This is a genomic window from Methylobacterium mesophilicum SR1.6/6 (assembly GCF_000364445.2).
In the GTDB taxonomy this organism is placed as follows: Bacteria; Pseudomonadota; Alphaproteobacteria; order Rhizobiales; family Beijerinckiaceae; genus Methylobacterium; species Methylobacterium mesophilicum_A.
In genome coordinates this window covers 5,894,192-5,951,862 of sequence record NZ_CP043538.1, presented here as the reverse complement: position 1 = coordinate 5,951,862, position 57,671 = coordinate 5,894,192, and the positions used below count along the sequence as shown (strand labels likewise).

Here is a 57,671-nt window from a genome sequence, read left to right as displayed (position 1 = left end):
GAAGGCAGACGCACTGGCCGCAATCCGCCGGGCCTTCCTGATCGCCGACGACCGCGCCTGGGAGCAGGATCCGCGCTTCGGGCTGTCGGTCCTCGCGGAGATCGGATCGAAGGCGCTTCCGCCGACGGCCGCCGATTACGGGACGGCCATCGCGGTCATCGGCGCCGGGTTGCGCGTGCTCTCGGAATGGGTTCCGGATCCGGACCGGCCGCCGCCTGAACCCGAGCATCCGCGCATCCGCGTCCCGGCCCTGTCGACGGAGGACCTGATCGCCGATTTCTTCCATCCGCTGGCCCGCGAGGGCGGCGGGATCGTGCAGGTCGGCGTGCGGCTGCAGAAGGTGCTGGCGGCCCTGCGGAGCCTGTCTCCTGAGCGCTTCTCCGTCGCGGCCGGGCGCGCCTCGATGCTGGTCACGGAACACGCGGACTTCGCCCTCCTGGTCCCATCCGAGAAGGCCGCCGTGGAGGCCCTGACGCTCCGCTGACACCGACAGGCGCGCCATAAACGCCTTCTCCCGCCTGCCGCCACGACGCTCCGGAACGCCCGCGCCGCAGCGCCAATCCGCGCCCGATCGGAACCGCCGATCCGCCGATCCATTGGGTCAACGAACAATCACCGGCTGGCTGCAAGGATGGATGGATCGATGGTCGGAACGCGCGCCCTTTCTGACAGAACCGCCCGGGTTTCCATGATCCGCGCGGCCATCGGTGCCAGCGCGCTGATCCTGCTCTCCGGGCCGGTGCTGGCTCAGTCGGCAGCAAGCCGGATCGACCAGCCGACGCCGGGCACGCTTCCTTCCGGTGTCGGCACCACGCAGGGCGGCGCTTCCCCAGCCGAGCGGTCGACCGGCTCCGTGTCGCCGCCGAGCGCCATCTCCGCGTCGACGGATGTCATGCAGGGCGGCAGCACCGGTTCCGAATCCAGCCGGGGCAAGGATGCGCGCACCAACCCGCTCGATCACCTCCCGCCGGAGTACAAGCGATAGATCGAACGCCCTCAGGCGGCGCGATCGCCCCCCGGCGCCCGCGCGGCACGAGGGGAGCCGCCGGATTGCTGGCTCGAGGGTGATACCGAGCGCGCGGAGCCTTCGTTCGCGCAGCCGGTTCGTTGGGCAGCCAAACTTCAACCCTGAACAGCCGGAAGGGCATCCGAATGGTCGACACGGACAGGATTGCGGGCGCCGCACGTGAACTCGGCGGCAAGGTGCAGGGCGCGATCGGCGACTTGGCCGGCTCGAACGGCGTTTCCGTCGAGGGGCGCCTTCGCGAAGCCCACGGTGCCGCCGAGAACCTCTATGGCCAAGCCAAGGACGCGGTTCGGCATGCGGCTGACGAGGTCTCGGACCACGCTGCGGAGGCCTACGATCGGGGCCGCCACTACGCGTGGGAAGGCCATGAGAGATCCGCCGAGTGGCCCCATGCCTCCCTCCTCGTCGCGGGCCTCGTCGGCTTCGGCCTGGGTTTCCTCGTCAGCCGGCTCTGAACCGGCCCGCAACGCTCGCCGCCGTCCACGGCGCCGAGCGTTGCGGGCCGCCGAGGCGAGGCCGTAGCGCCGCCGCAACGGCGCAGGTCATCCGCGCGGGCCGCGCCCGGGGCGCGTTGACCTCGAGCCGGTCCGCCGACTAGATCAGCGCATGCGCAGGTTCAACGACCGAACGGCTCGCCGCCGCGCGGTCATTGTCGTGACCGCGCTCTACGCGCTGCTGCTCCAGGCCTTCCTGATCGCGGTCTACCCCGCGGCGCCGCTGGCCGGCACCGATCGCGTGATCTGTGCCGAACACGGGGGTGGGGTGCCCACCGACGACGGGAGCCCGGCCTGCCGGCAGCATCCCTGCTGCATCCTGGCCCAGGTGGCCCAGCCCCTGGCCCAGCCCCCATCCGCGCCGGCCGAGGAACCTGCCCGGCAGCGCCGGATGACCGCGCTGCCCTGGAGGCCGACCGCGCCCCTCGGCCCCCGTGCCCCGCCCGACCCCGCCGTCAGCTCCCGAGGTCCGCCGACCGCCTGATCGATCCGTTTCCCGATCGCTCAGACCCGGACCCTCCCATGTCGATCTCGCTTCAGGGCAGCACCTCCTCCATCGGGGCGGTGGCTGCGGCGCGCGTGTCCCGCGACGACGTCTACCGCGCCGTCTGGCGCTGGCACTTCTTCGCCGGCCTGATGTGCCTGCCCTTCCTGATCACGCTCTCGGCGACCGGCGCGCTGTACCTGTTCCAGAGCGAGATCAACGCGACGGTGTTCGCCTACCGGACCCGGGTCGCCGCGCAGCCCACACCGCCGCTCGGCCCCGACCGCCTGATCTTCAACGCCACGCAGGCCGTACCCGAGGGCACGCCGGTCTCCTACACCGACCCGCGCGACGCGGACGGCGCGGCGGTGGTCACGGTCGCGGACGGCGCCCGCAAGGTCCTCGTCTTCCTCGATCCCTACACCGGCAGCGTCCTCGACCGGGTCGACCGGGACGGCGAGTTCTTCATGGTCGTGCGGCACCTGCACAGCCTCGCCTATTTCGGACCCTGGGCCAACGCGCTGATCGAGATCGTGGCCGGCTTCGCGATCATCCTGGTGGCGACGGGGGTCTATCTGTGGTGGCCGCGGGGCCAGGACGGGGGCGTCGTCTCGGTCCGCGGCACGCCGCGGCGGCGCGTCTGGTGGCGCGACCTGCACGCCGTGACCGGGCTGGTGGCCGGGGGCGGCCTGTTCTTCCTGGCGCTGACCGGCCTGCCGTGGTCGGTCTGGTGGGGCGACCAGTTCCGGGCCTGGACGAACGCGGCCGGGCTCGGCCAGCCGGCCGCCCTGTGGGCGAACAAGCCGGTCTCGAACATGCCCATGGGCAAGATGCTCACCACCGCCGGCTGGACGCTGCAGGACGCGCCGGCGCCGAAGTCGCAGTCGGCGGGGGCCGCCCGGAGCCTCGGCGTCGACGAGGCCGCGCGGATCCTCGCGCGCTTCGGCATGCCGCGGGGCTACGAGCTGTCGCTCCCGATCGGCCCGACCGGGATCTACGCGGCGGCGGCCTATCCGCGCGACGTGAACCGGCAGCGGATGGTCTCCCTCGACCAGTACACCGGCAAGCCGCTCGTGGACGTCCGCTTCACCGATCTCGGCCCGGTCGCGCGGGCGGTGCAGTACGGCATCGGCATCCACAAGGGCGAGCACTGGGGCCGGGCCAACCAGCTCGCGATGCTGGCCTTCTGCCTCGGCACGATCCTGCTCTCGGTCACCGCCGGAACCATGTGGTGGAAGCGGCGCCCGCGTGGCGGCCTCGGCGTGCCGCCCGGGCCGCGCGACCGGCGCGTCGCCGCGACCGTGACGGGGATCGTGCTCGGCCTCGGGATCCTGTTCCCGCTGACCGGGTTGGCGATCCTGGCCATGCTCGGCCTCGACGTCGCGACCGCGCGCGCCGTCCGGAGACGGACGGCCTGAGCGCGCCGGAACGGGAGCAGCTCCCGTGCTCGCGCGCATGCGATCGGTGGGATCGGCACGCCGGCTCGGCACCGGCCTGATCCTGCTCGCCCTGTGGCTGCAGGCGCTGGCGCCCGCCTCCGCCCTGATGGACCGCGCGCGGCAGGCCCGGGCGCAGGCGACGGCCGTCGACGCACTGATCCACGCGGCGATCTGCGGGCGGGTTCAGGACCGCGCCGTCGCTGCGGATGCGCCGGCCGACCCTGTGGTCTGCGACCGGTGCCCCTTCTGCCGCTGCACCGCGGCCGCCCCCCTGCCGGTGGTGCCCGACGCCCGCGTCGGGTGCCTCGTCTGGCAACGGATCACCTGGCCGATCCCGCCGCCGGCCCACGACGTCCGGCCACCGCGCATCGCCGGCCGGGCCCGCGCGCCTCCCGCGACCGTCTGAGTGCGGCCCAGTCCGGGCCGCTCGGCATTCCGCGCCCAGCCCGCCTGCGTTCAGACGAGACCCGAGATCATGTCCATCCCCCCTGCCACCAGACCGGGACGCGTCGTCGCCCTGCTGCTGGCGGCGAGCCCGCTCGCCATCACCGCCGCCCACGCCCAGCAATCCGTGACCCTGGAGGAGCTGTCCGTCGTCGGCGAGGGCGGCGCGCCCGGACCCGTGGCAATAGCGCGGCCCGCAAGCGCCGGCCCGGCTCCGGCCGTCCCGACCCCGATCGCCGCCCCCGTGGGCACGGTGAACACAGCGATCGGCCGCCAGGCCGTCATCGACGACCGGCCCGCGGTCAACATCGCCGACGTCGCGCGCAACAGCCCCGGCGTCACCATCCGCCAGGGCAACGGTCCGCGGGACGTGATCATCTCCATCCGCGGCAACAACGCCCGCGCCACCGGCGTCTCGCGCAACGTCGTCGTGCTGGAGGACGGCTTCCCCGTCACCCAGGCCGACGGCTCCTCGCGCTTCGACATCACCGACCCGCGCGCCTACAGCAGCCTCGACGTGTTCCGCGGGCCGCAATCGGCGCTGTTCGGCAACTATGCCACCGGCGGCGCGCTCGTCTTCAACACCCGGCGCGGAGCCGCGATCAATGGCGTCGAGTACGGGGTCGACGCCGGCAGCTTCGGCTACCTCAACAACTACGCCACCGTCGGCGGGATCAGCGGGCCTTTCGAGTACAGCCTGTTCACCAGCGACGCCCGGGGCAATGGCTTCCAGGGCCACAGCGCGTTCAACACGCAGACGATCAACTTCCTCGGCACATACGCACCGACCCCGGACAACCGCTTCACGCTGAAGATCATCAACAACGAGATCCAGGCGAACCTGCCGGGCCGCAGCTCGCTGCTCCAGTTCTACCAGAATCCCTACCAGCGCGGCTGCGCCTCGGCGCTCGCCGCGGCGCCCGGCTGCGTGACCTACGCCCTGCCGATCAACGGTCGCAACGGCGCCACCGTGCCGGTCACGGCCGACGAGGGCGGCTTCTTCCGCGGCGACCGGCGCACCATCGTCGGCGGTCGCTACGAGCACGATTTCGACGCCGACACGACCTGGCGCACCCAGCTCGTGTTCGACGACCGCAACATCAACCAGCCGTTTTACACCACGTCGTCACGGGGTGACTTCCCCGGCTTCAACGTCCTCTCCGACGTGACCCGGCGGGGCGACCTGTTCGGGCTGCCGATGACCGGCTACGTGGCGCTGGCCTACAACACGCTCAATTCCAACTCGCTCACCTACTTCCGTGCACCCTACGGGGGGGCCAGGCTCGGCGCCCTGAACGCCAACCTTGCAGCGACGCAGGATAACCTCGGCGGCCGGGCCCGGATCGAGCTGCAGTTGTCCGACCAGTGGACTGCGGTCGCCGGCATCAGCGCCGAGAACACCGCGATCAACGGCCGCAACATCGCCTACAGCTACCCGACCGCCGGGGGCGTGACCGCCACCACCGCCAATCTCGACCGCACCTTCCTCAACGTCGCGCCCGAGTTCTCGCTGACTTACCGGCCGGATCAGGAATGGCGCTTCCTCGGTCGGGTCGCTGCCGGCTACGCCACACCCTCGGCCTCGAACCTGACCGTCACCCCGGCCGGCGTGCCGGGCAACAACACGCAGCTCCAGACGCAGGAGAATCTCGGCTTCGACCTTGGCGCCGCTTGGTCGCCGCTGCCCGAGCTGCAGGTCTCCGTCACGGGCTTCTACGAGTTCTTCCGCAACGAGTTGATCTCGCAATCGCCGGGTGCCGGATTGTTGACCTACTTCTTCAACGCCCCTGCCTCCGAGCATCGCGGCGTCGAGGTCGGCGGGACCTGGACGTCGCCGGACGGCTGGCGGGCCACGCTGGCCTACACGCACGACGACCAGATCTACACGACCTACACGGAGCAGCTCAGCGCCGGGACGCGCACAGCCCGGTTCAACCGGGCGGGCAAGCAGATCCCCGGCGTGCCGATGGACGCGGCTATGGCCCGGTTCGGGTACGAGCAGACCACGGGGCCCTGGGCCGGATTGGGGGCTTTCGTCGAGGCGGTCTACCAGAGCGATTTCTACCTCGACAACGCCAACCTGCTGAAGGCGCCGGGCTTCACGATCGTGAACCTCAACGTGCACTACGACCGGGTCCTCTCCGGCGCGGCCGAGGTGGGCTTCGCCAAGCGGCTGAGCCTGTATTTCGAGGTCCGGAACCTGTTCGACCGGGTCTACACCAACGCGGCGCAGAACCTCGCGGACACGATCAGCGGGACGACCGGCCTGCAGAACGGCGCGGGCGTGCTGGCCGCCACCTCCGGCTCGATCTTCGCCGGCGCGCCGCGCAACTTCGTCGGCGGGATGAAGCTGACCTTCTGACCGGATCTTCCGTCATCACCCCCATCCGCCACCGACCAAACGGAGCATGCCATGAGATTCACGAACTGTCCCATCCTCGCGCGCGCCGCCCTTGGCCTGGCCGCGCTGCTCGCCGCCACCACCGCCGGCGCGGCGGCGGATTATGCGGCCGGCCCGCTCAAGATCGGCCATCCCTGGTCGCGTGCCACGCCCAACGGTGCCCAGGTCGCGGGCGGCTATCTCGCCGTCACCAACACCGGCTCCGAACCCGACACGCTGACCGGCGCGACGATCGAGGAGGCCGGCCGGGCCGAACTGCACACGATGTCGATGGAGGGCGGGGTGATGAAGATGGCCCCCGTCGAGGGCGGCCTCGTGATCAAGCCCGGCGAGACGGTCACGCTCAAGCCGGGCGGCTACCACCTCATGTTTCTCGACCTGAAGGGCCCGCTGAAGAAGGGCCAGTCGGTCAAGGGTACGGTGACCTTCGCCAAGGCCGGCACCGTGCCGGTGGACTTCACCGTGGAGGGTATCGCCGCGAAGGCGCCCGCCTCGGGGGCCGCCGAGATGGACCACGGCGGCATGGAACATGGTGGCATGGGGCATGGTGGCCACGCGCACTGAAGGACCGCCCGGCCGGCCTCCGAGAGCCGCTCCCGATCGGGAGCGGCCCTAGGCCGGGACTTCGGCCGATTTCCCCGGCAGACGGCGGGGCGCCCCGTCGAAGCGGGCGACCTTGCGGGCGGCGAACAGCATCAGCGCCGCGAGGACCAGCATCGCGCCGTCGAAGGCGAGGAAAACCGGCTCGACATGTGCCTCTCCGGCAATCCGGAGCGCGGCGGCACGGCCGAGATCCGCGACCGCGACCGCGCCGAACAGCCCGGCCGTCGCCGTGAGCGTCTCCCGCCACGCCCGCCGGTGCGCGCGGAGGAACGCGGCCAGGGCGACGAGGAGCCAGACGGCGAAGAACGCCCGAACCTCCCACTCCGCCCGCTCCGGCAGTGTGGCGGGCAGGACCCGGTTGGCCAGGAAGTACCCGGCGATCGCCGCCGGCAGACCGGCGACCGTCGCGACGTTCAGGCCCTGGACGAGGCGCAGGCCGAAGCCCCGGGGCGCGTCCCCCTTGGGCAGGCGCGCCACCGTCCACAGCAGCAGCCCGGTCGCCACCATGGCGCTGCCGGCGAGGCCGCACAGGAAGAACAGGATCCGCAGCGCCGGGCCGGCGAAGTGGGCCTCGTGCAGGCCGACCATCGCGGTGAAGGTCTTGGTCGGCGGCTGCAGGCCGCCCGCGCGCACCTCCAGGACCGCGCCCGTCACCCCGTCGAAGGCGATCTGCGGGTGCTCGTGGGAGAGGCCGTGCGGCTCCTCGAACACCGCCACCACCGTGGCGTTGGCGTCCTTCGGGTTGACGATCGTGATCCGCTCCAGGGGCTCGGCGATCCTCTCCATCGCGCCCACCACCAGCGGCCCGACCGGAGCCAGCGCGCCGGGCTGGCCGGCGGGCGGACGCGGCGCGGTAATCTGGCCGGATTCGGCGAAGTAGCGCGGGCTGTCGCCGCGATAGGCCGTGCTCAGCCCCCAGGGCACGTACATCACCATGAGCGTGGCGAGCCCGGTATAGGTGATCATCAGGTGGAACGGCAGGGCGAGGACGCCCGTGACGTTGTGCGCGTCGAGCCAGCCGCGCTGGGCGGACTTGTCCCGGCGGAAGGTGAAGAAGTCGGCGAAGATGCGCCGGTGCGTGACGATGCCTGAGATCAGCGCCACCAGCATGATGATCGCGCAGGCGCCGACGATCCAGCGGCCCCAGAGCGGCGGCAGGTTCAGCTCGAAGTGGAAGCGGTAGAGGAAGTCCCCGCCGCGGGTCGCCCGCGCCGCCGCCGGCGCGCCGCTGTCGGGATCCAACAGGACGTGCCCGGGCGGCCGGCCCGGCCCCGTCCGCCAGAACAGCTCCAGCACCGGCCTCTCGGCCTGCGGCAGCGCGAGGAACCACGTCCGCGCGCCACCCGCATGGGTCTGCAGGTAGGCGACGCCGCGCTCGGCCGCCGCCGCGAGCTCCGCCGGCCCGAAGGTCCGGTCGGTGCGGAGTTCGGGCCGCATCCACTGCGAGATCTCGGTCCGGTAGTAGCTCGCCGTGCCCGTCACGAAGACGGCGAACAGCACCCAGCCGACGACGAGGCCCGACCAGGCGTGGAGCCACGCCATCGACTGCCGGAAGGTCTTGCCCACGGCGCGCGCCTCACCAGCGGTAGCGCAGGGTCGCGTAGACCGTGCGCGGCAGGCCGTAATAGCAGCCGGAATAGGTGAAGCACCCGGTCACGTAGCGCTCGTCGAGCAGGTTCTGGATGTTGATCTGCCCGGTGAGCCCCGTCAGCCGCGGGTCGAGATGCTTCATGTCGTAGGAGGCGACGGCGTCGACCAGCACGCTCTCGGGCACCTGGAAGGTGTTGGCCGGATCGCCCCAGGACGGGCCGAGGTAGCGCACGCCGCCGCCGAGGCCGAGGCCGAGCAGCGGGCCGTCGGTGAAGCGGTAGTCGACGAACAGCGAGGCGGTCGTGTCCGGCACCTGCACAGGGCGCAGGCCCTGGAGCGGCACCTGCCGGCGGGTCAGGTCGTTGGTGGTGAAGCCGGTGTCACGGATGTTGCGGATGTCGAGGAGCGAGAAGCCGCCGATCAGGCTGAGGCCCTCGGCGAGGGTGGCCCGCGCCTCGAACTCGACGCCCTGCACGCCGACCTCGCCGGTCTGCACGAAGAAGCCGGGATTGACCGGGTCGGAGGTGGTCGCGTTCGAGCGGCGGATGTCGAAGAACGCGGTGGTCAGCAGGATGTCGGTGCCGGGGGGCTGGTACTTGATGCCGGCCTCGTACTGGTTGCTGGCGATCGGATCCGGGACGCGCCCCGCCGAGCCGAAGGCCGTGTCGAAGATCCGCCCGTTGACGATCGGCTCGAACGCCTCGCTGTAGGAGACGTACGGGGCGACGCCGCTGTCGAACAGGTAGAGCAGGCTGGCGCGGCCGGTGAAGGCCTCGGCCGGCACGTCCTGGATGGTCAGCCCGTTGGGCGCGAAGGTGCGGGTCGGGCCGGTCTGCCGGGCGGTGTCGTAGCGGCCGCCGAGCGTCAGGATGAAGCGGTCGAACTTCGCCTGATCCTGGAAGTACACGCCGGTCTGCTGGGCGTCGATCCGCGCGGTCGCCGTGAAGGCCGGGAAGGCGATCGGCAGCTCATGGTTCGGCGCCAGTGCGTTGAGGCTCGTCGTCGCCGGGAACGGTCCGGTGACCGACCGCGTGCTGAAGGTCCGGTGGTCGACGCCGAGCAGCGCCGTGTGGGCGATCGGGCCGGTGTCGAAATCGGCGATGACATTGTTGTCCATCGTGTAGGCTTCGATATCGACCTGGGTGCCGCCGACCGAGCGGCCGATGATCGGCCCGCTCGTGTACGGGCCGTTGACGTCGCCGAAGGTCGTGAACACGCTGCGGTAGTCGCCCTCCGAGCGCAGGTAGCGGCCGGCCGAGTGGAAGCGCAGGGTCTCGGTGATCCGGTGGTCGAACAGGTACTCGATGGAGGCCTGCGTGCGGTCGGAGCGCTCGATATTGCGGTCGCCGTCGTAGAAGTTCACCGGCAGCCGCCCGAAGATTCCGTTGCCGAAGTTGCGCGCGAATACCGTGCCGACCGCCGGGAAGCCGCCGTAGAAGCCCGAGAACGGATCGCGCTGGTAGTTGGCGATGATCGTGAGCGACGTGTCGGTGGAGGGCCGCCACGTGATGCTGGGATTGATGAAGGCGCGCTCGACCTTCGTGGTCACGGCCGGCCCGTCGCCGTTCCAGCCGAGGCCGATGACCCGGTAGGCGAACTGGTCGGCGAACCCCGGGATATCGGACTCGATCGGTCCGCCGATATCGAAGCCGCCGCGGACCTCGCTGAAGCCGCCGCCCTGGACGAAGATCTCGCCGTGGCGGACGAATTGCGGGACCTTCGAGACGAGGTTGACGAGGCCGCCCGGGCCGGACTGCCCGTAGAGGACCGAGGCCGGCCCCTTGATGATGTCGACCCGCTCCAGGCGGTAGGGATCGACGGTGGGGAAGGCGTCGCGGTTGGTCGGCAGGGCCATGTTGTCGAGGAAGATCGGCGCGGTGAAGCCGCGGATGTAGAACTGCTCCAGGCGCGTCGAGCCGGCGCCGCCCCGCTGCTCGGTGGTGACACTCGGCGTGAAGCGCAGCGCCTGGTTGATGGTCAGGGCGTTCTGGTCCTCGATCTGCTGGCGCCCGATGACCGACACCGACTGTGCCGTCTCCAGGATGGGCGTGTCGGTCTTCGTGCCGACCGTGCTGCGGCTGGCGACGTAGCCGGGCACGGCGCCGTTGGCTCCGCCGGCCCCGTACAGGTCGCCGTTCAGGGTACGACCGCGCGTCTCTCCCATCACGCTGAGTTCGGAAAGTTCGACGTCCGTGACGGGCGCGGGCTGGGCGAGCGCGCCCGTTCCGAGGGTCAGAAGAGATGTCGATGATATTAGGCTGACCCGGACAAGCCGCCGCACAGGAACGAACGCACGGGATGCGGCGGGCTCGCCAATAGATCTCGACATTATACCGACTCTAAACAGGATTGTACGGGCAAATCTGCGCGCTGACGTTCAGCTATCACGGATCCGTGAGCAGTATGTGCCGATGATGACACATAAACAAGAAAGCAATTTTGGTATTGATCTAATGAAAATATGCAGGACATACGGCGCCCGGGCCAGGACGATGGCCGCGTCATCCGGCTTGCCGAGTTCGCCTCGCTCCGGGGCGTCATCGACGATCAAGGGCAAGGCGGCCCCCTCTCCCGTGCGGACCGCGCGGACTTCGCCTTGGTCTGCCGCGACGATGAGGGTCGCGGCGACTCGCTCTCCGCGCGGCCGAGGCTACCTGCCTGACCGCCGGTGCGGTCAGCTCCGCGGCGGGGTCCAGACCGCGTCCCGCACCTGGATGGGCCGCGGGATGAGCCCGAGCCGGTGGAAGCGGTCGGCGGTCGCCTGCTGCTTGGCCACGAGCGCGTCCGTGATCGGCCCGACGCCGAACTCGGTCCGCGCGGCGACGACCGTCTCGATCGCGTACGGGACGCCCGTCACCGTCGCCAGCGCCTGCGCCACCTGATCGCGGTGGGTCTCGGCCCAGGCCGCCGAGTCCGCCAGGGCCGCTACCGCCGCCGTCACGACGCCTGGGTAGCGGTCGGCGAAGGTCCGGCTGGCCAGGAAGAAGTCTGAGACGGCATGCGTCTGACGGGACGTCGTCAGGACCCGGGTGTCACCGTGCGCCTGCGCCAGGGCAAGGTAGGGGTCCCAGATCACCCAGGCCTCGACGCTGCCGTTCGCGAAGGCGGGGCCGGCATCGGAAGGCAGCAGGTAGGCGGGCTTCACGTCGGCGAAACTCAGGCCCGACTTCTCCAGGGCCGTCACCAGCAGGTTGTGCGAGCTAGTGCCCCGCGCCACCGCGACCGTGCGGCCCTCGAGGTCGGCGACCGTCCGGACGGCCGAGCCCGCGCGCACCACGATGGCCTCGCCGTCGCCAGAGAGCACCGAGGCGCCGACATACACGAGGGTGCTGCCGGCCGCCTGCGCGAAGATCGGCGGCGTGTCCCCGGCAAAGCCGAAATCAATGCTGCCGGCGTTGAGGGCCTCGAGCAGCGGCGGCCCGGCCTGGAACTCGACCCAGCGGACGGCGATGCCCAGCGGTGCCAAGCGCTTCTCGATGCTGCCCTGCCGGCGCGCCACCACGACCACGCCGACCTTCTGGTAGCCGATCCGGAACTCCTTCGGGGCCGCCTGCGCGGCCGCGCCGGTCGCGGTCGCGAGCCCGGCGCCGAGCGCGAGAAGCAGGGCGGCGGACCGGCGTCGAGTGATCGTCACGCGGACGTCTCCTTCGGGATCGGGGCGGGCGCTTTGCCCCACACGAGCCGGCCACAGGTTGCGGCGGGCCTCCGCCCGGGACTCGCGCGCCCGGATCGGTCCTGCACGGCCCCCTGCACGGCCCCAGCCTCAGGCGGTGCCGACGCGGTACTGTCGCGGCGGCGGCGCGCCGCTAATGGCGAAGGCCCCGACGCTCCGGTCCCGGTAGATCCGCGGGTTGTGGGACGCGATGGTGCGGGCGTTACGCCAGTAGCGGTCGAGGCCGAGGCCGGTCTTCACCGCCGACGCTCCCAGCGCGTCGAACAGGGTGGTCGTCGCCTGCAGCACGAGGTCGGTCACCACGCTCACCGCTTGGTTGACCTCGACATCGGCCAGCGTCGTGGCCCGGTCCGCCGCGGGGGCGTCACCGGCCCGATGGGCCGCGGAGGCGCGCTGGAGAGCCTCGGCGCTCTTCAACACCACGGCCCCGGCCGCGTAGGCGTTGGCCCGGACGCGGCCCACCACCGCCTGGATCTGCGGATCCTCCGCGGTACGCCCGGCATTGCCGTGGCTGTAGACGCGGGTGCGCTCGGCCACCAGCCGCGCCACGTCCTCGGCCGCCGCCCGGCCGATACCGGCGAGCGTCGCCAGATGCACCAGCTGGAAGAACGCCATCGCGTAGGGGAAGCGGGCCGGATCGGGCTTGATCAGCGCCGGATCGAGCGCCACCCCCTCGAAGGTCGCGGTTCCGCTGGCCGTCAGCCCCTGACCGAACCCGTCCCAGTCGTCGACGATGGTCACACCGGGCGCCCGGACCGGCACCGCCGCGGTCACCGCGCCACCCGACTCGTCCTCGGCCGAGAGATGGATGTAGTCGGCGAACAGGGAGCCGGTCGTGTAGTATTTCCGGCCTTCGACCACGAGGCCCCCGTCGCGGCGCCGGACCACCGTGTCGAACGCGCCGACCTTGGCCGGTCCGGTCTCCGAGACGCCGCTGCCGAACGTGTCGCCGGCGCCGATCCGGGCGATCCACGTGGCGCGCCACTCGGCCGACGAGGCGCAGAGCGCGTCCTCTGTGAAGCCGAAATGCGCCCGGAGCGCGTTGGTGACGTTGGAATCGGCGCTCGACAGCTCGATCAGGAGCGCGAACAGCTCCGGCAGGCTGGCGCCGTGGCCGCCCTCCTCCGGCGCGAGCCGCAGGGTGGTGAAGTTCGCCTCCCGCAGCCAGCCGATCTCGGCATGGGGCAGGCCGCGCGTGCGGTCCCGTTCCGCCGCGGTGGCGCGGATCTCGGCGAAGACCGGGCGGAACCGGTCGGCCAAAGTCTCGTACCGTTCACTCGGACCCGCGCCCCAGCCCGCATCCGTCTGCGACATGATGGTGCATTCCTGATCCCAACTCGGCCCGGACGGGCATAACCAAGACATTGATGAGATAGCCTCCGATCTCAAGAGAGGAACGATGTTCGATCGACGCTTTGGAAGCGTCGTTTCCTTGAACCGATAGCAGAAATACATTTATCCAATCGGACGGGTGTCGGGGAAAGATCCATCTTCCGCATGCGGCACTATCGGCGGGCCGCTCCGGGCTCCGGCTCGGATGAGACGTCGCCTATGGCTACCGGCGGAAGCCTTCGAGCATCGCTTTCTCCGTCAGCGGGGGCGAAGCGAGCTGACCCGGGGCCGCGCGACCTCGACTCGCGTGGCGCAAAGGGATCGCTTCGCCGCGCTCGAGGACGGAGGTGCTGAGGCGATCGACCGGAAATGGCACTAGCCCGGCCGCGCGCGGCTTTCGCCAATGCTCGGACACATCTCACGTCACAGGAACAGCATCGCTGCCGATGCGCCTGAACGAAGCAGCTATTTCTACGACATGCGGCGAGATCAAAAAACCGTTTCATTGATCCTGAGCTCCGCCCAGGTCTTCAATAAAGCCGGCCGCGAGGGGGCGATGCGCTGCGCCGACCCGGCGCCGCAACCGCGTCTCCGACCGACCATCCCGAAAGCCCCTATGACCCGTGAGTACGCCGTGACCGACGACACCCCGTGGCGGAGCGCCCCGTCCCGCCGAACCCTGCTGCGCACGGGCCTGGGCGGGGCCGCCGCCGTGGCGCTCGGTGCACCGGCCCTGCACGCGGCGCCGCGCGAGGTGAAGATCAGCATGCAGCGCTCCTCGGTGCTGTTCACCGTGCTGAAGGTGCAGGGGACCCTCGCCGAGCGCCTCGCGCCGCTGGGCTTCACGCCGAGCTGGCACCTGTTCACCAGCGTGATCGAGCCGATGACGGCGGGGGCCGTCGACATCCACGCCGACGTCGCCGACGCGGTGCCGATCTTCACCCAGTCGGCCAGGGCGCCGCTGACCTTCTACGCCCGCGAGCGCGGCGCGCCGTCCGCCGAGGCGATCATCGTGCCGACGGACTCGCCGATCCGCACGGTCGCGGACCTGAAGGGCCGCACGGTCGGCGTTTCGCGGGGCTCGGGCAGCCACTACGTGCTCGCCGCCGCGCTGAAGCGCGCGGGCCTGAGCTTCGCCGACATCAAGCCGGCCTATCTCCAGGCGCCGGAGGGCGCGGCCGCTTTCGAGCAGGGCAGCCTCGACGCGTGGTCGATCTGGGATCCGTTCCTCGCCTTCGCGGAGGCCAAGCGCCCGGTGCGGGTCGTGGCCGATGCCACCGGCCTGACAAGCTACCACCGCTACTACCTCGTCAACGACAGCTTCGTCGCCGCACAGCCGGAGGTGGTCGCCACGGTCTACCGGGCGCTGGTCGAGGCCGGGACCTGGATGCGGGCGAACCCGGAGGCGGCCGTGGCGCTCCTCGCACCGATCTGGGGCGACCTGCCGCCGGCCGTCGTGGCCGCCGCCAACAGCCGCCGCACCTACGCGGTCGAGCCGGTGGAGCGCAATCAGCTCGGCGAGCAGCAGGCCATCGCCGACGTGTTCCACGAGGCCAAGCTCATCCCCCGCCGGATCGACGCCACCGACGTGCCGATCTGGGCGCCGCCCGTGGGGCGGGGCTGAAGGCGATGGGCGAACCTCTCCGCGCGCCCCGCTTCGGCATCTGGGCGGCCGTCCACGGCTCCCGGGCGTCCCACCACGATCCCGACGAGCCGGACGACGCCAGCTGGGCGCGCAACCGCGCCCTGGTGCTGGAGGCGGAGGCCCTGGGCTTCGATTCCGTGCTGGTCGCCCAGCACACCATGAACCCCTACGATCCGGGCCGCGACCAGCTCGAGGCCTGGACGGGGGCGGCGGCGCTCGCGGCGCTGACCCGGCACATCGAGATCATCGCGGCGATCAAGCCGGGGCTCTACCACCCGGTGGTGCTCGCCAAGATGGCGCTCCAGATCGAGCACGTCAGCGGCGGGCGCTTCGCGCTGAACCTCGTGAATGCCTGGAACCGGGCCGAGTTCGAGCGCGCCGGCCTGCCGTTTCCGGCCCATGACGACCGCTACGCCTACGGGCGGGAATGGATCGGCCTCGTGGACCGGCTGATGCGCGGCGAGCGGGTGACGTTCGCGGGGGCGCATTTCCGGGTCGAGGACTACCAGCTCCGCCCCGCCGGCACCTTCAGGCCGCGGCCGACCATCTATCTCGGCGGCGAGTCGGAGCCCGCCCGGGCGCTGGCGGCCGACCACGCGGATGTCTGGTTCATCAACGGCCAGCCGCTGGCGGACGTCGCCGCCCTGATCGCCGACGTCGCCCGGCGCCCCGCGGCGAACGGTCCGCTGCGCTACGGCCTCTCGGCCTTCGTGATCGCCCGGGACACCGACGCGGAGGCGGAGGCCGAACACGCGCGGCTCCTCGCCCTGGCGCAGCGCGACGCAGGCTTACGCGCCGACACCCGCGCCCGGACCGATGCGGCCAGCGTGATGTTCGCCAAGACCGACGCAGCCGCCGCCCGCCATGTCGGCACCAACGGCGGCACGGCCGCCGGGCTGGTCGGCAGCTACGCCACCGTGGCGGAGCGGATCCGGGCGTTCCACGCGGCAGGGATCGCGCTGTTCATGCTGCAGTTCCAGCCGTTCGAGGCGGAGATGCGCCGCTTCGCCGAGCAGGTGCTGCCGCGCGTCCGCTGACCCGGAGATCCACGATGAGCGGACGCACGCTGCATCTCAACGTCAACCTGCTGCATTCGGGCGTCTACCCGTCCGCGTGGCGGCTGCCGGACAGCCGTCCGGACGCCTTCGTCGACATCGACCATTTCGTGCGCGTCGCCCGCATCGCGGAGCGGGGCAAGCTCGACGCGATTTTCCTGGCCGACACGCCGGCGATCAACGACCGGATCGACTACCGGCCGTTCAACGCCCTCGAACCGACCGTGGTGCTGGCGAGCGTCGCGGCGGCGACCAGCCATGTCGGCCTCGTGGCGACCGCCTCGACGACCTATAACGAGCCCTACAACCTCGCCCGCCGCTTCGCGAGCCTGGACCTCGTCAGCCGCGGCCGGGCCGGCTGGAACGTGGTGACCACGGCCGATGCCGCAGCGGGCCGCAATTTCGGCTTCGCGGGCGCCTCCGCGCACGGGGCGCGCTACGCCCGGGCCCGGGAGTTCACTGAACTGGTCCACGCCCTGTGGGACAGCTGGGAGGACGACGCCTTCGTGGGCGACAAGGCGAGCGGCCGGTTCGTCGACACCGGGAAGGTCCACGCAATCCGCCACCGGGGCGCGCATTACACGGTCGACGGGCCGCTCACGGTGCCGCGCAGCGCGCAGGGGCGCCCGGTGACCTTCCAGGCCGGCGGCTCGGAGGACGGGCGCGAACTCGCTGCCGCCACCGCCGACGCGGTGTTCTCCCTGGCCCAGACCGTCGATGAGGGGGTCGCCTACGCCCGGGACCTGCGCGCGCGGGCGGCGCGCTACGGGCGCGGACCGGACGCGCTCGTGATCCTGCCCGGCCTCGCCACGGTGATCGGCTCCACCGAGGCGGAGGCACGGCGGCGCCAGGACGAACTCTGGGACCTCGTGCCGGAGGCGTACAGCCTCGCCCGCCTTGCCGGGACGCTGCGGCTCGACCCGGCCCGCCTCGACCTCGATCAGCCGCTGCCCGACCCGCTGCCGCTGCCGCCGGACGCCAACCACACGATGTTCCTCGGCACCGTCGCGCTCGCCCGGCGCGAGGGTCTGACCGTGCGCCAACTCCTCCGGGCGCTGGGCGGCGGGGTCGGCCACCGTATCGTCGCGGGCACCCCGGAGGCGATCGCCGACGACATCGCGGCGTGGTTCCAGGCCGGCGCCGCGGACGGGTTCAACCTGATGCCAGACGTGCTGCCGGACGGGCTGGAGACATTCGTCGATACGGTGGTGCCGATCCTCCAGCGCCGCGGCCTGTTCCGGCGCGACTACGCGGGCGAGACCCTGCGCGGCCATCTCGGACTGGCACGACCGACGAGCCGCTATGCCGAAGCGGAGGCCTCCCTCTCCGCATGACGCCGGAGCGCTCCACCTTCGAGCGGGGCGATTGCGACGCGGTCCGGACAGGTGGCGTGTCCGGTTTCCACCCCGGATCTGCCGGATGCCGGACGAACGCGCCTCTGGGCCGCCTCGACCATCGTAGGACTATAGACGTCGATCGCCTTTGAGAGGCGCACGGTACGTCTGAGATCGTGTTCGGTTGACGACTTCGGCATCGCCGTCCTTGCGAGCCCAGCTGAGAGACCCGCCGGCGCCACCTTCGTCGCGGCCGCGCTCCCCTGGGTCGCTACGCTGCGCGGGCGATGACGGTGGAAGTTGCAACTCCGACAGCAACGCTGCGGCGCACGAGGCTCCGGATCTCGCTTGCCGATGGGCCGGGAATTCCAGCCTGCGCGAACCCTCGGCATCGTCCTTGACATAAAACCAAATGGTTTTATGAATTACCACATGGTTCAAGCGTGTGAGGCGGCCCTGGATGCTCTCTTCCATGCGCTCGCTGACCCGACTCGCCGTGCGATCGTGCGCATGCTCGCCGAGAGGCCCTATGGGCTCGGCGAGCTCGCTCCCGCCTTCCCGATGTCGAGCGTCGCTGTGTCGAAGCACGTGCGGACGCTCGAGGCCGCGGGGCTGGTCACGCGGCAGGTGCAGGGCCGCTCGCACCTCTGCCGGCTCGAGCCGATGGCCCTGCTGACGGCCCATCGCTGGCTCCAGGCCTACGAAGTCTTCTGGACGGAGCGCCTCGACGCGCTGGAGGACCTGCTCGCCCAGATGAAGCGGGAGGCGGGCCCGCCCTGAGCCCGCGTCCCCCACGGTGCCGAACCGGAGAACAGGGAGACCTTCCATGGCCCAGAACATCGCTGTCCCGAGTTCCGCAGGGCGCGCGGGACAAACCGGCGGAGGGATCGCGCGGGCGGCGGCCCCGGAGGATCGGGCGCGCGTCCGGAGGGTGATCGTGGCCTCCTCCCTCGGCGCAGTGTTCGAGGCCTACGACCTCGTCCTGTTCGGGCCGATGGCCGCCATCGTCGCCCGGCAGTTCTTTTCGGGCCTGGACGAGGCCTACGCCTACGTCTTCACCCTTCTCTCCGCCGCCGTGACTTTCCTCGCCCGACCGTTCGGCGGGCTGATCTTCGGGCGCCTGGGGGATCTCGTCGGGCGGAAATACACCTTCCTCCTGACGATCGTGATCATGGGCGGCGCGACGGTGGCGATCGGCCTGCTGCCGCCCTACGCGGCCATCGGCGTGCTCTCGCCGGCCCTGCTGATGGGCCTGCGCATCGTGCAGGGGCTCGCCTTCGGGGGCGAGTTCGGCGGTGCTGTCACCTACATCGCCGAGCATGCGCCGGCCGACCGGCGCGGCCTCGCGACGAGCGCCGTCGGCATCACCATGGCCTGCGGCCTCGTCCTGGCGATCCTCGTGGTGATCGCCTGCGAGACGCTGCTCGGCAAGGCGGCGTTCGAGGCGTGGGGATGGCGCATCCCCTTCCTGCTCTCGGCCGTCCTCATGCTGGTCTCGGTGTACATGCGGCTGAAACTGCAGGAATCGCCGGTCTTCCTGCGGATGCGCCGGGGCGGCGGCGGATCGCGCCAGCCGGTCCGGGAGGCCCTGGGGCGCTGGTCGAGCCTGCGGATCGTGCTCCTGGTCCTGTTCGGCCTCGTCGCCGGGCAGTCGGTCGCGAGCGCGACGGGCACCTACCCGATCTATCTGCTGATGCTGAACCTGAAGATCGACCCGTTCCTCCTGCACTACACGATCCTCGGCTACAGCACCTGCCTCGTCGCCTGCATGATCGCCGCGGGCTGGCTCTCGGACCGGATCGGCCGCAAGCCGATCATGCTCGCGGGCTTCCTGGGCACGGCCCTCCTGGCGGCGCCGGTCTACGAGGGTGTGACCCGCTACGCCCATCCCGCCCTCGCGGCGGCGGTCGCCGACAGGCCTGTCGTGGTGGCCGCCGATCCGTCGGGGTGCAGCCGCCAGTTCGACCCGTTCGGCCTCGCCCGGTTCGAGAGCCCCTGCGACCTCGCCCGCCGGACCGTCGCCAAGCTCGGCGTGCCCTACGCGACCCGCGACCTGCCGCCCGGCAGTCCGGTGCAGATCATGATCGGCACGGCGAGCCTCGCCGCCTTCGACGGAACCGGTCTCGACAAGAAGGCACTCGACGCGCGGACAACCGATTTCGGCAAGGCCCTGGCGGCCGCGGTCGCGGCGGCGGGCTATCCAGCCAAGGCCGACCCGGCCAAGACCAACCTGCCGGCGTTGATCGCCCTGCTCAGCCTTCTCAACGCCTGCGTGGCCCTGGCCTCGGCCCCCCTCGCCGCCTGGATGATCGAACTTTTCCCGACCCGCATCCGCAACACGGCCCTCTCCGTGCCCTACGCGGTCGGGGGCTGGTTCGGCGGCTTCCTGCCGGCCATCGCCTTCTCGGCGTTCACGATGACCGGGAATCTCTATGCCGGGCTCTGGTACGCACTCGTCGTCCTGGCCGTCGCCTTTCTCGTCTCGGCCCTGTTCCTACCCGAGACGCGGGGCCGCCCCCTCGACGCGATCGTCTGACGGATCGCCCCGATCATCCTGGAAGGGCCGCAGCCATGTCCGATGACGCCTCCGACGAGCCGCGGATCGCGATCGCCCTCATCCGCCAGCTCGATGCCTGCGCGGATTTGGTGTTCGCCGCCTGCACCGACCCGCGCCGGCTCGTCCAATGGCTGACACCGGGGGCCGGCGAGGTCCGCGCGGCGCGCTGCGAGCTGCGGGTCGGCGGCGCGTTCAGCCTCGAGGGCTGCAACCCGGACGGGCGGGCCTACGCGGTCTCCGGCGCGTTCCTGGAGATCCTGCCGGGGCGACGCGTCGCGATGACGTGGCACTACGCCGGAGACGGGCCGCTGGCCGGCCCGGCCTCGCGGGTCCAGATCGACCTGCGCCCGCTCGGGCCGGACGTCACCGAGCTGACGCTCTCCCACACCCGCCTCGACCGCCAGGAGACGGCCGACTGGTACGGCGCAGCCTGGGCGATCTGCCTGGAACGCCTGCGCTGGAGCACGACGCCGCAACCCGACGCGGCCGTCTTCACGCCACCGCTGGGGGCGATCAGCAATCTCTACGGTCCCCGGCACCGGGTCTTCCAAGAGGAATTCGAGACCCGCGATCTCGCGAACCGGCTGCGCACCCTGTCGGTGACAAGCGAGCTCAGCGCGCGCCAGCAGGCCTTCATCGCCCGGCAGGATCTGGCGTTCGTCACCTCGATCGACCATCGCGGGTTTCCGACCTGCTCGTACAAGGGCGGCGCGCGCGGTTTCGTGCGCGTGGTGAGCCCGCGCCAACTCGAACTCCCGAGCTACGACGGCAACGGCATGTATCTCACCGCCGGCAATCTCGCGGCGAACCCGAAGCTCGGCCTCCTGTTCGTCGACTTCGAGACACCGCATCGCCTGCGCCTCCACGGCACGGCGCAGATGTCCCGCGATGCGGAGATCCTCGCGCGGCATCCCGGCGCCGAACTGGTGATCCGGATCGGGATCGCCGAGGTCTTCGTGAACTGTCCGCGCTACATCCATCGCTACGAGCGGCAATCGACCTCCGGCTTCGTGCCGGGGCAGGAGCGAGCCGGCGAGCTTCCGGCCTGGAAGCGCATCGACGTGTTCGGGGATGTTCTGCCCGATCGGGATCGGCTCGCGATCGACGCACGCCAGGCCGAAGCACTGACCCTGGATGATTACCGCGCGCTGCTGGAGCGCGGGGAGACTTGATGCTCGGCCCGGAATCGATGCCTGCCACGCGACGTTGATTTCGCCGATCTGGCGAAGCACGGCGTCCTTCGGCGTCAGGCATTGGCCATCGCAGCCCAGTTGAAGACCGCATCGGGTGCGATGGTCCCCGCGGTCGACATCCGCGAAGAGGCTCCCGTCACCCAATTCGCGGTCGAGGAGCGCCCTCATCCGCACGCCGGCCCGTAGCCGGCGATGTCGTCAATCCGGGCAGCGGACGCAGTTACGCCGCGGCGTTTTCGTGCCCCGGATCCCGCGTGGCCCCTTCTCGGACGGCCCTCCGATGGGCCATGCCTGCACGGATCTCGTCGGCGGCGCCGAACCGGAGGCCTTCTGCATCCCGATGCCGGTTCTGGCGGCCACCACAACCTATCAGGCGGCGCTCCGCCGGGATCGCGGCGAGAAGGACAGGGGCGGGATGAGCCGCGCGTCGGAGGACCTGCCCGGCGCGCGCTTAAGGAGCCGGGAGCAAGGCGACCGCCGACACCGACCGGTCGGCCGGGACACCCGAGCCGCCCACGCGAGGAGACGATCATGACCGACGAACCGCACGGCTTCGACCGCGGCCTGACCAACTACGGCGACCGCGACTTCGCCCGCTACCTGCGCCGCTCCTTCGCGCGCTCCATGGGCATCTCGGTCGACCTGCTGAACAAGCCGGTGGTCGGCATCGCCATGACGCCGTCGGGCTTCAACAACTGCCACCGGGGCATGCCCGAGCTGGTGGAGGCGGTCTCCCGCGGCGTGCTGGCGGCCGGGGCCCTGCCGCGGCCGTTCCCGACCGTGTCGCTCGGCGAGGTTTTCCTCAACCCGACCAGCATGATGTACCGCAACCTCATGGCCATGGACACCGAGGAGATGATCGGCGCCCAGCCGATGGACGCGGTGGTGCTGATCGGCGGCTGCGACAAGACCGTGCCGGCCCAGCTCATGGGCGCGGCCTCCGCCGACCTGCCGGCGATCCAGCTGGTGACCGGCCCGATGTCCACCGGCCGCCACCGCGGCCAGCGGCTCGGCGCCTGCACGGATTGCCGGGGCTTCTGGGCCAAGTACCGGGCCGGCACCGTCGACGCCGAGGAGATCGCCGAGGTCGAGGGCCGGCTCTCGGTCACGGCGGGCACCTGCGCGGTGATGGGCACGGCCTCGACCATGGCGTGCATCGCCGAGGCGCTCGGGATGTCGCTGCCGGGCACCGCGGCAATCCCGGCGGTGCATTCCGACCGGCTGGTGGCTGCCGAGGAAACGGGCCGCGCGGCGGTGCGGCTGATCGAGACGCGGATCCGGCCCTCCCAGGTGATCACCCAGAAGTCGGTCGAGAACGCGATCCGCGTGCTGATGGCGGTGTCGGGCTCGACCAACGCCATCGTGCACCTCACCGCCATCGCAGGACGGCTCGGCATCCGGCTCTCGCCCGAGCGCTTCAATCAGATCTCCGACGAGACGCCGGTGCTGGTCGACCTGAAGCCTGTGGGCCAGGGCTACATGGAGGATTTCCACGCCGCCGGCGGCATGGGCGCGCTCCTGCGCGAGCTGCGCCCGCTCCTCCACCTCGACACCGTGGACGTGGAGGGCCGGACGCTCGCAGAGCGGCTCGACGAGCCGGAGGCTTGGGTCGACCGCGCGGTGATCCGCACCGCGGCGGATCCCGTGTCGCCGGTGGGCGGCCTCGTGGCTCTGTCCGGCAGCCTCGCGCCCGACGGGGCGATCTTCAAGCGCGCGGCAGCGACGCCCGAGCTGTTCGAGTCGGAGGGCCGGGCGGTGGTGTTCACCGGCCTGGAGGATCTGTCGGCGCGGATCGACGATCCCGCGCTCGACGTGGCGCCCGGCGACATCCTCGTCCTGCAGAATGCCGGCCCGCACGCGGCCGGCATGCCGGAGGCTGGCTACCTGCCGATCCCCAAGAAGCTGGCCCAGGCGGGGGTGAAGGACATGGTCCGCATCTCCGACGCGCGGATGTCGGGCACGGCCTTCGGGTCGATCGTGCTGCACGTGGCGCCGGAGGCCGCGGTCGGCGGCCCGCTGGCGGCGGTACGCGACGGCGACCGCATCCGCCTGTCGATCCAAGACAAGCGCGTCGATCTCCTGGTCGCGCAGGACGAGATCGCCCGCCGGCTCGCCGACCACCGGCCGCCGCCGGCCCCGACCCGCGGCTACAAGGCCCTCTACCGGCGCAGCGTCACGCAGGCCCCGGAGGGCTGCGACTTCGACTTCCTCGCCAAAGACGTCCCCGCCAAGGACGTCCCCGCCAAGGCCGAGGGCTGACGGCCCGGGCCGTCCGGGACCGTCGCGTCGACCGGCCCGGGCGCCGACGCCGCGATAGCCGGCGGCTTCCTCAACCGCGCGTTCCGGTTGCGCACCCGCCCCTCCCGCCGAGACTGAAGGAGCGTCCCATGGCCAGCCCCGCCCGCATCCCAGCCGACCGGCTCCGCGATTTCGCCAGTGCCGTCTACGCGGCCGCCGGCATGCCGGAGCCTGAGGCCTATCTCGCCGCCGACACCCTGGTTCAGGCGGACCTCTGGGGGCACCAGTCGCACGGCGTCATGCGGCTCTCGTGGTACACGGCCCGGCTGAAGGCGAGGGTCTGCGCCCCGGCGGCCCAGCCCGAGACGGTGGTCGATGCCGGCGGCCTCGCGGTGATCGACGGCCATGACGGCATGGGGCAGGTGCTCACCGCCCACGCGATGAGGGAGGCAATCCGCCGGGCGAAGCTGCACGGGGTCAGCGCCGTCGCTTTGCGGAATTCCGGGCACTTCGGCACGGCCCTGTACTTCACCCTGATGGCCGCCCACGCGGGCTGCGTGGCGTTCCTCGCGACCAATGCCAGCCCGGCCATGGCGCCGTGGGGCGGCCGGACGAAGACGGTCGGCACCAACCCGTGGTCCTGGGCCTGCCCGGCCGGCGCGCACGCGCCGATGGCGCTCGACATCGCCAACACCGGCGTCGCCCGGGGCAAGGTCTACCTCGCCAAGCAGAAGGGGCAGCCGATCCCGGACGGCTGGGCCCTAGACGCGGCGGGCAGGCCGACCACCGATCCGGCGGCGGCCATCGACGGGATCATCCTGCCGATGGCCCAGCACAAGGGCTATGCCATCGCGCTGATGATGGACATGCTCTCGGGCGTGCTGACCGGCAGCGCCTTCGGGCCGCGCGTCACCGGCCCCTACCAGACCGAGCACCGCAGCGGGGCGGGGCAGCTGATGATCGCGATCGACATCGCGCAGATCCAGCCGCTGCCTGAGTTCAACGCCCGCATGGACCAGCTGATCGCCGAGCTGAAGGCCGTGCCGCTGGCGCAGGGCTTTGAGGAGGTGTTCTATCCGGGGGAGATCGAGGCCCGCAACGACGCGCGGAACCGCGCCGAGGGGTTGGCCCTGCCCGACGACACCCTGGCCGACCTCCGCCGGCTCGCCGGAGAGGCCGGGATCCCGTTCGGCTGGTAGGGCGGGCGCGATCCGCCGCGCCCGCATGGACCCCGCCTGACAGCTACGCGGACTGGCCGGAAGGACGAACCCACCACGATGCGCATCCCCACCGTGACAAGGCCGGCCGCCCTCTGCGCGGCCCTCATCATTCTCATCGCCGGAGGCCTCAGAATGGCGGACGCGGACGACAACGGATTCGCACGCAGCCTCGCGCCGACGGGGACGCTGCGCGCGGCCATCAATTACGGCAATATCGTTCTGGCCCAGAAAGGGCCTGACGGGGAGCCGGCCGGGATCTCGGCCGATCTGGCGCGCGAACTCGGCCGCCGGCTCAAGGTCCCGGTGTCGTTCACGACCTTCGATACCGCGGGCAAGGTCGTCGATGCGCTGGACGGCCCGCAGACCTGGGATGTCGCCTTTCTGGCCATCGACCCGAAGCGGGCCGAGACGATCGCCTTCACCCCGCCCTACGTGATCATCGAGGGCGCCTACATGGTCCCGCAGGATTCCCCACTCCACGAGAACGGACAAGTCGACCGGCCCGGGGTGCGGATCGCGGTCGGCCGAAACACGGCCTACGATCTGTACCTGGCGCGCGCCCTCACGTCGGCCGAGCGCGTCTTCGCGCCCACCTCGCAGGCGGCCCTGGACCTGTTCCGGCAGGAGCGGCTGGACGCGGTCGCCTCGGTCCGTCAGCCGCTGGAGATCTACGCGCGCGAACACGCGGACATGCGCGTCCTTCCCGGTCGGTTCATGGTGATCGAGCAGGCCGTGGCGGTGCCGAAAGGACGCGACGCGGCCTTGGCCGACCTCAGCCGCTTCATCGAGGAAATGAAGGCGTCGGGCTTCGTGGCCTCCGCCCTCGCCCGCAGCGGCCAGCACGACGCCGCCGTCGCGCCGAAAGCCGAGGTTCCGTAGCGACGTCTTCCGCGGGCCGAGCCTCACCCGATCAGCCCTCCGCGCGGGCTCCGGATGGCGGGACGCCGGCCGGTTCCCGGGCCATTTACCCTGAAAGCAAACCGGTCACTCTCGGCCCTCCATGTGAGGTGGCCGTTCGCCGTTCGGCTCGAGAGCTCTCCGCCGAAATAGACGCCGGTTCGGCGCCAGAGAGCGCGTTACAACAAAGGCTTGGAGCCGTGCCCGATTGCAACGCGTACGGCACACGACAGCGCGCCTTCATGGCATGAGACGTGTCTACACGGCTGGCTGGGGTGAACTGCTCCACCCGCTCTCGCGCCGTCATTCCGGAGCGCCGAAGGCGAGCCCGGAATCCAGAACCGCTTTGGGCGGAGATTCAAGGCGCGTCGATGGTTCTGGATCCCGGGCTCCGCTGCGCGGCCCCGGGATGACGGCGTGGCGGCTGAAGGGCGAATGCATCCTTGGCTCAGGCGCAGGGCATCCTAACCTCGGCACCGTGGCGGTGTGTACCGATCGCACAACGATCGGGCACGGCTCTACGGGTTGACCTCCGTCTGCTTCGGACCCGTCATCAACCTCCCGTACGGCGCGCCGCTCGCGGTGCTCAGTGCCCCGGCGCTATCACCGCGCCTGCCGCCATTTCAGGTAGGCCTGATAGATCTCCTCCTTCCCGGCCGGTCGATCGGGCTGGGACCGGAAGAAGCGCTCCAGTTCCGGCTGACCGGCGACCTCTTGGTCCCGATGCCGATCGAGCCAATCCTGAGCCGGCCGGAAGCGCGTCCAGCCATTGACCGACGCGGCGAGGTTGACCTCGCGCCACTTCGGGTGCCGCTGCGGGGCCAGGAACTTGTCGAACTGCCCGAAGAACGCATCCACGAAGCGGACGAGCTTGTCGTAGCGCGCCGAGCCCTTGGGGCTGTTGTAGACACCCAGGATCGTGCCGACCGCGACGGTCTCGACCGCCTCCCCGGTCACGAGCTTCGGATAGTCGGCATGGCTGAGGCTGGCGGGCACGTAGGCCTGGTTGATGGTATCCGGATACGGCGTCTTGACGAAGTGGAAGCGATCGCCCGGATCGAAGCCCGCGATGAAGGCGACCGGTTTGGCCGCCACCGAAACGACCGCCTCGATCTCGCCCTTGCGCAGCATTTCGAGGGCGGTGGGCTGATCGACGTTGATCGCCTCCACGCTGACGCCGAGTTCTCGGAAGATCGCCCGGCCGCTGTAGTCTGTCCCGCTCCCCTTCACGTCGAAGCTGACCCGCTTGCCGGCGAGATCGGCCACCGTCTTGATCGCGTTCGGCGCGATGACGTGCAGCTCGTCGTCGAAGAGCTTGGCGATATACTGAATGTGCCGCTCGATGTTCTTCAGACGCTTGTCTTGGCGCAGCTGCTCCAGTGTGTCGGTGCGGACGAAGCCCAGATCGACACCCCTGAGGAAGCGGATGTCGTAGGCGTTCTCGCCCGCGCCCTTGCCGAGGATCGGCAGGATGCGCAGTCTGTCGCCGTCATCCAGCACGAAGGCCAGATCGGCGCCGACGCGGAAATAGGTCCCACCGGGCGTACCCGTCACCACCGTGACGGTGCTGGCATTCATGCGCTCACCGAGCGCCACCTCCGTCTGGGCCTCGCCCTCGGGCGCCGCGGCCTCCCGGGCACCTGCGGTGGGACCGATGGCAAGGACGGCAAGCCCGAAGAGGGCTGCGCATGTTGCGAGTCTCGGCATGTCCGCGCTCCTCGATGATCCCCCGGTGCCTCGCCGCGCGTCAGCGATCCGTCGCGGTGAGCCGCTGCTCATCCGATCGGGCTTGACTGGCGGCCTTCGCGTACAGGCTCCTGGCGAGATCCGGGTCCGCCCGCAGGCCTCGCACGTTCCAGGCGCGCAGGACGGCCGGATCCCATGTCTGCGCCAGCAGGAAGGTCGCGTTCGGCGCGTTGCGCGCCTGCGCGCGCTCCAGCAGGAGGCGAGCACCGCTGATGTCGCCGAGACGGATCAGGCCCCGGGCCCGCTCCACCAGCGGGTCGACCGATGGCGCCGGCTGCGCTGACGGCTGTGATAGCGGCGATGACGGCGCCGGCCGCGGACGGGGCGCTCCGTCAATCCTCTCGGCGCGGTTCCCTTCGCCGAGCGGTGGAACTGCCGGGCGATCGATCGCCCCGGTTTGAAGCGGTGCGACATGCGTCTCCGGGACGAAGACATGCGAACTCGGCGTCACCCCGGCAGCCGGCAGAGGCGCCTGGGTCCGTGTGCTGGGTGCATCGAGACGACCGGGCTCGCCAGTGGAAGCGGCGGCCTGCTCGGCCTCTGCCCGCACGAAGCTGACCTTGAAGCGACTCGACGTGACTTCGAGGGCGCTGCCGCCCGCCGGCGACCAGATCGCCGCGACCGCGAGCAACAGGCTCCGCTCGCGGTCGCCACGCTGCGTCAGCTGGAGTTTCGAGAGATCCCACGACGTTATGTCGACATCCGCGACCTCGCTCGACGGCGAGAACGCGTTGATCGAATCGCTGATCGTCGCTCCGGGGGGCAATCCGAACAGCTTGATCGCCTCGACCGCGACTTCTCGTGTGCGGACCACCTGGATTTGCAACGGAAGGGCGACCCCGAGCCTGCCGAGGACATCCCGTGTGACGACCGTGAGATCGGACGTCGCGGGCTGCCGCACGTCCGTGTCGCGGTCGCTGTAGGCTGCCGTCCGGCCCGTCGGGTGGACCACGTCGGCGTCTTGCGCCGCGGCCGGCACGGCGAGATGGACGGCCACGAGGCTCGTGAGCGCGAGCGATCTGGAGCAGGCCCCGCTTCCCGTGCGTGAGTCCATCGGAGTCACTCCTGAGCCCGGACGTGTCCTCGGTTTTTCTAAAGGTTAAAATTACCGAGCCTGTCAGTCAATCAAAGATGGTTAAAACGCGTCAAACCAAAAGTCGGAAACTGACAAAGCGGCACCGATCGACGAGCCGGCCGGCGAGACCCGCAATCGTGGATGCATCGAACACTGGATAGATCCGCCTGAACGGCAGCGGCGGGGTGTGGACCAGCCGGTTTCACGTCGGGCGCCCGGCGAGCTGGTCCGTCACCGAACGCCCGGTCGGTCAGCCTCGACCGGACCGGTCGGCTCTGGACGGGGCTGATGGAGAGGATCAGCCCCGACCGGAGGCCTTGAGGACGAGGCGATTTCGGACGACGCGCGCAGAGCGAGCCCACGCGCTCCCTGCCGTGCACAACGGTGGGCGGCAGCGGTTCGAGCACCGCCCACGCCGCGTCCGCCGTGCGGGTCGCACGGGAGATGCCGGGTTCCATGAGTTGCTCTGCGCACAGCCAGGGCCAGCCAGATGGCCGGGACGGGCGCGAAGCAGCCGCCCGGCCGCGTCCCTACGAGGCCGAGACGATGTCTGACGGGTGCTCCTGATGACCGGTCCTCGCTGTCTGACCGCGGCCCTGCTCGTGCAGGTCCGTGCCGGCGGTCTCGGGCAGGAGCAGAGCCGCGCAGAAGGCGACCCCGTAGGCGCAGAGGGCACAGGCTCCCATCGCCGTCCCCAGCGGCAGGCTCGCGGCCAGGATGCCCACCGTGGCGGGCACGACCGAGCCGAAGCCGCGACCGCCGCCCAGGCAGAAGCCCTGGCCGCTCGCCCGGATCGAGGTCGGGAACAGCTCCGCGAAGGTCGGCAGCATGCCCGAGGCCAGGGCCCCCTGGAATGCGCCGAGGAAGAAGCTCAGGACGATGGTCGTGGTGAGGCCGACCGGTGCGAGCAGCAGGATCGCGACGTTGCCGGACTGCAGCAGCAGGAACGTCATGAAGGCGGGCCGCCGCCCGATCCGGTCCGACAGCCAGCCGTAGAGGAGCGGGCCGACGAGGGAGCCGAGGATGTTCATCGCGAGGTAACCGGTGCTCGACTTGATCGAGAGGCCGAGCGCCGTGCGCAGGTAGGTCGGCAGCCACGTGATCATCACGTAGGCGCCGCCGAAGATGCCGGTCGACATGATCGCGGCGGCGGCCGTGCGGCGCAGGTGCCGGCCGGTGAAGATCGTCCAGAACGGCGGCGGCACGACGCCGTCGCGCTGCGCGGCCCGCGCCGCGGCGTAGATGCCGGATTCCGGGACGAGCCGGCGGATGAAGAAGACGAGCCCGGCCGGGACGATGCCGATCGCGAAGAAGACGCGCCAGCCCATCTCCTCGGAGAACAGGGACGCGATGACCGGCAGCAGGCTGACCGAGATCGCGTACCCGACCGCGTAGCTGCTCTGGACGGAGGCGGCGACACGCCCGCGAAGCGCGGGCCGGATCACCTCGCTGATCAGGACGCCGCCGACCGCGGCCTCGCCCCCGTAGCCGAGGCCCTGAAGGAAGCGGACGACGGCGAGAGACCAGAAGTCGCTCATGAACGCGGCCAGGCAGGTGAAGCCCGCGACCATCAGGATGGTGAGCTGCAGGATCCTGACGCGGCCGATCCGGTCGGCCAGGATGCCGGCAGCCCAGCCGCCGACCGCGGCCCCCGCGAGGGAGGCCGTGGCGAGGTAGCCGGCCTCGGCCTGCGTCAGGCCCAGCGTCGCGATCAGCGCCGGGATCACGAGGGCGTAGATCGTCGTGTCCATCGCGTCGAGGCCGAATCCCGCGAAGCAGGCCCAGTAGGTTCGGCGCTCGGTCTGATCGAGCGTGTGGTACCAGCCGAGCTTCATCATGATGCGTCTCCTCCGGCCATACGGGATCGCGCGCCGCTCGGCCGCCGGCCGGGCGGGCAGCACGGTTCAGCCGGCGCCGTCTCTTCGCGGACGGTCTGCCGGCCTCTGTCTCGGCGCTCGTCAGTCCTGCGGATCGTCGCGGTATTCGAGGCCGGCGGCCGCCAGCGCCGGGCGCATCCCGTAGAGGTCGAGACCGAGTTCTCCGGCCGCGAGCCGGGCGCGCTTGGCGACTTCGTTCGCGGCCCGTTCGTCCGCTCTGGCGGCGACGGCCTCGGCCTCGGCGTGCGGGACGACCACGACGCCGTCATCGTCCGCCACGATCGCGTCGCCCGGCCGGACCACGGCGCCCGCGCAGACCACGGGGACGTTGACGCTGCCCAGCGTCGCCTTGACCGTGCCCTTGGCCGAGATCGCCCGCGACCAGACCGGGAAGCCCATCTCCTTGAGCGTGCGCACGTCGCGGCAGCCCGCGTCGATCACCAGGCCGACGCCGCCGCGCGCCTTCAGCGAGGTGGCGAGCAGGTCGCCGAACATGCCGTCGGTGTTGTCGGTCGTGCAGGCCACCACCAGGACGTCGCCGGGGCGGCACTGCTCGATGGCCACGTGCAGCATCCAGTTGTCGCCGGGCTGCGCCAGCACGGTGACGGCGCTGCCGGCGATCGCGGCGCCCGGCCAGATCGGCCGCATGTAGGTCTTCAGGAGACCGGTGCGCCCCTGCGCCTCGTGGACCGTGGAGACGCCGTGCCCGGCGAGCGTGTCGGCGACGGCCGGTGCGACGCGGGGGATGTTGCGGACGACGACGTTGCTCATGCCAGCTCCTCCAGCGTCATCGGGAACAGGCGCTGATAGGCCTCCCCGTAGGTCATCGCCGTCCCGGAGTTGCGGCCGCCCTGGACGCCGCGGTTGAGCGCCACGCGTGTGTAGTACTCCCAGAGGTGCTTCTGTGCGGCGAGCACTTGGAACGCGCGGACCTTGGTCTCCCACACGGCATCGATGTTCAGGATGACCTGGGGCTTGAAGTTGCACTGCTCCGGCTGGTGCGGCTCGAACAGGAACACGGGCGGTGCGGCGTAGCTGCGGCCCGGGTCCGGCTTGTGCCCGGCGGCCTGGGCGATCACCCGGGCCTCCTGCGCCGCGTGGGCAGCGACCGGATGGTCGAAATTGTAGGGATCTTCGAGGGCGTGGGTCAGCACGAAGGCCGGACGCTCCTCGCGGTAGACGTCGACCAGCCGGTCGAGGACGGCCTCGTCGACGCGCAGGGGATAGTCGCCGACGTCGAGGAACTCGATCTCGGCTCCGAGGATGCCGGCCGCTTCCTCGGCCTCGGCGCGGCGCTGGGCCTTCACGTCCTCGAGGCGCACGCCGGCCTTCTTCCAGGCCCACTGGCTCTCGCCGCGCTCGCCGAACGACAGGCAGACGATCTTCATCCGGTAGCCCTTGCGCGCGTGCAGGGCGATGGCGCCGCCGGCGCGCCAGACGAAGTCGCCCGGATGGGCCGTCACGACGAGGCCCGATCGCGCTGCAGCCGCCATGTCTCATCGCTCCCGAGGGATGCACCGCCGCTCGCGGCACTATCGTGCATGCAGGGCTAAGGCGGTCGGGTCGCGCAAACAAATGATTAGATTGAGGGGATTGATGCAGAAGATCGAAGAATAACTGGTCGTTCGCGGGCAGCTTGGTGCGGTGCCACCGGACCGGATACGGCCGGCACGCGGCGCGATCAGAGCGCGTTGAAGTACGCCTGGATCATCCGGGCCAAGCTCTCCGCCACCGGCGACAGGGTGTGATTGCGGCGCGTCACGATGCCGATCGTCCGCGCGATGCTCGGGGCCCGGAGCGGCACGGCGACGATCTTTCCCTCGTCGGCGGCCTGAAAGGCGAGGCGCGGCACGACGGTGGCGCCCAAGCCCCCGCGCACCATGCCGATGGCGGTGGCGACGCGGTGCACCTCGTAGGTCCAGGTCACGTCGGCGTAGCGTCCCCCCAGCCCTGCCGCGATGAGCAGGTTGTTGCCGGTCTGCTCGCCGATCTTGATGAGGATCTCGCGGTCCAGGTCGGACCACGTCACCACCTTCGCGCGGGCGAGCGCGTGATCGGCCCGACACACCAGCACGAAGGCCTCCTGGTGGATGGGCGTGATGTCGAGGTCGTAGTGCTGGGCCGACATGATGGTGATGCCGAATTCGGCCTCGCCCGCCCGCACGCGCTCGATGATCGCGGTGGCCGATTGATCGAGGACCCGCACCAGCACGCCCGGGTGGGCGGCGCTGAAGCCCTGCAGGATGACGGGGAGATGGTGGCCGGCGATCGTCGGCAGGCAACCGAACCTGACGACGTCCTGGCTCTCGCGGCCCTGCCGCCGCAGCGTGCCGAAGATCTGGGAGAGCTCGTCGACGATGCGCTGCGCGCTCGGCAGAAGTTCGACGCCGGCGGGTGTCAGCGTCACCTGCCGCGTCGTCCGCGCGACAAGCCTGACGCCGAGTTCGTCCTCCAGCTTCTTCAGGCGGTGGCTCAGGGCGGCCTGCGAGAGATTGAGGCTGGCCGCGGCCCGGTTGAAGCTGCCCCAATTGGCGATGCTGAGGAAGGCCTGCAGGCCCAGGAAATCGATCCGCTCCATCATCCCTCACCGGCGACGACGCGCAGTCGCCCGCCAAGATCGGCGAGGCAGCGGCGCGCGCTCGGACCGGTCTCGGCCTTCTTGGCGGCGATGGCGAGGCCGAACGCGTTGCGGATGAGCGGCTTGCCGAGCGCGGCCAGGCCGGTCAGGGAACGCCTGCAGATTCGTGCCATCGTGGGATCCGCCCGGCTCGGGTCCCGTCGCGTGGCGCGGGACGCACCGTCTTCGACGCGCCTTCGCGATCACTCAGCCCAGGCGCAGCAGGCCCGCGACGTCGCGCATGGTCCCGACCGTCTCGATCGCCAGCACGGCGTCGATCAGCCGGGACGTCCTGTCCGCGCCGAGGATTGGCGCCATCAGGTCGCGACACTTGGTGACCACCTCCGCCCGCGGCATCGGGTTGTCGGCCGTGCCGCGGACCGCCAGCACCTTGTCGGACAGGACCGTCCCGTCGTTCAGCGCGATGTCCACGATGGCGGCCCGCGCCGGTTCGAGGCGCTCCAGCTCGTCGCTCGGGATCAGCCGGACCTTGGCGCGCAGGCGCAGCACCGTCGGGTCGGCCATGCGGTCGCTGTCGTGCGCCGCCTGGAACGAGGCCGTCCCGTCGAGCAGCATGATCGCCACCATGTGCTGGAGGCAGATGTCGGGCATGTCGCGATTGTCGACGATCCGCGCCTCGGTGTGGGCCACGCGGACGGTGACCGATGTCACCGCTTCGGGCTCGATGCGATGCCGCTGCAGGATGTTGCTCAAGGCATCCAGCGGCGCCTGGATGGGCGAGCCCACCGTCCATTTCTTGATGTTGGTGCGGGCGATCTCGTAGCGCGTGCCAAGGCCGGCCGTCAGCTCGTCCAGCCGAGCGTCGGGCGCGTAGGCCAGGAAGTAGTTGTCGGCCCCCGAGAAGATGTCGTCGATGCCCGTGCAGCCGGCCTTCACCATCAGCGCTGCCGTGAGCCCGCTGCGCGCGGGCATGCCGGCGAACACGAAGGATTTCTCGATGTGCTGCGTGTCGCGCGTCCAGGCGCCGATGCCGGAGGATTGCTGGGCCGCATAGTCGAGCACCCAGCGCATCTGCTGCGCGTCCAGCCCGGCGGCGCAGGCGGCGGCGGCCGCAGCCCCGAAGGCGCCCGCGATGGCGTGGGTGCTCTTGTGGCTGGTGTTGCGGAACGGGATCGCGTCGAAGCTGAGGGTGACGCGGGGGCCGACGTCGTAGCCCAGCGTGACGGCGCGCAGGAAGCGCGTGCCGTCGATCCCGAACGTCTCGGCGGCGGCTAGCGCCGCCGGCACGATCGGCGCGCCCGGATGCGACTGCGAGAACTCGTTCGAGTCGTCGGTCTCGTCGGAGTGGGCCAGCATGCCGTTGACCAGGGCGGCCACGAGCGGATCGGCCGTGCCCCTGGAGGCGACGAGCGTCGCTTCGCCCGAGCCGCCGTAGGAGGTCGCGAAGCTGTAGGCGGCCCTGGCCGGCGGAAGGCCGGAGCCCGACACCATGGCGGCGAAGGTGTCGAGGATGTGGTGCTTGGCCTTCTCCACGATCCCGTCCGGGAGCGCGCGGTCCCGGGCCTCGCCCATATAGGCACTGAGCCTGGCCATGACCGGGCTGACGGTTCCTCCGACGGCGCCGCGGGCAGTCGCGTCGGCCGCGGCGGCGCGCAGTGGCACGGTTCCCAGGAGGGCACCGGCGCCTTGCAGCAGGGCCCGGCGGCTCGGTCTCATCGGATGGCCTTGGTGTAACATCGGTGCTCCGGACAGCGGGTGCGGTGGGCGGTTCAGGCGAGGTCGGGGATCGGCGAGAGCACGGGCGCACCCGCGAAGAAGGCGGCGAGGTTTCCGACGACCTGTCCGATCGTCGCCTCCATGGTCTCCGGCGAGCGGCCGGCGATGTGCGGCGACAGCACGACGTTGGGCAGGGCGCGCAGCGCCGCCGGCACCTCGGGCTCGCCCTCGATCACGTCGAGCCCCGCCCCCGCGAGGCCGCCCGCCGTCAAGGCCTCGACCAGCGCGTCGGTGTCGACCACGGAACCGCGCCCGACATTGACGAGGAAGCCGGACGGTCCGAGTGCGGCGAGGGCCGCGCGTCCGACGCAGTGGCGGGTCGTGGCCCCGCCCGGCAGCGCCACGAACAGCACATCCGCCCAGGCGCAGAGCTCGCCGAGGTTCGACGCGTACGCCCACGGGACATCCGGAACAGGCCGACGGTTGTGGTAGCGCACCGCCATGTCGAAGCCGGCGCACCGCCGGGCGATGCGGCTGCCGATCCCGCCGAGGCCCAGGATGGCGGCACGCTTGCCGTGCGCGCCCGGCCGGGCCGTCCCGCCCTCCCGCCAGCGGCCCGCCCGCACGGCGGCGTCGAAGCGCGGGATGTCGCGCAGCACCGCCAGGAACAGGGCCAGCGCGTGATCGGCCACGCAATCGGCGTTGGTGCCGGTGCCGTGCGTGACGACGATCCCGCGGGCGCGGGCCGCCGCGAGGTCGACGCCCTCGTAGCCGACGCCCTGGGCGCAGATGATGCCGAGATCCGGCAACCGGTCGATCAGGGCGGCCGGGATCGACGTCGTGCCGTTCGTGATGATCGCCCGGATGTGCCCGCCGGCGCGCGCGGCGACCTCCGCGCGCGCCTCGGGGGTGACCGCCTGGTGCACGATGCACTGCGTCCGCAGCCGATCGAGAGCGAAGGGCGCGAGGTCGATCGCCAGAAGCACCTCCGGCTTCGGCGCATCCGATCCGACCGGCGATGATGATGGAGCACGCATGCGGGCTGCTTCCTCGGGCGGCTTCCTCGAACTGTCAGCTGTTCGGGCCGGACGGAATCCGGTGCAGCCGGTCGGGCCCGAGCTCAGACAGGGCGTTCACGCCCAGAAGGCCCATGTTGCGCCCGACCTCGTCCTTCAGGATCGTGATCGCGCGCTCGACCTCGGCCCGGCCGCCCAGGGAGGCGGCGTACAGGAAGGGCCGCCCGACGAAGACGAAGGCGGCGCCGAGCGCCATCGCCTTGAGCACGTCGGTGCCGCGGCGAAAGCCGCTATCGATCATCACCGGGATCGTGCCGCCGAGTGCCTGCACCACGGCGGGGAGCGTGCGCAATGGCGAGACCGTCGCGTCGAGCTGGCGCCCGCCGTGGTTCGACAGGATCACCCCGTCGGCGCCGAGATCCCGGGCGGTGCGCGCGTCGGCGGCCGCCATGATCCCCTTGACGACCAGCCGGCCGCGCCAGCGATCCCGCACCAGCCGCAGGTGATCCCAGCACAGGTGATCCCGGTTGCCGAAATCCCGCAGCACCGACGCGGACAGGATCGGCGCCCCGCGTGCCGCATGGGAATTCTCGAAATGCGGCATGCCGTGGCGCGCCAGCGTGCGCAAGAACGTGCCCGCGGTCCAGCGCGGGCGCGCGAGCCCGTCGAGGGCGAGCCGCAGGCTCGGCCGGAGCGGGGTCGAGAAGCCGGTGCGGGTGATGTTCTCGCGGTTGCCTGAGATCACGGTGTCGACGGTCACGACCAGCGTGCCGAAGCCCGCGGCGGCGATCCGGTCGATCAGGGCCACGATCCGGTCGGGCTCGCCGGGCAGGTAGGCCTGGAACCACGCCTCCGGATTGTGAGGGATCACGTCCTCCATGCGGATCAGGGAGGACGCGCTCATGATCATCGGCACCCGGGCCGCTCGCGCGGCCGCGGCGAGGGCGATGTCCCCGCGATAGGCCGCCAAGGCGCTCAGGCCCATCGGGGCGATGCCGAACGGCGCGGCGTAGTCGCGGCCGAACATCGGCGTGGCTGTCTTGCGCGCACCCACCCCGACAAGCACGCGCGGCACGAAACCGTATTCACGCAGCGCCTGTCGATTGTCGTCCAACGCGGCGTTCGTCTCCGCGGCGCCGGCGATGTAGCCGAAGACGGGACGCGGCAGTCGGCGACGCGCCGCCGCTTCGTAATCCGCCAGCGCCAGGGCAAACGGCCTCCTGCGCCGACCTGCTGACGCGGGTATCCCGGTCGCCGCCGTGCCGGGCACAGCCTCGATAGGCCCGGTCAGTGGCTTGGCGCCTGACGTCATGGGTCTCCCGTTCGTCGATCGGGCCGGGCCGCCCTGGGCCCCAGATTGACGGCGTCGCAGCCACCAATTTCACGAATGTGTAAGAAATTGGCGAATGTGTCCAGTCAACGGGGTAACTCATACGACTTAATTCATGTCTGTGCATTGTTACCGGATCTGCGATGCGCCATGAGAGGCGGCCGATCCAGGTCGGAGGATCCCATGAGCCGCGACTGCCTGCCCCCTCCGGCACCCGAGGCGCCGGGTTTCCCGCTGCCGGAGGGCGCCTGCGACAGCCACACACACGTGTTCGGGCCCTTCGCGCGCCATCCCCTGTCGGGGGAGCGCAGCTACACGCCGCCGGAGAACGATGGTCCCGCCCTTTTGAGGCAGCTCGACGCAATGGGCCTCGCGCGGTGCGTGATCGTCACCGCCAGCGCCTACGGCGCCGACAATCACGCCATGCTGGAGGCGCTCGCGCTGGCCCCAGACCGCCTCCGCGGCGTCGCCGTCCTGTCCGAGGGCGTCGGCGAGGCCGATCTCGACGCCATGGCGCAGGCCGGCGTGCGCGGCGTGCGCGTCAACCTGTTCCGGCGCGACGGACATCAGGTCTACCGCAACGGCATGGGGCTTGAGGCCCTGCAGACGCTCGCGCCCCGGCTGCGGGCGCGGGGATGGCACCTCCAGGCATGGCTGCACGCGCCGGACCTGCCTGAACTCTGGCCGAGCCTGGCCGCCTGCGGCATGCCGGTGGTGATCGACCACATGGGCCGCATGAGCACGGCCCGGGGCGTCGACGACCCGGGCTTCGCGCTGCTGTGCCGGCTGGTGGCAGACGGCGCGGCCTGGACCAAGATCTCGGGGGCGGACCGCCTCACCGTCACGGGGCCGCCCTATGGCGACGTCGACCCGTTCGCCGCCGCCCTGATCGCGGCCAACCCGGAACGCCTCGTCTGGGGCAGCGACTGGCCGCACATCAACTATTTCGGCGGCGCGACTGACCGCGGCGTGCCGTCCGACGCGAACCTCCTGCGGGCGCTGCGGCGCTGGACCGACGACCGCGTCCTGCGCCGCATCCTGGTGGACAACCCGGGCGCGCTCTACGGCTTCCCGTGAGTGCCGACGCTACCGGGTCCCCTCGCCTTCCGGTATCAACGAGCGGTCGCTCGGGTGACGGGCCGGCCGGACCGGGACATGCGTTTCATATATGTGAATGACCAGATCGCGGTGCGGGCGTCGTGACGGTGCGCGCGGAGGTCCCGCCCGAGGCTCAGGGCGCGGCCGTGAAGTCGGCGCGCCGGGTGGTCGAGGTGCTGGAGCATTTCGACCGCGTGCAGTGCCCGCAATCCCTCACCGAGATCGCGGGGGCGCTGGGCTACCCGGCCTCAAGCACTCTGGCCCTGCTCAAGAGCCTGCTCACCCTCGATTATCTCTCCTACGATTTCGAGCGGCGCACCTACAGCCCGACCATGCGGGTCGCGATGCTGGGCGCCTGGGTGCAGGCCTGCGTCTTCCGTGACGGTGTTCTGATCCGGCTGATGGAGGCGCTGCAGGAGGCGACCGGCGAGACGGTCGTGCTCGGCATGCAGAACGATCTCCACGTCCAGTACATCCACGTCGTCCAGGCCCGCCATCTGCTGCGCTACCACCTGCACCCGGGCACGTTCCGGCCGATCCACGCGACGGCGGCCGGGCGCATGCTGCTCGCGCACCAGTCCCGCGATGCCGTCGCCCGCCTCGTGCGCCAGCTCAACCGGCGCGGCGGCGTGAGCCTCGATCTCGATACCTTCTGGGACGGACTCCAAGAGATCCGCGCCGCCGGCCACGCGTGGTCGGCCAACCAAGTCACCGAGGGTGCCGGGACCATGGCGGTGCTGGCGCCCAAGATGGCGGACGGGCGCGCCACCGTCCTCGGCATCGCCGGCCCCCTGTCACGGCTCGAACCGAACCGGGAGCGGATCCTGGCGAGCCTGCGCAGCATCGTCGGCCCGCCACTGGTCGAACCTAAAAATTCACGGTTGTAAATTTTTCGGAAGTGAGCGACCCTTCGGTCAAGACACGCCGATGCGCCGGACCAGCAGGCCCTGCGCCGGACAGACGGGAGGCGCGGATGACGGACGGCATCGCCGAGCTTCGGGGGAATCGCTACGATCTCGACCTTCCTTCGATGCGCGATCGCGTCTCACCCGAGGAATGGGAGGCGCGGGTCAACCTCGCGGCCTGCTACCGGCTGGTCGCCCTCTGGGACATGACCGACATGATCGCGAACCACATCTCGGTTCGCGTCCCCGGTGAGCCGGAGCATTTCCTGATCAATGCCTACGGGCTGCTCTACGAGGAGATCTCAGCCTCGAACCTCGTGAAGATCGATTTCGAAGGCAACATCGTCGACAAGCCCGACTTCGATTATGGCGTGAACCGGGCCGGCTTCGTGATCCACAGCGCGGTCCACCGGGCGCGGCACGAGGTCGATTGCGTGATCCACACGCACACGCCAGCCGGCATGGCGATCTCGGCCATGAAGTGCGGCCTCCTGCCGATGACCCAGACGGCGATGCGCTTCTCGACGGTCGCCTACCACGATTACGAGGGCGTGGCGGTCGATCTCGACGAGCAGAAGCGCATCGTGGAGGATCTCGGCGACGCCGACCTGATGATCCTGCGCAACCACGGCCTGCTGGTGGTCGGACCGACCGTGCCGCAGGCCTTCAGCAACATCTACCGCGCGGAACTCGCCTGCAAGGCGCAGCTCATGGCGATGGCGGCGAGCACCGACCTCGTCCTGCCCTCCGACGCGGTCATCGCCAAGACCAACCACCTCTACCGGCCGGAGGTGCGCCGCCCGTTCGGCGTGCTCGAATGGCCCGCGCTCCTGCGCAAGCTCGACCGGATCGACCCGACCTACCGGGATTGACCGCCATGACCGCGGCTCACTCGGGCACGGTGATCGAAGCGCTGGCGGATTACGCCGCCTCCGAGGGCGAGCGATCGCTGCCGGAGGAAGTGCTGCACCACGCCAAGCGCGCCCTGATCGACTGGTTCGCCGCGCTCCTGCCGGGCGCACAGCTCCCGCCCGCGACCCTGCTGACCGCGGCCCTCGCGGACGAGTTCGGGGCGGAAGGCGGCGCCGTGGTGTACGGTACCGGGCGCCGGGCTCCGTTGCGCACGGCGGCGCTGATCAACGCCACCGCCTCGCATAGCATCGAGTTCGACGACATCTTCCGCGATGCGATCTACCATCCGGGCTGCCCGGTGATCGGCGCGGCGCTCGCGGCGGCGCAGACGGTCGGCGCCGACGGGGCGGCGCTGCTGCGCGCCATCGTGATCGGCTACGAGGTCTCGACGCGCATCGGCGTGGCGGTGCAGCCCTCGCACTACCGCTACTGGCACACCACCGGCACGATCGGCACCTTCGGGGCCGCCGCCGCGACCGCTTCCCTGCTCCGCCTCGATGCCGGGCGCTTCGCCCATGCGCTCGCCACCGCCGCCACGATGGCGGCCGGGCTCCAGCAAGCCTTCCGCTCCGACGCCATGTCGAAGCCGCTCCATGCCGGGCACGCCGCGGAGGCCGGGGCGCTCTCCGCCCTGGCGGCCAGCCGCGGCGTCACCGGCGCCCTCGACGTGCTGGAGGGGGAGGCCGGCTTCGGGGCCGCGATGAGCCGGGGCGCGGACTGGCCACGCGCCGTCGCGGATCTGGGGCGCCGCTACAACATCTGCGCCATGACGTTCAAGAACCACGGCTGCTGCGGCCACGCCTTCGCGGCCATCGACGCGGCCCTGGCGCTGCGGCCGGGTCTCGACCTCGACGCCATCGAGGCCATCACCATCGGCACCTACCGGACGGCCCTCGACGTCACCGACCGGCGCGCGGTCGCGACGCCCTTCGAGGGGCGGTTCTCGACGCCCTTCACGGTGGCGAGCGCCCTCGTGCACGGCAGCGTGCGGCTCGACGCGGTCTCGCCGGAGCGCCTCGCCGATCCGCGGGTCCAGGCGCTGATGCGCCGCGTCGCCATGGTGGTCGATCCGGACTGCGAGGCCGCGTTCCCGGCCCGGCGCTCGGCCGTCGTGACCGTCACCCTGACGGATGGAAGGAGCTTCGCGCAGCGCCAGCCGACCCGCAAGGGCGATCCGGACGCGCCGCTCACCGACAACGAGCTGGCCGACAAATTCCGCGAACTCGCAAGCCCCGCCGTGGGGGACGCAGCGGCGGCCGATCTCCTCGCGACCCTGCGCGTGCTCGACACCGCCCCGGCGGAAACCGTGGCGCAGCTCGGGCGGCCGGGACCGGACTAGGCGTTCCGGCCGCAAGACCACACCCGCCAGAGCCGCGAGACCGGCCGGCGGCCTCCAGGGAGGAGAGCGCATGGACACGCGGGCAATCCCCGCCGGCCTCGCCGTACAGGACGGCACGCGGTCGGACGGGGTGACGGACCTGGAGCGTGACACGATCCGCCGGATCAACCGGCGGTTCATGCCGATCCTCGTCGTCGCCTACATGGTTTCGTTCATCGACCGGGTGAATGTCGGCTTCGCGGCGCTGACCGCCAACCGGGAGCTCGGCCTCTCGGCCACCGCCTACGGCTGGGGCGCGGGCATCTTCTTCCTCGGCTACTTCCTGTTCGAGTATCCGAGCAACGTGATGATGGGCCGGGTCGGCGCCCGACTCTGGCTGTCCCGCATCATGATCACCTGGGGCTTCATCTCGGCCGGGATGGCACTCGTGACCGGGCCGGTCTCGTTCTGCATCGCCCGGTTCCTGCTCGGCGTCGCGGAGGCCGGGTTCTTCCCCGGCCTGCTGCTGTTCGCCGCGCTCTGGTACCCGAAGGCGTACCGCGCCCGCTGCATCGGCATCATGCTGGTGGGCATGGCGGTGTCGAGCCTCGTCGGCGCGCCGATCTCGGGGCTGCTGCTGGGTCTCGACGGGTGGCTCGGGCTGTCCGGCTGGCAGTGGATGTACATCCTCGAAGGGCTGCCGGCGGTCTTCCTGGGCGTGCTGCTGCTGTTCGTCCTGACCGACACGCCCGACAAGGCCGAATGGCTCAACCGCGAGCAGCGGGACTGGCTGCGCCGGACGCTTGCGGCCGAGCCGGCCCGGCCGCATGCCGCGCCGAACGTCTGGGCGACGATCCGCGATCCGCGGGTGCTGTTCTACGCGTTCCTGTTCTTCAACGTCACGACGGCGAGCTACGGCCTGAGCCTGTGGCTGCCGCAGATCGTCAAGGCCGCCGGCCTGACCAACGCCCAGACCGGCTTCGTGACCGCGATCCCCTACGCGTTCGGCACCCTCGCGATGGTGCTGGGCGGCTGGTGGTCGGACCGGCACGCGGACCGGATCGTGCCGACCGCCGCCATGACCTTCCTGGTCGCCGCCGGCCTCACCGCTTCGGTCTGGCTCGCCGCGCCGCTCGCGCAGTTCGCCGCGATCTGCGTGGTGATGATCGGCATCTACGGGCTGAAAGGTCCCTCGCTCGCTCTCTACACCGAGAGCTTTCCCGGCCCGGCGGCGGCCGGCTCGATCGCCATGGTGACGGCGCTCGGCAACCTGTCGGGCTTCCTGCCCCCCTACCTCGTCGGCTGGATCAAGGATGCGACGGGGCAATTCACCTACGGCCTCCTGTTCCTGGCCGCGATCGCCTTCCTGGGGGGCGTGCAGGCCCTGCTCGCCCCCGCCTTCGAGCGGCGCCTCGCCGCCTCCGCGCCACGATGACGGAGCGATCCGCGATGCTCGCAACCGACACCGCCCTCGGGGAGGCGCGCCCCGCCCTCCACCACCGCGTCGCCTCGATCCTTGGCGGGTCGGTGGGCAACCTGATCGAGTGGTTCGACCTGCACATCTACACGGCGTTCTCCCTCTACTTCGCGCCGCAGTTCTTCCCCGGCGATTCGCCAAACGTGCAGCTCCTCAACGCCGCCGGGATCTTCGCCCTGGGCTTCCTGCTGCGGCCCCTCGGGAGCTGGATCTTCGGCGTCTACGCCGACCGGCACGGGCGGCGCACCGCGCTGAGTCTGTGCGTGACCCTGATGTGCGCGGGGTCGCTGCTGATCGCGATCTGCCCGACCTACGAGCAGGCAGGTATCCTGGCGCCTGCGATGCTCCTGCTCGCGCGCATGCTGCAGGGCCTGTCGCTCGGCGGCGAGTACGGGGCGAGTTCGGTCTACCTGACGGAGATCGCGGATCCGCGCCGCCGCGGCTTCTTCAGCAGCTTCAACTACGTGACGCTGATCTCGGGCCAGCTGCTGGCGACCTTCCTGCTGGTGGTGATGCGGGCGCTCCTGAGTTCCGACCAGATCGCCGCCTGGGGCTGGCGCGTCCCGTTCGCCATCGGTGCAGCCTGCGCGGTCATCGGCTACGCCCTGCGCCGGAACATCGACGAGACCGACCAGTTCAGGGCGCTCGAGCGCCGGGGCACGGCGGAGCGGCCGACCTTGCGCCTCCTAGCCCAACCGCGCGCCCTGGTCCTGGTCGCCGGCATGACGGTCGGCGGCACGGTCGCGTTCTTCACCTACACGGTCTACATGCACCGGTTCCTGTCGAACTCGGCCGGGCTGACGCGGGATCAGACGACGCTGGTCTCCTGCGCCACGCTGTTCGTGTTCGCCTTGCTGCAGCCGCTGCTCGGGGCGCTGTCGGACCGGATCGGGCGCAAGCCCCTGCTGCTCGCCTTCGGTGTCCTCGGGACGCTCGGCACCGTGCCGCTGATGACCGCGATGACCCGGGTCCACGATGCGCGGTCGGCGCTGATCCTGCTGATGATCGCGCTGGTCATCGTGTCCGGCTACACGTCGGTCAACTCAGTCGTGAAGGCCGAACTCTTCCCCACGAGCGTGCGGGTCCTCGGCGTCGGCCTTCCCTACACCCTGGCGACATCCGTTTTCGGCGGCAGCGCCGAGTATGTCGGGTTGTGGTTCAAGCATCTCGGCCATGAGACCCTGTTCTTCTACTACGTCAGCGCCTGCATCGCCTGCACCTTCGTCACGACGCTGTTCCTCAAGGAGGGCGGCACCGCGAGTCTCGATCCTGAGCGGGTCGGCGGCGAGCCCCACCCGTCGAAGGGTCTCGTGACCGGCGTTGCGCCGCTAGCCGACTCGCCCCGCACCGCTCAAGGATAGCCATGGCAGACCCCCAACTCATTGTGCAGCGGGACGGGCCGATCGGCTGGCTGATCTTCAGCAATGTCGCCAAGCACAACGCCATGACGTTCGAGATGTGGCGCGGCGTGCCCGAGGTGATCGCCGGCCTCGCGGAGGATCCGGAGATCCGCATCCTCGCGCTGAAGGGCGCGGGCGAGAAGGCGTTCGTATCCGGCGCCGACATCTCCGAGTTCGAGACCAGGCGCGGCTCCAGCGAGGCCCAGATGGCCTACAACGCCGCCGCGGACGCGGCGACCGCGATCATCCAGACCTGCCCCAAGCCCACCCTCGCCATGGTGCGCGGCTACTGCATCGGCGGCGGCCTCGCCCTCGCGCTAGCCTGCGACCTGCGCTTCGCCGCGGAGGGCACGCGCTTCGCTATCCCCGCGGCCAGGCTCGGCCTGGGCTACCGCTACGCCGGCATGCGCCGCCTCGTCGACGTGGTCGGCCCCTCGCGCGCCAAGGACATCTTCTACTCGGCACGCCAGTTCGACACCGCCGAGGCGCTGAGCATGGGGCTGATCAACCGGATTGTTCCCAAGGATGCGCTGGAGGAGGAGGTCCGAGCCTACGGGACCCGCGTCGCCGCCAATGCGCCGCTGACCATCGCGGCCGCCAAGCTCGCCATCGACGCGGCCACCACCGAGCCCGGCCCGGACGCCCTCGCCGCCATCGACCGCGCGATCAAGGCCTGCTTCGCCAGCGAGGATTACCGGGAGGGCCCGATCGCCTTCCGCGAGAAGCGGCCGCCGAACTTCAAGGGCCGCTGAGCGCCCTGCCCCTGAACCGGCCCCCCATTCATCACGCCGCGCGAAACCGGGAGACGTCCATGCCCTCCGCCCATGCGTTGAGCCGCTTCACGGTGCTGGACCTCACCCGCGTGCGCTCGGGCCCGACGGCCGTGCGCCAGCTCGCCGACTGGGGCGTCGACGTCATCAAGATCGAGCCCCCCGGGGGCGACCGGATCGGCGGCAACCGCGACGGCTCAGACTTCCAGAACCTGCATCGCAACAAGCGCAGCCTCACCCTCGACCTGAAGCAGCCCGAGGGCGTCGCCGTGCTGAAGCGGCTCGCGCGCTCGGCCGACGTGCTCGTCGAGAACTTCCGGCCGGACGTGAAGGACCGCCTCGGCATCGGTTACGCGGCGCTGGCCGCCGAGAATCCCCGGCTCGTCTACGCCAGCATCTCCGGCTACGGGCAGGACGGCCCCTACCGCATGCGTCCCGGGCTCGATCAGATCGCGCAGGGGATGGGCGGGCTGATGTCGATCACCGGCGAGGCCGGCGGGGGGCCGGTGCGGGCCGGCATCGCGGTCGCCGATTCGAGCGCCGGCCTGTACTGCGCCCTCGGCATCCTGACCGCGCTCCTGGAGCGGGAGCAATCGGGCCAGGGGCAGTGGGTGCAGACCTCGCTCCTGCAGGCGCAGATCGCCCTGCTCGACTTCCAGGCGGCGCGCTGGACCATGGACCACGAAATCCCGCCGCAGATCGGCAACCACCATCCGACCGCGAGCCCGATGGGCGCGTTCCCGACCGCCGACGGGCACGTCAACATCGCGCCGATCGGCGAGGCCATGTGGCGGCGCCTGTGCGCGGTGCTGGGCCATCCCGAATGGGCCGAGGACCCGCGCTTCGCCGATCAGCCGGCGCGCGGCCGCAACCGCCACGACCTCGCCGACGCAATCGCCGCTGTGACCCGGACCCGGAACGCCGCCCACTGGGTCGAGGCCCTGAACGACGCCGAGATCGCCTGCGGTCCGGTCTACACGATGGATCAGGTCTTTGCCGATCCGCAGGTGCAGCATCTCGGCATGGCCGAGACGGTGGAGCACCCGCGCCTCGGGCGCATCGATCTGGTCGCCCAGCCGATCCGGATGTCCCGCTCGGACGGGCACGTGCGGACGGCGGCGCCCGATCTCGGCGCGCAGAGCGAGGCGATCCTGCACGCCTTCGGCTTCGACGCGCAGGCGGTCACGGCGCTGCGGGAGAAACGCGTGATCTGAAGGCGCGCCAGCCCGGCCCCGAGGCCGGGCGGCCACGAGGGAGGACCTCATGACGGATCGGATGCCGGATCGGAGACGCCCATGGACCGCTTGAGCCTCGCCGCGGTCCCGGACCGCGCCACCCCGGCCGCGCGGGCGGCCTCGAGCACCCGGGTTTTCTGGATCACCTGGGCGGGCTGGATGCTCGATGGCTTCGACTCGGCCATCTATATCTTCGTGCTGGTCCCGGCGGTGTCGGAGCTCCTCGCGGCCGGGGGCATCGAGCCTGCGCGCGGCACGATCGCGCTCTACGGCGGCTATTTCTTCTCGATCTTCATGCTGGGCTGGGCGTGCTCGATGTTCTGGGGCTGGCTCGCCGACCGGATCGGGCGCGTGAAGGTGATGTGCCTGACGATCCTGGTCTACTCGATCTTCACCGGGCTCTGCGGCCTCGCGGGCGGGCTCGCCTCCTTCGCGGTGTTCCGGTTCTGCGCGGGGTTCGGCGTCGGCGGCGAATGGGCGGCCGGCACGCCGCTGCTCCACGAATCGGTGAGCGAGCACCAGCGCGTGCGGCTCGCGGGCTGGCTCCACACCGCGACCCCGACAGGCCTGCTGCTGGGCGCGGCCGCCTCCTTCCTCGCCCCGGTGATCGGCTGGCGGGGCATGTTCTTCCTGGGCGTGCTACCCGCTCTCCTCGTGGTGGCGATCCGCGCCACCGTCCAGGAGCCGCCCCGGGCGCGGCAGGCGCGGACCGAGCGCGGGACCGATGCGCCGAGCCTTGCCGACATGTTCGTGGGCCCGCAGGCCCGCACCACCTGGGCGGCCGGGCTGATGATGTCGTGCATCATCCTGGGCCTGTGGTCCTCGACCTACTGGGCGCCGACCCTGGTGATCAGCAAGCTCGTGGCGACCGGATCGACGCCGGCCGCCGCGCAGAAGGTGGCGGCGATCAGCGGCATCATCACCAACATCGGGACGCTGATCGGCTGCCTCGCGATGCCGTTCATCGCAACGTGGTTCGGCAGCCGCCGCAGGACGGCCACGGCCTTCTTCCTCGGCGCCTTCACCATCAACCTCGTCGCCTATCTCGGCGCCGCCGTCTGGTTCGATAGCGTGACGCTGTTCATCGCGTTGCTTCCGCTCGTCGGCTTCTTCACCAACGCGGTGTTCGCGCATTACACCATCTGGCTGCCCGAGCTGTTCCCGACGCGCCGCCGGGCGTTCGGATCCGGCTTCGCCTTCAGCTTCGGGCGCCTGCTGGGCGCACTGGGTCCGACGATCGTGGGCGGCCTCGTGGTGGTGACGGGATCTTATCCGGAGGCCCTGGCGATCATCTCGCTGATCTACCTCCTCGGCCTGCCGACAATCTGGCTGGCTCCCGAGACCGCGAACAAGGAGCTTCCAGCCTGAGCCGCCCGAGAGTGAAACGCCCGCGCCGGAGCGGATGCTTCTACGCGATGCGCGTAACCCGGCGGCCGGCTCAGGTCGCCTCCTTCCACGACAAGCAAGCGGACAAGAACAGATCGCACTGAGCGCGGCCGCGTCCGCCTTCAGACGAACCGCGTGTCGGAACGGCCGGCATCAGCGCGAGGCGGCCGAACGTGCGTGGCCGGAAGCGGCGGGTCCGCTTCGGAGGCGGCTTGCCGGCCGGGCGAACAGTCCTGGATCGACCCAAGGCGGTCATTCAGCTCGTTCTGACGATGGCCCGTCTGCAAACACGATTGGGCCGGCGCCCAGTATATGCGCCTGCCGGTACCCACGTGGGGTCATGTCGGGCCTAGGAGCGCGGACGAAACGGGGAGCCGACGACCTCGGCCTCCCTGAGATCGGTGATAACCACGACAGCGGTCCGATACGCAATCGGCAGCTTCGCGGGGTGAGCACCGTTCAATTATGAACTTACACTCATCGCCGATATATTCATTGCGAATTATTCCAATCAAATTAGATGCAGATCTATACACGCTTGTATGTTTTGCCGCTTCAGCGATCATTAATTATGTCTTGTCAGATCGCAATAAATTTGCGTAGTGCAACCTCGTGGATAACAAATTTTGATGCAACATAGGTCCCGCATGATGTGATACATATATAGTATAGGCATCCGAATCAGATCGATCTTGCGCAGCAAATTTGGATTTCCGCAGGATACGGCATCTGTCGGGAAAGCCACAGCTAGGATCGACCGGGCTGTCCGGTCGGCATGACGTGCGGGTGGATCGATCATGATGTTTGCCGTGCCCGCCGTACTGATGCAGCTGACGCTGACGACGCCCGTCTCGGACCGGGTGCCGACGTTCGACGTTCGAGGCAGCTGCCAGGCGGCGACGAAGCAGATGACCCTCGATGCCGGTCGACAGAAGCTCTGCCTTCAGGACGAGGCGTCGGCGCGTGCGGAGGTCGCCAAGCGCTGGTCCAGCTATCCTGCCGGTGACCGAACACGCTGTGCCGCCGAAGCACAGCTCGATGGCCTGCCGAGCTATGTCGACCTGCTCGAGTGCTTGACCCTTGCCCGGGAAGCCAAGGCCGAGGACGGTCAGTGACCGCGGCAGCACCAAGACCGAACGCCTCCCCGTGACGATCTCAGGTTGAGTGCCGACCGTGCCGATCGTTTTGCAGCTTCCCCGATCCGTCCATCTTCTCGCCTTGGCGACGATCGCCGGACTCGCTGCCGGGTGTCGCGACGCAAATCAATACGTGCCGCCGCCGCCGCCCAGCGTCTCGGTCGCGCAGCCGGCCCTGCGCACGGTGACGCGCTACTTCGAACTCACGGGCAACACCAAGGCGTACGCGGCCGTCGAACTTGAGGCGCGCGTCCAGGGCTTCCTGGAGGCGATCACCTACAAGGACGGCGCCGTGGTGAAGAAGGGCACGCCGCTCTTCTCCATCCAGCGCAACACCTACGAGGCGCAGCTCAAGCAGGCGCAGGGCGCCCTGGCGGCACAGCAGGCCGCCCTGCTGAATGCCCAGTCCGAGTATCAGCGCCAGTCTACGCTGGGTCGGCAGGAATTCGCCTCGCAGGCGCGCGTCGAGGACGCGAAGACCAAGCAGGACCAAGCCAGCGCCGCCGTGATGGAGGCGCAGGCCAATCTCGACATCGCCACCATCAATCTCGGCTACACGCAGGTCTCCGCGCCCTTCGACGGCGTGGTCACCAATCACCTCGCGGATGTCGGGGCGCTCGTCGGCATCAGCGGACCGACCAAGCTGGCGCAGCTCGTGCGCATCGATCCGCTTTACGTCTACTTCAACGTCAGCGAGCAGCAGGTACTGCTGGTCAAGGAGCATCTGCTCGCGACCCACCGGACGCTGGGCGACCTGTCCAAGATCCTCGTGGAGATCGGCCTGCAGACCGAGACCGGGTATCCACATGCCGGCAAGCTCGACTACCTCGCGCCGCAGGTCGATCCGTCCACCGGCACGCTGATGGCCCGGGCGCTCATCGAGAACGGCGACCACGCGCTCCTCCCGGGCCTGTTCGTGCGGGTCCGGATCCCGGTCGGGCGCCAGGACAAGGCCCTGCTCGTCCGCGACGACGCCATCGGGACGAACCAGCAGGGCAGCTACGTGCTCACGGTCGGCGCCGACGACGTCGTCACCCAGCGGGTGGTGACGCTCGGGCCCCGGGACGGGCGCTACCGGGTGATCGAGACGGGGCTCGCGCCCGGCGACTGGGTCGTCACGGAGGGCATCCAGCGGGCGATCCCCGGCGCCAAGGTCGCCCCCCAGAAGTCGGTGGTGGCCGAGGCTTCGTCCGAGCCGCCGCCCCAGCGGTGAGACCTCGGCCGCGGGACACGGCCGCGCCGACGCGGCCGAGGGTCCGATCCTCCCCGTGCCCGGGGGGCGGCCTCCGCCAAACCGTGGCCCGCCGATGCGGTGGGACGCCCCTGAGACGCTGGCACCGAGGGCCTACGGCATGATCTCGCGCTTCTTCATCGAGCGGCCGGTCCTGGCCAACGTGCTGGCCCTGGTCATGGTGCTGATCGGCGCGGTGTCGCTCTTCAACCTGCCGGTGTCGCAGTATCCCAACGTCGTGCCGCCGACGGTCCAAGTCACCACCCGCTACCCGGGCGCGAGCGCCCGCACGGTGGTCGACACGGTGGCGCTCCCGATCGAGCAGCAGGTCAACGGCGTCGAGGGCATGCTCTACATGCAGTCGACCAGCGCGAGCGACGGCACCTACACGCTCACGGTCACCTTCGCGATCGGGACGGACGGCGATCAGGCCCAGGTGCTGGTGCAGAACCGCGTCGCGATCGCGATGTCGTCGCTGCCGCAGGCGGTCCAGGTCCAGGGCGTCACGACCCAGAAGAAATCCACCGCGGTCCTGCAGTTCGTGACACTGTCGGCCACCGACGGGAAGTTCGACAGCCTGTTCCTGTCGAATTACGGCGTCATCAACGTGCAGAACGAGCTGGCCCGGCTGCCCGGCGTCGGCAACGTCACGGTCTTCGGCGCCGGCCAGTACGCGATGCGGATCTGGCTGGATCCCGACCTGGTGCAGGCCCGGGGCCTCACCCCCGACGCGATCATCAACATCGTGCAGCAGCAGAGCCAGGAGGTCACCGCGGGCGCCGTGGGGATGCCGCCGGTCCCGGCCGGCCAGGACTTCCAGTACACACTCAACGTCAACGGACGGCTCAACAACGCCCCGGACTTCGAGAACATCGTCATCAAGGCGGACGCGCAGGATGGCGGCCGCATCACCCGCCTGCGCGACGTGGGCCGCGTCGAGCTCGGCGCGCAGACCTACAGCCAGTCCTTCACGCTGAACGGGCAGCCCGCCGCCGGCATCGGCATCTACCAGCTGCCCGAGGCGAACGCGCTGACGGTGGCGAACGCGGTCCGCACCCGGATGGCCGAGCTCGCGAAGACCTTCCCGTCGGGCCTCGTCTACGCCATCCCGTTCGACACGACGGAGTTCGTGCAGGCATCGATCCACGAGGTCTACAGGACGCTGTTCGAGGCGGCCGTCCTGGTCCTGATCGTCATCCTGGTCTTCGTCCAGGACTGGCGCGCCATGCTGGTGCCGGCGACGACGGTACCGGTGACGATCATCGGCGCCTTCGCCGCCATGGCGGCGATGGGCTTCAGCGTGAACCTCTCGACGCTGTTCGCCATCGTGCTGGCCATCGGCATCGTGGTGGACGACGCCATCGTGATCGTCGAGGGGGTGTCCCACCACATCGACGAGGGACTGTCGCCCCGGGCGGCGGCCGAGAAGGCGATGGAGGAGCTGTTCGGCCCGATCATCGGCATCACCCTGGTGCTCATGTCGGTGTTCGTGCCGGCCGCGTTCCTCCCCGGACTGACCGGGCAGCTCTACAAGCAGTTCGCCCTGGTGATCGCCGCCACCGCGCTGATCAGTGCGATCAATGCCGCCACCCTGAAGCCGACCCAGTGCGCCCTGTGGCTGCGCAAACCGGTGCCACCGGAGAAGCGGAACGTGTTCTACCGCGGCTTCAACCGCGTCTACGGCGTTTTGGAGAACTGGTACGCCCGGCTGATCGCTACCATGGTCCGGCGCAGCGGCCTCATGGTCGCCGTCGCGCTCCTGCTGATCGGGCTCGCCGGCTGGGGGCTGACCCGCCTGCCCACCGCCTTCCTGCCCACCGAGGATCAGGGCTACGTCCTGATCGGCGCCCAGTTGCCGGACGGAGCCTCGAAGGAGCGCACCGACGCGGTGATGCAGCGGATCAGCGCCCAGGCGAAGGCGACGCCGGGCGTCGACAACGTTCTGTCGATCAGCGGGATCTCGGTCCTCGACTCCAACGCCACCCTGCCCAATGCCGGGGTCGCCTACGTGGTTCTCAAGAACTGGGACGCTCGGGCCAGGGAGAAGGGCCAGGATCTGCGCAGCCTCTACGAGCGCTTCAACGCGATGCTGGAGGGCGTCGAGGACGCCGCCACCTTCGTGCTGATCCCGCCGCCGATCCAGGGTATCGGCAACGCCAGCGGCTTCACCATGCAGATCGAGCTGCGCAACGGCGACTTCGACTACCCGCTGCTGGAGAGCCTCGCCCGGACGGTCGTCGCCGACGGAAACTCGCAATCCGGGCTGCGCAAGCTCAACACCTCGTTCCGGGCCGGCGTGCCGCAGATCGCGATCGCGGTGGACCGGGTGAAGGCCGAGGCGCTCGGCGTGACGGTCGGGCAGGTCTTCTCGACGCTGTCGAGCTACGTCGGGTCGTCCTACGTTACGCAGTTCAACAAGTTCGGCCGAACCTTCCAGGTCTACGTGCAGGCCGCGCCCGATTACCGGCTCCGCGCCGAGGACGTCGAGAACCTGAAGGTGCGCGCCGGCAACGGCGTGATGGTGCCGCTCGGCACCGTCGTGGAGATCAAGACGGTGCAGGGCCCGTCCCTGATCAGCCTGTACAACCTCTACCCGACCGCCACGATCGTCGGCGGGGCGGCGCCGGGCTTCAGCTCCGGGCAGGCGCTGGACCTGATGCAGCAGATCGCCGCCAAGGTGCTGCCGCCGGGCACGGGCTACGACTGGACGGCGATGTCGTACCAGGAGAAGGCGGTCGGCGCGCAGATCTACCTCGTGTTCGCGCTGGCCATCCTCCTCGTCTACCTCGTCCTGGCCGGTCAGTACGAGAGCTGGATCCTCCCGCTGGCGGTCCTGCTCGGCGTGCCGCTGGCGCTGCTCGGCACGGTCGGGGCGCTGCTGCTCCTCGGCGTCGCCAACAACCTCTACACGCAGATCGGCCTCATCCTGCTGATCGCGCTGGCGAGCAAGAACGCCATCCTGATCGTCGAGGTCGCGCGCGAGAAGCGGCAGGCCGGCCTCGACATCGCGGCTGCGGCCGTGGAGGCGGCGCGGCTGCGCTTCCGCCCGATCCTGATGACCTCGTTCGCCTTCATCCTCGGCGTGCTGCCCCTCGTCACCGCCTCCGGGGCCGGGGCCGCGGCGCGCAAATCGATCGGCATCACGGTGTTCAGCGGCATGCTCGCCTCGACCTGCCTAGCGGTGCTTTTCGTGCCGTCCTTCTACGTGATCCTGCAGCGCATCGAGGAGCGCCGCGCGCGCAGGGGGCAGCCCGGGCCCGTCGCGTCTACACCCCCCGCCGGGACAACCGCCGAGACCGGACGGGCGTGAGCCGGAGCTTGGGCGCGTGAGCGGCCCCGTATCTCCAAGACTCGCGACCGGCGCGGCGGCCAGCGCGCGCCGCCGCCTCCTCCGACACGCACGGCGCGGGGGCCGCGACCGGACCTCCTTCGAAAGGCCGCCCGACCTCCTCGACCGTTGACAGCCTGGCATCGCCCATCCTATTAGATATAGCATCAGCTATAAAGATGGGTCAGGGCTATGCGGCACACTGGCGCTTCGGGTCGCCTGTCGGCCTCGGGATCGGTCCTGTGCGGGCTCGCCGCGACGCTCGGACTGGCCGCGGCACCAGCGCTGGGCCAGTCCCTGCCAACCGCGGCGGAGAACCTGACGTCGGGCGACCTCGACAGCGAGCATCTGTTCGGCTTCACCGAGGGCAGCGACCTCGGCGTTCCCGGGGAGATGGAGCTGGAATGGGAGACGAGCGGGCGCCTCGGCAGGCGCGTCGCCCGTTTCCTGACCGTGGACAGTTCCGTGGCGCTGAAGGTGCCGCTGACCAACGATTTTCGCCTGGCCCCAGGCGTCACCTTCAACGCCTACGACATCGGCGCGCCCGGGACCCCGACCCGGACCACGGGCGGCTTCAACGGCGGCTTCCTCGAGACCCGGGTGCGCCTGATGGATCGCCGGACGGCCCCCTTCGGCCTGACCCTCAACCTCGTGCCCGGCTACGGAACCGTCGACGGCGGGTCGGGCGTGCCGGCGCGCAGCTTCGGCACCGAGATCGGCCTGCTGGCGGACCGCGAGATCATCCCCGGCAAGCTGATCGCCGCCGTCAATGTCGGCTTCGCGCTCTCGACGACGCGGCTGACCGTGATGGACGCGCCCGTGCGCGGATCGGGGATCGAGGTGGCGGGGGCGCTGGCCTACTGCGTCCGGCCCGGCCTCTTCCTCGGCGGCGAGGCTCGGTACGCCCGGACCTACGACGGTCTGGTGTTCGACCGGTTCGCGGGCGAGGCCGTGTATCTCGGACCGACGGCCTACACGACCCTGTCAACTCAGGCCTGGGCCTCGTTCACGTGGAGCTTTCAGGCCGCCGGGCAGGCGATGGGCGAGCCCGGCCCGCTCGACCTGACGAGCTTCGACCGCCATCAGATGCGGTTGCGCGTGGGGTACAGTTTCTAATCGCGACCCGGGCCCATGTCGGGCAACTGCAAATTTGCCCGCGCGCCTTGCGGAGGCGACACCATCCCCGCGCCGCTGCCTGCGGTTTTCGCAAGGCGGTCGACACTCCGGTCTTCGGGCACATCGAAGAAGAGACTGGCGGCGAGACGCGCAACCTCCTAAGATGTCCTAAAATCCATCATCTTACAACATCTCATTGGTACTTGATGCGTATCGTCTGCCTGTGACATCAACAAATAAATACCGGTTATGCAAGACATCGTCCCATAGAGAGCAGATCGCATACTATTGCCACCAGACAATTTTCGCTGAGCTCATGGCTGATGATCGCTCTGGGTAGATTTGAGACTGTTCCTTTGGAGATGGCAGGGCCAGGAAGGCGGACACAGCCGCACCGCTTTTCGCTGCGCAAGCCTGTCAGCCGAAGAGCCGGCAAGTCGTGACGAGGCGCTCGTTCAAGCGATATGAAACGGGACATTCCGTCGAATTGATTCAACCAGCAGTGAGCGTTCGGTAGCTGGTCGCCGACGTCGAGAAAGTCATCGTGAACCGGCAACCACACTCCTTTGCCGCGCGGACACGCACGGTTGCGTCGTGAAGCTTGGCGATGGCAGCCACTAGGCTCAGGCCAAGTCCGTTGCCAGGGGTTTGGCGGGACATCTCGGCGCGGTAAAAGCGTCGGAAGACCTTATCGTGCTCGGTGACCGGTAGGCCCGGGCCGGTATCCTCCACAGCCACCTCGACGGCTTGGCTGGTGCAGGCGACCTCGACGCGCACGGCACCGCCAGGAGGGGTGAACTTCACGGCGTTGTCGATGAGGTTCGACAGGGCCTCGAAGCAGAGGTCTCGATCCCCCTGAACGGCGTGCCGCCCCTCCCTGACCGCAAGCACGAGGCGGACGCCTTTCTCCTCGGCTTCGGGCTCGAAGAAATCGACCGCCGTGGCGGCCAACTCGGCGAGATCGACCGGGGCGAAGGCGATCCTGCGGCCCTCCTCCATCGCGCCGATCCGCAGCACGGCGGTGACCATGGCGAGCGTCTGGTCGATCCAGGCGAGGCCTTGGTCGATCGCCTCATGAAACTCCGCGACCGTCCTGGCCTGCACCCGGCTGCGCTCCAGCCGGGCTCGCAAGCGGGTGAGCGGCGTGCGCAGGTCGTGGGCGACGGCATCGCCGACGCTGCGGACCTCGCCCATCAAGTGCTCGATCTCGTCGAGCATCCGGTTCACGTTCGCGGCGAGCCGGTCGAACTCGTCGCCCCGGCTCCCGACCGGCAAGCGCTTGCCGAGGTTGCCGCGCGTCACCTCGGCGAGCGCCGCCTCGGTCGCGGCGAGCCGCCTGCGGCCCCGGCGGGCGAGGACAATCCCGCCAATCCCGGAGAGCGCCAGCATCGGCACGAGGCCGAGGCCCAACGCCCGCAGGGTCGTAGCCCGGACCTTGTCGATGTCGTCGGTGTCGTGGGCAATCACCACCGTGCCGCCGCCGGGCAGCGCCAGGGCCGCCGCCCAGATCTCGTCGGCAAGGCTGCGGCCCCCGACCTCCACCGTGGCGTTCACGCGGTAGGCGTCGCCGTCTTGAGGCAGGCCCGCCGGCACCCTGTCGAGGTTGCCGGCGCGGCGCGTCCCGTCGGGCCCGAACAGGCCACCGTAATGTCGCGCGTGCGGGTCCATGGCCGTCCAGGTCTCGACCCGCAAAGCCGTAGCGGCGGGGTCGGCGGCGGCTGCGCGGACTTCGAGCTGCAGAGTCTCGGCGAGTTCCTCCCGCAGGTAGGACGCCGTCTGCCAGTAGATGAAGGCGAACATCGTCAGCGCGAGAAGCACCGACCACAGGGCAATCCCCAGCGCCCAGCGCAGGGTGGTCGAGCGCCAGAAATCAGTCATCGGGGGTGAGGGTGAAGCCGACGCCGCGGACGTTCTGGATCAGCGGCGCCTCCCCCGCCGCCTCCAGCTTCCGGCGGAGGCGGCCGAGATGGACGTCGATGAGGTTCGATTTCGGCGTGAACCGGTAGTTCCAGACCTCCTCGAACAGCATCGCCCGGGTGACGATCCGGCCGGGCGAGCGCATCAGGTAGGCGAGCAGCTTGAGTTCGCGGGGTAGCAGGTCGAGGTCGCGGGCGCCGCGCCGACCGGTCCCGGCGATGAGGTCGATCTCCAGGCTTCCGACCCGCAGGAGCGTCTCCCGGCTGTCGACCGGGCGGCGAAGCAGAGCCTCGATCCGTGCGGCCAGCTCCCCGAGGGCGAAGGGCTTGGCGAGATAGTCGTCGCCGCCGGCCCGGAGGCCGCGGATGCGCTCGTCCACGTCACCCAGGGCGCTGAGGACGAGGGCCGGGGTCCGGTCGCCGTCCCGGCGCAGATCCTGCAGCACGCCGAGCCCGTCCTGGCCCGGCAACATCCGGTCGAGGATGATCGCGTCCCAGCTGGCCTCCCGCGCTGCCTTCGCTCCATCCGGTCCGTTCGTCGCCCAGGCGACCTCGTGGCCGCGCCCGCGCAGGTCGTCGAGCACGTCCCCGGCCGTGTCTCCGTCATCCTCGATCAGCAGCAGCCTCGCCACGCCGCGCGTTCCTCCCCACCATCCCGTTGTGTCGCATGTCGGCCCGGCGGTCTGCGCGGGGAAACGATTGTGAACCCGAATTTAGTGGCGTCTCATCGGCCTCGTCCCACATTAGAATGACTCTAGCACGTACCTCAGGCTCGTCCCGGGCGGGGGGCGATACCTTGCCGGGCTCCCCGATGTCGTTCTCGCCTCGCGGCTTCGCCGCATCCGACGCAATCCCCAGTCGCTGAGGGAGTGTCGCCCATGCCTCGGAAGCGGCGGCCCCGCCGCCTTATCAATCGCTACGCCCAGAGACGGCTCTACGACGTCGAGACCCGGACCTATGTCAGCGTCGAGCAGTTGCGGGAACTGCGCGCCGAGGGCTTCGAGGTGGTGATCCGCGAGGTCGAGACCGGGCGCTACGTCAGCGACGAGATTCTCCCCTCGGGCTTCGACGCATGAGCCCTGTACTCACATCCGCGGCATCCGTCCCGTCCGGTCGGCGGCCCTCCTGTCCATGTCGCTGAACGCCGAGTCGTCCGCGCGCCATGCCGAGACCGCGGAGTCGACCGACAACGACCGCCCGGAGCGCGATGCCGCTCCACCGCCGTCTCCGGTCGTGCGGCGAAGCCGGGCGCCGGGGACGCTCCTCACCCTGGTCGTGCTGGCCGCGGCAGCCCTCGCGGGCTGGAGCTATCGTGGACCGGTCCTCGACGCGCTCGGTCTCGCTCCGCTCCCGGCGGCCTCCGATGCGAAGGCGGACAAGCCCGACGACGCCCCGGCGAATGCCAATCTCGTCACCCTCGACGAGGCCGGCCAGAAACGGATCGGCCTCTCCTTCGGTCAAGCTGAGACCCGCCGCATC

The 57,671-nt window shown here is 70.3% G+C and carries 48 protein-coding genes (2 of these 48 running past the window's edge); 32 read left to right on the top strand and 16 right to left on the bottom strand.

Going from position 1 to position 57,671, the window contains the following annotated elements; all coding sequences use genetic code 11:
* The 8 genes from MMSR116_RS28110 to MMSR116_RS28075 all read left to right on the top strand — a co-directional run.
* A protein-coding gene (locus MMSR116_RS28110) for a DUF2254 domain-containing protein (RefSeq protein WP_010684215.1) crosses the window boundary here: on the top strand, positions 1-484 show its 3' portion. 764 nt of this gene lie to the left of the window's left edge; the window shows 484 of its 1,248 coding nt (coding positions 765-1,248); its start codon lies beyond the left edge, outside the window; the stop codon is at positions 482-484.
* Between the two features lie 159 nt (positions 485-643).
* A complete protein-coding gene (locus MMSR116_RS28105) occupies positions 644-985 on the top strand; it encodes a hypothetical protein (protein ID WP_010684214.1) in 342 nt (113 codons plus the stop codon).
* 167 nt (positions 986-1,152) lie between these two features.
* Complete coding sequence (locus tag MMSR116_RS28100; protein ID WP_010684213.1) at positions 1,153-1,482, top strand: CsbD family protein; 330 nt, start codon at positions 1,153-1,155, stop codon at positions 1,480-1,482.
* A 151-nt stretch (positions 1,483-1,633) separates the two neighbouring features.
* The gene (locus tag MMSR116_RS28095) at positions 1,634-2,005 is read left to right on the top strand and encodes a hypothetical protein (RefSeq protein ID WP_010684212.1); all 372 of its coding nucleotides are present in this window, start codon (positions 1,634-1,636) and stop codon (positions 2,003-2,005) included.
* 38 nt (positions 2,006-2,043) lie between these two features.
* Positions 2,044-3,423: a PepSY-associated TM helix domain-containing protein gene (locus MMSR116_RS28090; protein ID WP_010684211.1), complete on the top strand. Its 1,380-nt coding sequence runs from the start codon at positions 2,044-2,046 to the stop codon at positions 3,421-3,423.
* 25 nt (positions 3,424-3,448) lie between these two features.
* Positions 3,449-3,850, top strand: coding sequence for a DUF2946 family protein (locus MMSR116_RS28085; RefSeq protein ID WP_010684210.1), 402 nt, complete (start codon positions 3,449-3,451; stop codon positions 3,848-3,850).
* Positions 3,851-3,919: 69 nt separating this feature from the next.
* Complete coding sequence (locus tag MMSR116_RS28080) at positions 3,920-6,250, top strand: TonB-dependent receptor family protein (RefSeq protein WP_010684209.1); 2,331 nt, start codon at positions 3,920-3,922, stop codon at positions 6,248-6,250.
* Between the two features lie 51 nt (positions 6,251-6,301).
* Entirely contained in the window at positions 6,302-6,853 is a 552-nt protein-coding gene (locus MMSR116_RS28075) for a copper chaperone PCu(A)C (RefSeq protein WP_010684208.1), read from the top strand.
* A gap of 48 nt (positions 6,854-6,901) precedes the next feature.
* Here the strand turns inward: MMSR116_RS28075 and MMSR116_RS28070 are convergent, their stop codons facing one another.
* From MMSR116_RS28070 to MMSR116_RS28055, 4 genes are all read right to left on the bottom strand, one after another.
* Positions 6,902-8,458: a PepSY-associated TM helix domain-containing protein gene (locus tag MMSR116_RS28070; protein WP_010684207.1), complete on the bottom strand. Its 1,557-nt coding sequence runs from the start codon at positions 8,456-8,458 to the stop codon at positions 6,902-6,904.
* 10 nt (positions 8,459-8,468) lie between these two features.
* Positions 8,469-10,811, bottom strand: a complete 2,343-nt coding sequence (locus tag MMSR116_RS28065; RefSeq protein ID WP_010684206.1) for a TonB-dependent siderophore receptor — start codon at positions 10,809-10,811, stop codon at positions 8,469-8,471.
* 345 nt (positions 10,812-11,156) lie between these two features.
* On the bottom strand, positions 11,157-12,116 hold the full coding sequence (locus MMSR116_RS28060) for an aliphatic sulfonate ABC transporter substrate-binding protein (protein ID WP_010684205.1): 960 nt from the start codon (positions 12,114-12,116) through the stop codon (positions 11,157-11,159).
* 129 nt (positions 12,117-12,245) lie between these two features.
* Entirely contained in the window at positions 12,246-13,469 is a 1,224-nt protein-coding gene (locus MMSR116_RS28055) for an acyl-CoA dehydrogenase family protein (protein ID WP_010684204.1), read from the bottom strand.
* Positions 13,470-14,103: 634 nt separating this feature from the next.
* Here MMSR116_RS28055 and MMSR116_RS28050 point away from each other — a divergent pair.
* From MMSR116_RS28050 to MMSR116_RS28010, 9 genes are all read left to right on the top strand, one after another.
* A complete protein-coding gene (locus MMSR116_RS28050; RefSeq protein WP_010684203.1) occupies positions 14,104-15,111 on the top strand; it encodes an ABC transporter substrate-binding protein in 1,008 nt (335 codons plus the stop codon).
* A 5-nt stretch (positions 15,112-15,116) separates the two neighbouring features.
* Entirely contained in the window at positions 15,117-16,169 is a 1,053-nt protein-coding gene (locus MMSR116_RS28045) for an LLM class flavin-dependent oxidoreductase (RefSeq protein ID WP_010684202.1), read from the top strand.
* A gap of 14 nt (positions 16,170-16,183) precedes the next feature.
* Positions 16,184-17,521 carry an LLM class flavin-dependent oxidoreductase gene (locus MMSR116_RS28040; protein ID WP_010684201.1) on the top strand — a complete coding sequence of 446 codons (1,338 nt, stop codon included), beginning with the start codon at positions 16,184-16,186 and terminating at the stop codon, positions 17,519-17,521.
* A gap of 354 nt (positions 17,522-17,875) precedes the next feature.
* Positions 17,876-18,301 carry an ArsR/SmtB family transcription factor gene (locus MMSR116_RS32625; RefSeq protein WP_432419881.1) on the top strand — a complete coding sequence of 142 codons (426 nt, stop codon included), beginning with the start codon at positions 17,876-17,878 and terminating at the stop codon, positions 18,299-18,301.
* 46 nt (positions 18,302-18,347) lie between these two features.
* The gene (locus tag MMSR116_RS28030; RefSeq protein ID WP_010684199.1) at positions 18,348-20,057 is read left to right on the top strand and encodes an MFS transporter; all 1,710 of its coding nucleotides are present in this window, start codon (positions 18,348-18,350) and stop codon (positions 20,055-20,057) included.
* 35 nt (positions 20,058-20,092) lie between these two features.
* The gene (locus MMSR116_RS28025; protein WP_010684198.1) at positions 20,093-21,250 is read left to right on the top strand and encodes an SRPBCC domain-containing protein; all 1,158 of its coding nucleotides are present in this window, start codon (positions 20,093-20,095) and stop codon (positions 21,248-21,250) included.
* Positions 21,251-21,802: 552 nt separating this feature from the next.
* Positions 21,803-23,530, top strand: a complete 1,728-nt coding sequence (locus MMSR116_RS28020; protein ID WP_010684197.1) for an IlvD/Edd family dehydratase — start codon at positions 21,803-21,805, stop codon at positions 23,528-23,530.
* A 128-nt stretch (positions 23,531-23,658) separates the two neighbouring features.
* Positions 23,659-24,708, top strand: coding sequence for an Ldh family oxidoreductase (locus MMSR116_RS28015; RefSeq protein ID WP_010684196.1), 1,050 nt, complete (start codon positions 23,659-23,661; stop codon positions 24,706-24,708).
* Between the two features lie 153 nt (positions 24,709-24,861).
* Complete coding sequence (locus tag MMSR116_RS28010) at positions 24,862-25,608, top strand: ABC transporter substrate-binding protein (protein WP_051072213.1); 747 nt, start codon at positions 24,862-24,864, stop codon at positions 25,606-25,608.
* Between the two features lie 621 nt (positions 25,609-26,229).
* Here the strand turns inward: MMSR116_RS28010 and MMSR116_RS28005 are convergent.
* From MMSR116_RS28005 to MMSR116_RS27960, 10 genes are all read right to left on the bottom strand, one after another.
* Positions 26,230-27,333, bottom strand: a complete 1,104-nt coding sequence (locus MMSR116_RS28005) for a TAXI family TRAP transporter solute-binding subunit (protein WP_010684194.1) — start codon at positions 27,331-27,333, stop codon at positions 26,230-26,232.
* Between the two features lie 40 nt (positions 27,334-27,373).
* Positions 27,374-28,351 (bottom strand): hypothetical protein, encoded by a 978-nt coding sequence (locus tag MMSR116_RS28000; RefSeq protein ID WP_244625549.1) that lies wholly within the window; start codon positions 28,349-28,351, stop codon positions 27,374-27,376.
* Between the two features lie 626 nt (positions 28,352-28,977).
* Positions 28,978-30,285: an MFS transporter gene (locus MMSR116_RS27995; RefSeq protein ID WP_010684192.1), complete on the bottom strand. Its 1,308-nt coding sequence runs from the start codon at positions 30,283-30,285 to the stop codon at positions 28,978-28,980.
* Positions 30,286-30,405: 120 nt separating this feature from the next.
* Positions 30,406-31,095, bottom strand: coding sequence for a 4-carboxy-4-hydroxy-2-oxoadipate aldolase/oxaloacetate decarboxylase (locus MMSR116_RS27990; protein WP_010684191.1), 690 nt, complete (start codon positions 31,093-31,095; stop codon positions 30,406-30,408).
* Entirely contained in the window at positions 31,092-31,817 is a 726-nt protein-coding gene (locus MMSR116_RS27985) for a PIG-L deacetylase family protein (protein ID WP_010684190.1), read from the bottom strand. Before MMSR116_RS27985 ends, MMSR116_RS27990 begins: the two co-directional genes overlap by 4 nt.
* Before the next feature lie 188 nt (positions 31,818-32,005).
* Positions 32,006-32,902 carry a LysR family transcriptional regulator gene (locus tag MMSR116_RS27980; protein WP_010684189.1) on the bottom strand — a complete coding sequence of 299 codons (897 nt, stop codon included), beginning with the start codon at positions 32,900-32,902 and terminating at the stop codon, positions 32,006-32,008.
* Positions 32,902-33,075: a hypothetical protein gene (locus tag MMSR116_RS27975; protein WP_010684188.1), complete on the bottom strand. Its 174-nt coding sequence runs from the start codon at positions 33,073-33,075 to the stop codon at positions 32,902-32,904. Before MMSR116_RS27975 ends, MMSR116_RS27980 begins: the two co-directional genes overlap by 1 nt.
* A gap of 73 nt (positions 33,076-33,148) precedes the next feature.
* A complete protein-coding gene (locus tag MMSR116_RS27970) occupies positions 33,149-34,618 on the bottom strand; it encodes an MmgE/PrpD family protein (protein ID WP_158169202.1) in 1,470 nt (489 codons plus the stop codon).
* Positions 34,619-34,671: 53 nt separating this feature from the next.
* The gene (locus MMSR116_RS27965; protein WP_010684186.1) at positions 34,672-35,655 is read right to left on the bottom strand and encodes a 2-hydroxyacid dehydrogenase; all 984 of its coding nucleotides are present in this window, start codon (positions 35,653-35,655) and stop codon (positions 34,672-34,674) included.
* 34 nt (positions 35,656-35,689) lie between these two features.
* Positions 35,690-36,946 (bottom strand): alpha-hydroxy acid oxidase, encoded by a 1,257-nt coding sequence (locus tag MMSR116_RS27960; RefSeq protein ID WP_010684185.1) that lies wholly within the window; start codon positions 36,944-36,946, stop codon positions 35,690-35,692.
* Positions 36,947-37,147: 201 nt separating this feature from the next.
* Between MMSR116_RS27960 and MMSR116_RS27955 the strand changes: the two genes are divergently transcribed.
* The 13 genes from MMSR116_RS27955 (at position 37,148) to MMSR116_RS27895 (ending at position 54,276) form a co-directional block, all read left to right on the top strand.
* Positions 37,148-38,041, top strand: coding sequence for an amidohydrolase family protein (locus MMSR116_RS27955; RefSeq protein ID WP_010684184.1), 894 nt, complete (start codon positions 37,148-37,150; stop codon positions 38,039-38,041).
* Positions 38,042-38,163: 122 nt separating this feature from the next.
* The gene (locus MMSR116_RS27950) at positions 38,164-38,949 is read left to right on the top strand and encodes an IclR family transcriptional regulator (RefSeq protein WP_010684183.1); all 786 of its coding nucleotides are present in this window, start codon (positions 38,164-38,166) and stop codon (positions 38,947-38,949) included.
* A gap of 86 nt (positions 38,950-39,035) precedes the next feature.
* On the top strand, positions 39,036-39,839 hold the full coding sequence (locus MMSR116_RS27945; protein WP_010684182.1) for a class II aldolase/adducin family protein: 804 nt from the start codon (positions 39,036-39,038) through the stop codon (positions 39,837-39,839).
* Between the two features lie 5 nt (positions 39,840-39,844).
* Complete coding sequence (locus MMSR116_RS27940) at positions 39,845-41,218, top strand: MmgE/PrpD family protein (RefSeq protein WP_010684181.1); 1,374 nt, start codon at positions 39,845-39,847, stop codon at positions 41,216-41,218.
* Between the two features lie 70 nt (positions 41,219-41,288).
* Positions 41,289-42,632: an MFS transporter gene (locus tag MMSR116_RS27935; protein WP_010684180.1), complete on the top strand. Its 1,344-nt coding sequence runs from the start codon at positions 41,289-41,291 to the stop codon at positions 42,630-42,632.
* 14 nt (positions 42,633-42,646) lie between these two features.
* Entirely contained in the window at positions 42,647-44,035 is a 1,389-nt protein-coding gene (locus MMSR116_RS27930; protein WP_010684179.1) for an MFS transporter, read from the top strand.
* Between the two features lie 2 nt (positions 44,036-44,037).
* A complete protein-coding gene (locus MMSR116_RS27925) occupies positions 44,038-44,826 on the top strand; it encodes an enoyl-CoA hydratase (protein ID WP_010684178.1) in 789 nt (262 codons plus the stop codon).
* Positions 44,827-44,885: 59 nt separating this feature from the next.
* A complete protein-coding gene (locus tag MMSR116_RS27920; RefSeq protein ID WP_010684177.1) occupies positions 44,886-46,058 on the top strand; it encodes a CaiB/BaiF CoA transferase family protein in 1,173 nt (390 codons plus the stop codon).
* A gap of 81 nt (positions 46,059-46,139) precedes the next feature.
* Positions 46,140-47,447 carry an MFS transporter gene (locus MMSR116_RS27915; RefSeq protein WP_010684176.1) on the top strand — a complete coding sequence of 436 codons (1,308 nt, stop codon included), beginning with the start codon at positions 46,140-46,142 and terminating at the stop codon, positions 47,445-47,447.
* Positions 47,448-48,262: 815 nt separating this feature from the next.
* The gene (locus tag MMSR116_RS27910) at positions 48,263-48,580 is read left to right on the top strand and encodes a hypothetical protein (protein ID WP_244625548.1); all 318 of its coding nucleotides are present in this window, start codon (positions 48,263-48,265) and stop codon (positions 48,578-48,580) included.
* A gap of 58 nt (positions 48,581-48,638) precedes the next feature.
* Positions 48,639-49,814, top strand: a complete 1,176-nt coding sequence (locus MMSR116_RS27905) for an efflux RND transporter periplasmic adaptor subunit (protein WP_010684173.1) — start codon at positions 48,639-48,641, stop codon at positions 49,812-49,814.
* A gap of 139 nt (positions 49,815-49,953) precedes the next feature.
* Complete coding sequence (locus MMSR116_RS27900) at positions 49,954-53,142, top strand: efflux RND transporter permease subunit (RefSeq protein ID WP_039893310.1); 3,189 nt, start codon at positions 49,954-49,956, stop codon at positions 53,140-53,142.
* Between the two features lie 210 nt (positions 53,143-53,352).
* Entirely contained in the window at positions 53,353-54,276 is a 924-nt protein-coding gene (locus tag MMSR116_RS27895; RefSeq protein WP_010684171.1) for a hypothetical protein, read from the top strand.
* A gap of 492 nt (positions 54,277-54,768) precedes the next feature.
* Here the strand turns inward: MMSR116_RS27895 and MMSR116_RS27890 are convergent, their stop codons facing one another.
* Both MMSR116_RS27890 and MMSR116_RS27885 read right to left on the bottom strand, forming a co-directional pair.
* A complete protein-coding gene (locus MMSR116_RS27890; RefSeq protein ID WP_010684170.1) occupies positions 54,769-56,154 on the bottom strand; it encodes a HAMP domain-containing sensor histidine kinase in 1,386 nt (461 codons plus the stop codon).
* Complete coding sequence (locus MMSR116_RS27885) at positions 56,147-56,824, bottom strand: response regulator transcription factor (RefSeq protein WP_010684169.1); 678 nt, start codon at positions 56,822-56,824, stop codon at positions 56,147-56,149. Before MMSR116_RS27885 ends, MMSR116_RS27890 begins: the two co-directional genes overlap by 8 nt.
* A gap of 246 nt (positions 56,825-57,070) precedes the next feature.
* On the opposite strand from MMSR116_RS27885, the gene MMSR116_RS27880 reads away from it, so the two are divergent.
* Positions 57,071-57,268, top strand: coding sequence for a polyhydroxyalkanoate synthesis regulator DNA-binding domain-containing protein (locus MMSR116_RS27880; protein WP_010684168.1), 198 nt, complete (start codon positions 57,071-57,073; stop codon positions 57,266-57,268).
* A gap of 55 nt (positions 57,269-57,323) precedes the next feature.
* Positions 57,324-57,671: the 5' end (the start) of an efflux RND transporter periplasmic adaptor subunit gene (locus MMSR116_RS27875; RefSeq protein ID WP_010684167.1), read on the top strand. The gene runs 993 nt beyond the window's last position; the window shows 348 of its 1,341 coding nt (coding positions 1-348); its start codon is at positions 57,324-57,326; the stop codon falls past the right edge of the window.

Bases quoted from the DNA above. Each gene is read 5' to 3' on its own strand.
- MMSR116_RS28075 (WP_010684208.1), top strand. From the start codon at position 6,302: ATGAGATTCACGAACTGTCCCATCCTCGCGCGCGCCGCCCTTGGCCTG.
- MMSR116_RS27925 (WP_010684178.1), top strand. From the start codon at position 44,038: ATGGCAGACCCCCAACTCATTGTGCAGCGGGACGGGCCGATCGGCTGG.
- MMSR116_RS28045 (WP_010684202.1), top strand. From the start codon at position 15,117: ATGGGCGAACCTCTCCGCGCGCCCCGCTTCGGCATCTGGGCGGCCGTC.
- MMSR116_RS28015 (WP_010684196.1), top strand. From the start codon at position 23,659: ATGGCCAGCCCCGCCCGCATCCCAGCCGACCGGCTCCGCGATTTCGCC.
- MMSR116_RS28025 (WP_010684198.1), top strand. From the start codon at position 20,093: ATGTCCGATGACGCCTCCGACGAGCCGCGGATCGCGATCGCCCTCATC.
- MMSR116_RS28010 (WP_051072213.1), top strand. From the start codon at position 24,862: ATGGCGGACGCGGACGACAACGGATTCGCACGCAGCCTCGCGCCGACG.
- MMSR116_RS28100 (WP_010684213.1), top strand. From the start codon at position 1,153: ATGGTCGACACGGACAGGATTGCGGGCGCCGCACGTGAACTCGGCGGC.
- MMSR116_RS27915 (WP_010684176.1), top strand. From the start codon at position 46,140: ATGGACCGCTTGAGCCTCGCCGCGGTCCCGGACCGCGCCACCCCGGCC.
- MMSR116_RS28095 (WP_010684212.1), top strand. From the start codon at position 1,634: ATGCGCAGGTTCAACGACCGAACGGCTCGCCGCCGCGCGGTCATTGTC.
- MMSR116_RS27880 (WP_010684168.1), top strand. From the start codon at position 57,071: ATGCCTCGGAAGCGGCGGCCCCGCCGCCTTATCAATCGCTACGCCCAG.
- MMSR116_RS27940 (WP_010684181.1), top strand. From the start codon at position 39,845: ATGACCGCGGCTCACTCGGGCACGGTGATCGAAGCGCTGGCGGATTAC.
- MMSR116_RS27955 (WP_010684184.1), top strand. From the start codon at position 37,148: ATGAGCCGCGACTGCCTGCCCCCTCCGGCACCCGAGGCGCCGGGTTTC.
- MMSR116_RS28090 (WP_010684211.1), top strand. From the start codon at position 2,044: ATGTCGATCTCGCTTCAGGGCAGCACCTCCTCCATCGGGGCGGTGGCT.
- MMSR116_RS28055 (WP_010684204.1), bottom strand. From the start codon at position 13,469: ATGTCGCAGACGGATGCGGGCTGGGGCGCGGGTCCGAGTGAACGGTAC.
- MMSR116_RS27890 (WP_010684170.1), bottom strand. From the start codon at position 56,154: ATGACTGATTTCTGGCGCTCGACCACCCTGCGCTGGGCGCTGGGGATT.
- MMSR116_RS27920 (WP_010684177.1), top strand. From the start codon at position 44,886: ATGCCCTCCGCCCATGCGTTGAGCCGCTTCACGGTGCTGGACCTCACC.
- MMSR116_RS27965 (WP_010684186.1), bottom strand. From the start codon at position 35,655: ATGCGTGCTCCATCATCATCGCCGGTCGGATCGGATGCGCCGAAGCCG.
- MMSR116_RS27975 (WP_010684188.1), bottom strand. From the start codon at position 33,075: ATGGCACGAATCTGCAGGCGTTCCCTGACCGGCCTGGCCGCGCTCGGC.
- MMSR116_RS28080 (WP_010684209.1), top strand. From the start codon at position 3,920: ATGTCCATCCCCCCTGCCACCAGACCGGGACGCGTCGTCGCCCTGCTG.
- MMSR116_RS27930 (WP_010684179.1), top strand. From the start codon at position 42,647: ATGCTCGCAACCGACACCGCCCTCGGGGAGGCGCGCCCCGCCCTCCAC.
- MMSR116_RS28020 (WP_010684197.1), top strand. From the start codon at position 21,803: ATGACCGACGAACCGCACGGCTTCGACCGCGGCCTGACCAACTACGGC.
- MMSR116_RS27980 (WP_010684189.1), bottom strand. From the start codon at position 32,902: ATGGAGCGGATCGATTTCCTGGGCCTGCAGGCCTTCCTCAGCATCGCC.
- MMSR116_RS27935 (WP_010684180.1), top strand. From the start codon at position 41,289: ATGGACACGCGGGCAATCCCCGCCGGCCTCGCCGTACAGGACGGCACG.
- MMSR116_RS27910 (WP_244625548.1), top strand. From the start codon at position 48,263: ATGATGTTTGCCGTGCCCGCCGTACTGATGCAGCTGACGCTGACGACG.
- MMSR116_RS28050 (WP_010684203.1), top strand. From the start codon at position 14,104: ATGACCCGTGAGTACGCCGTGACCGACGACACCCCGTGGCGGAGCGCC.
- MMSR116_RS27990 (WP_010684191.1), bottom strand. From the start codon at position 31,095: ATGAGCAACGTCGTCGTCCGCAACATCCCCCGCGTCGCACCGGCCGTC.
- MMSR116_RS32625 (WP_432419881.1), top strand. From the start codon at position 17,876: ATGGGCCGGGAATTCCAGCCTGCGCGAACCCTCGGCATCGTCCTTGAC.
- MMSR116_RS28030 (WP_010684199.1), top strand. From the start codon at position 18,348: ATGGCCCAGAACATCGCTGTCCCGAGTTCCGCAGGGCGCGCGGGACAA.
- MMSR116_RS27945 (WP_010684182.1), top strand. From the start codon at position 39,036: ATGACGGACGGCATCGCCGAGCTTCGGGGGAATCGCTACGATCTCGAC.
- MMSR116_RS27995 (WP_010684192.1), bottom strand. From the start codon at position 30,285: ATGATGAAGCTCGGCTGGTACCACACGCTCGATCAGACCGAGCGCCGA.
- MMSR116_RS28005 (WP_010684194.1), bottom strand. From the start codon at position 27,333: ATGCCGAGACTCGCAACATGCGCAGCCCTCTTCGGGCTTGCCGTCCTT.
- MMSR116_RS28105 (WP_010684214.1), top strand. From the start codon at position 644: ATGGTCGGAACGCGCGCCCTTTCTGACAGAACCGCCCGGGTTTCCATG.
- MMSR116_RS27985 (WP_010684190.1), bottom strand. From the start codon at position 31,817: ATGGCGGCTGCAGCGCGATCGGGCCTCGTCGTGACGGCCCATCCGGGC.
- MMSR116_RS28065 (WP_010684206.1), bottom strand. From the start codon at position 10,811: ATGTCGAGATCTATTGGCGAGCCCGCCGCATCCCGTGCGTTCGTTCCT.
- MMSR116_RS27970 (WP_158169202.1), bottom strand. From the start codon at position 34,618: ATGAGACCGAGCCGCCGGGCCCTGCTGCAAGGCGCCGGTGCCCTCCTG.
- MMSR116_RS27900 (WP_039893310.1), top strand. From the start codon at position 49,954: ATGATCTCGCGCTTCTTCATCGAGCGGCCGGTCCTGGCCAACGTGCTG.
- MMSR116_RS27960 (WP_010684185.1), bottom strand. From the start codon at position 36,946: ATGACGTCAGGCGCCAAGCCACTGACCGGGCCTATCGAGGCTGTGCCC.
- MMSR116_RS27895 (WP_010684171.1), top strand. From the start codon at position 53,353: ATGCGGCACACTGGCGCTTCGGGTCGCCTGTCGGCCTCGGGATCGGTC.
- MMSR116_RS28040 (WP_010684201.1), top strand. From the start codon at position 16,184: ATGAGCGGACGCACGCTGCATCTCAACGTCAACCTGCTGCATTCGGGC.